The organism is Bradyrhizobium sp. 21 (genome assembly GCF_023073335.1).
Classification (GTDB): Bacteria; Pseudomonadota; Alphaproteobacteria; order Rhizobiales; family Xanthobacteraceae; genus Bradyrhizobium.
In genome coordinates this window covers 225405-283075 of record NZ_JADPJG010000012.1, presented here as the reverse complement: position 1 = coordinate 283075, position 57671 = coordinate 225405, and the positions used below count along the sequence as shown (strand labels likewise).

General features: G+C 63.9%; 49 protein-coding genes, 2 tRNA genes, 2 rRNA genes, 1 pseudogene and 1 riboswitch (2 of these 55 cut by a window edge). Of the genes and pseudogenes, 32 read left to right on the top strand and 22 right to left on the bottom strand.

Annotation, left to right across the window (positions count from 1 at the left end; all coding sequences use genetic code 11):
- The 7 genes and pseudogenes from IVB31_RS15200 to IVB31_RS15170 all read right to left on the bottom strand — a co-directional run.
- A protein-coding gene (locus tag IVB31_RS15200; RefSeq protein ID WP_247323448.1) for an NAD(P)/FAD-dependent oxidoreductase crosses the window boundary here: on the bottom strand, positions 1-886 show its 5' portion. 869 nt of this gene lie to the left of the window's left edge; only the first 886 of its 1755 coding nucleotides appear in the window; it begins with the start codon at positions 884-886; its stop codon lies beyond the left edge, outside the window.
- Positions 887-962: 76 nt separating this feature from the next.
- Positions 963-2093: pseudogene (locus IVB31_RS15195) on the bottom strand (DUF2855 family protein).
- 195 nt (positions 2094-2288) lie between these two features.
- Positions 2289-2918, bottom strand: a complete 630-nt coding sequence (locus tag IVB31_RS15190) for a general stress protein (RefSeq protein ID WP_247323446.1) — start codon at positions 2916-2918, stop codon at positions 2289-2291.
- Positions 2919-2933: 15 nt separating this feature from the next.
- On the bottom strand, positions 2934-3254 hold the full coding sequence (locus IVB31_RS15185) for a hypothetical protein (protein ID WP_247323444.1): 321 nt from the start codon (positions 3252-3254) through the stop codon (positions 2934-2936).
- A gap of 294 nt (positions 3255-3548) precedes the next feature.
- Complete coding sequence (locus tag IVB31_RS15180) at positions 3549-5093, bottom strand: acyl-CoA synthetase (RefSeq protein WP_346730869.1); 1545 nt, start codon at positions 5091-5093, stop codon at positions 3549-3551.
- A gap of 25 nt (positions 5094-5118) precedes the next feature.
- Positions 5119-6303, bottom strand: a complete 1185-nt coding sequence (locus IVB31_RS15175) for an ABC transporter substrate-binding protein (protein WP_247323440.1) — start codon at positions 6301-6303, stop codon at positions 5119-5121.
- 34 nt (positions 6304-6337) lie between these two features.
- Complete coding sequence (locus IVB31_RS15170) at positions 6338-7312, bottom strand: nitronate monooxygenase family protein (RefSeq protein ID WP_247323439.1); 975 nt, start codon at positions 7310-7312, stop codon at positions 6338-6340.
- A 178-nt stretch (positions 7313-7490) separates the two neighbouring features.
- Between IVB31_RS15170 and IVB31_RS15165 the strand changes: the two genes are divergently transcribed.
- Complete coding sequence (locus IVB31_RS15165; RefSeq protein ID WP_247323438.1) at positions 7491-8375, top strand: LysR family transcriptional regulator; 885 nt, start codon at positions 7491-7493, stop codon at positions 8373-8375.
- Here IVB31_RS15165 and IVB31_RS15160 read toward each other — a convergent pair.
- Positions 8372-9025 (bottom strand): DNA-3-methyladenine glycosylase 2 family protein, encoded by a 654-nt coding sequence (locus IVB31_RS15160; protein ID WP_247323437.1) that lies wholly within the window; start codon positions 9023-9025, stop codon positions 8372-8374. The two genes, IVB31_RS15165 and IVB31_RS15160, sit on opposite strands and share 4 nt — an antisense overlap.
- Positions 9026-9207: 182 nt before the next feature.
- Here IVB31_RS15160 and gluQRS point away from each other — a divergent pair, with 182 nt between their 5' ends.
- The gene (gene gluQRS / locus IVB31_RS15155) at positions 9208-10077 is read left to right on the top strand and encodes a tRNA glutamyl-Q(34) synthetase GluQRS (RefSeq protein ID WP_247323436.1); all 870 of its coding nucleotides are present in this window, start codon (positions 9208-9210) and stop codon (positions 10075-10077) included.
- 87 nt (positions 10078-10164) lie between these two features.
- Positions 10165-11454, top strand: a complete 1290-nt coding sequence (locus tag IVB31_RS15150; protein WP_247323435.1) for an ATP-binding protein — start codon at positions 10165-10167, stop codon at positions 11452-11454.
- Here the strand turns inward: IVB31_RS15150 and IVB31_RS15145 are convergent.
- Complete coding sequence (locus tag IVB31_RS15145; protein WP_247323434.1) at positions 11381-12274, bottom strand: YihY/virulence factor BrkB family protein; 894 nt, start codon at positions 12272-12274, stop codon at positions 11381-11383. The two genes, IVB31_RS15150 and IVB31_RS15145, sit on opposite strands and share 74 nt — an antisense overlap.
- 290 nt (positions 12275-12564) lie before the next feature.
- On the opposite strand from IVB31_RS15145, the gene IVB31_RS15140 reads away from it, so the two are divergent.
- From IVB31_RS15140 to IVB31_RS15115, 6 genes are all read left to right on the top strand, one after another.
- Positions 12565-12759, top strand: coding sequence for a twin transmembrane helix small protein (locus IVB31_RS15140; RefSeq protein ID WP_247323433.1), 195 nt, complete (start codon positions 12565-12567; stop codon positions 12757-12759).
- Positions 12760-13332: a cob(I)yrinic acid a,c-diamide adenosyltransferase gene (locus IVB31_RS15135; RefSeq protein WP_247323432.1), complete on the top strand. Its 573-nt coding sequence runs from the start codon at positions 12760-12762 to the stop codon at positions 13330-13332. It begins immediately after the preceding gene.
- A 149-nt stretch (positions 13333-13481) separates the two neighbouring features.
- Entirely contained in the window at positions 13482-14231 is a 750-nt protein-coding gene (locus IVB31_RS15130; protein WP_247323426.1) for an electron transfer flavoprotein subunit beta/FixA family protein, read from the top strand.
- Positions 14231-15181, top strand: coding sequence for an FAD-binding protein (locus IVB31_RS15125; RefSeq protein ID WP_247323425.1), 951 nt, complete (start codon positions 14231-14233; stop codon positions 15179-15181). Before IVB31_RS15130 ends, IVB31_RS15125 begins: the two co-directional genes overlap by 1 nt.
- Positions 15182-15389: 208 nt before the next feature.
- Complete coding sequence (locus tag IVB31_RS15120) at positions 15390-16271, top strand: 3-hydroxybutyryl-CoA dehydrogenase (RefSeq protein ID WP_247323424.1); 882 nt, start codon at positions 15390-15392, stop codon at positions 16269-16271.
- A gap of 224 nt (positions 16272-16495) precedes the next feature.
- Entirely contained in the window at positions 16496-16690 is a 195-nt protein-coding gene (locus IVB31_RS15115; RefSeq protein ID WP_247323423.1) for a hypothetical protein, read from the top strand.
- Between the two features lie 4 nt (positions 16691-16694).
- Here the strand turns inward: IVB31_RS15115 and IVB31_RS15110 are convergent, their stop codons facing one another.
- Entirely contained in the window at positions 16695-17366 is a 672-nt protein-coding gene (locus IVB31_RS15110) for a TlpA disulfide reductase family protein (RefSeq protein WP_247323725.1), read from the bottom strand.
- A gap of 124 nt (positions 17367-17490) precedes the next feature.
- On the opposite strand from IVB31_RS15110, the gene argH reads away from it, so the two are divergent.
- The 3 genes from argH to lysA all read left to right on the top strand — a co-directional run bounded on the left by argH (position 17491) and on the right by lysA (position 20562).
- Positions 17491-18888, top strand: a complete 1398-nt coding sequence (gene argH, locus IVB31_RS15105) for an argininosuccinate lyase (protein WP_247323422.1) — start codon at positions 17491-17493, stop codon at positions 18886-18888.
- 94 nt (positions 18889-18982) lie between these two features.
- A complete protein-coding gene (locus IVB31_RS15100; protein WP_247323420.1) occupies positions 18983-19273 on the top strand; it encodes a lipoprotein in 291 nt (96 codons plus the stop codon).
- Positions 19274-19296: 23 nt separating this feature from the next.
- Positions 19297-20562, top strand: a complete 1266-nt coding sequence (lysA, locus tag IVB31_RS15095) for a diaminopimelate decarboxylase (RefSeq protein WP_247323418.1) — start codon at positions 19297-19299, stop codon at positions 20560-20562.
- Between the two features lie 84 nt (positions 20563-20646).
- Here lysA and IVB31_RS15090 read toward each other — a convergent pair whose 3' ends face one another.
- The 3 genes from IVB31_RS15090 to IVB31_RS15080 form a co-directional block, all read right to left on the bottom strand.
- Positions 20647-22398, bottom strand: coding sequence for a tannase/feruloyl esterase family alpha/beta hydrolase (locus IVB31_RS15090; protein WP_247323416.1), 1752 nt, complete (start codon positions 22396-22398; stop codon positions 20647-20649).
- 170 nt (positions 22399-22568) lie between these two features.
- The gene (locus IVB31_RS15085; RefSeq protein WP_247323414.1) at positions 22569-23456 is read right to left on the bottom strand and encodes an NAD(P)-dependent oxidoreductase; all 888 of its coding nucleotides are present in this window, start codon (positions 23454-23456) and stop codon (positions 22569-22571) included.
- A 218-nt stretch (positions 23457-23674) separates the two neighbouring features.
- Entirely contained in the window at positions 23675-24058 is a 384-nt protein-coding gene (locus IVB31_RS15080; protein ID WP_247323413.1) for a carboxymuconolactone decarboxylase family protein, read from the bottom strand.
- A gap of 177 nt (positions 24059-24235) precedes the next feature.
- Between IVB31_RS15080 and IVB31_RS15075 the strand changes: the two genes are divergently transcribed.
- Entirely contained in the window at positions 24236-26176 is a 1941-nt protein-coding gene (locus tag IVB31_RS15075; RefSeq protein ID WP_247323412.1) for a TIGR02302 family protein, read from the top strand.
- The gene (locus tag IVB31_RS15070) at positions 26164-27318 is read left to right on the top strand and encodes a DUF4175 family protein (protein ID WP_247323411.1); all 1155 of its coding nucleotides are present in this window, start codon (positions 26164-26166) and stop codon (positions 27316-27318) included. Before IVB31_RS15075 ends, IVB31_RS15070 begins: the two co-directional genes overlap by 13 nt.
- Before the next feature lie 216 nt (positions 27319-27534).
- On the opposite strand, the gene IVB31_RS15065 is transcribed toward IVB31_RS15070, so the two are convergent.
- Together IVB31_RS15065 and IVB31_RS15060 are read right to left on the bottom strand one after the other, a co-directional pair.
- A complete protein-coding gene (locus IVB31_RS15065) occupies positions 27535-27909 on the bottom strand; it encodes a response regulator (protein ID WP_247323410.1) in 375 nt (124 codons plus the stop codon).
- 59 nt (positions 27910-27968) lie between these two features.
- Positions 27969-28847 (bottom strand): MJ0042-type zinc finger domain-containing protein, encoded by an 879-nt coding sequence (locus tag IVB31_RS15060; RefSeq protein ID WP_247323409.1) that lies wholly within the window; start codon positions 28845-28847, stop codon positions 27969-27971.
- 175 nt (positions 28848-29022) lie between these two features.
- Between IVB31_RS15060 and ftsE the strand changes: the two genes are divergently transcribed.
- The 4 genes from ftsE to IVB31_RS15040 all read left to right on the top strand — a co-directional run bounded on the left by ftsE (position 29023) and on the right by IVB31_RS15040 (position 32227).
- Positions 29023-29682, top strand: a complete 660-nt coding sequence (gene ftsE / locus IVB31_RS15055) for a cell division ATP-binding protein FtsE (protein ID WP_247323402.1) — start codon at positions 29023-29025, stop codon at positions 29680-29682.
- On the top strand, positions 29675-30643 hold the full coding sequence (locus tag IVB31_RS15050; RefSeq protein ID WP_247323400.1) for an ABC transporter permease: 969 nt from the start codon (positions 29675-29677) through the stop codon (positions 30641-30643). The genes ftsE and IVB31_RS15050 overlap by 8 nt, the downstream gene beginning before the upstream one ends.
- A gap of 72 nt (positions 30644-30715) precedes the next feature.
- Positions 30716-31420, top strand: coding sequence for a YdcF family protein (locus IVB31_RS15045; protein ID WP_247323398.1), 705 nt, complete (start codon positions 30716-30718; stop codon positions 31418-31420).
- 33 nt (positions 31421-31453) lie between these two features.
- Entirely contained in the window at positions 31454-32227 is a 774-nt protein-coding gene (locus tag IVB31_RS15040; protein ID WP_247323396.1) for a lysophospholipid acyltransferase family protein, read from the top strand.
- On the opposite strand, the gene IVB31_RS15035 is transcribed toward IVB31_RS15040, so the two are convergent.
- Complete coding sequence (locus tag IVB31_RS15035) at positions 32224-32835, bottom strand: gamma-glutamylcyclotransferase (RefSeq protein ID WP_247323394.1); 612 nt, start codon at positions 32833-32835, stop codon at positions 32224-32226. The genes IVB31_RS15040 and IVB31_RS15035 overlap by 4 nt on opposite strands.
- Positions 32836-32945: 110 nt before the next feature.
- On the opposite strand from IVB31_RS15035, the gene IVB31_RS15030 reads away from it, so the two are divergent.
- Both IVB31_RS15030 and IVB31_RS15025 read left to right on the top strand, forming a co-directional pair.
- Complete coding sequence (locus IVB31_RS15030) at positions 32946-34130, top strand: DUF2125 domain-containing protein (RefSeq protein ID WP_247323381.1); 1185 nt, start codon at positions 32946-32948, stop codon at positions 34128-34130.
- A 261-nt stretch (positions 34131-34391) separates the two neighbouring features.
- Positions 34392-35714: a GDSL-type esterase/lipase family protein gene (locus IVB31_RS15025; protein ID WP_247323380.1), complete on the top strand. Its 1323-nt coding sequence runs from the start codon at positions 34392-34394 to the stop codon at positions 35712-35714.
- 104 nt (positions 35715-35818) lie between these two features.
- Here IVB31_RS15025 and IVB31_RS15020 read toward each other — a convergent pair whose 3' ends face one another.
- From IVB31_RS15020 to IVB31_RS15010, 3 genes are read right to left on the bottom strand one after another with little or no spacing between them, the layout of a single operon-like run.
- Entirely contained in the window at positions 35819-36754 is a 936-nt protein-coding gene (locus IVB31_RS15020) for a prephenate/arogenate dehydrogenase family protein (protein WP_247323378.1), read from the bottom strand.
- On the bottom strand, positions 36751-37845 hold the full coding sequence (gene hisC / locus IVB31_RS15015; protein WP_247323376.1) for a histidinol-phosphate transaminase: 1095 nt from the start codon (positions 37843-37845) through the stop codon (positions 36751-36753). Before hisC ends, IVB31_RS15020 begins: the two co-directional genes overlap by 4 nt.
- A 35-nt stretch (positions 37846-37880) precedes the next feature.
- A complete protein-coding gene (locus IVB31_RS15010) occupies positions 37881-38729 on the bottom strand; it encodes a chorismate mutase (protein ID WP_247323373.1) in 849 nt (282 codons plus the stop codon).
- 204 nt (positions 38730-38933) lie between these two features.
- Positions 38934-39013: riboswitch (SAM riboswitch) on the top strand.
- A 90-nt stretch (positions 39014-39103) separates the two neighbouring features.
- Here IVB31_RS15010 and IVB31_RS15005 point away from each other — a divergent pair.
- The gene (locus IVB31_RS15005; RefSeq protein WP_247323371.1) at positions 39104-40306 is read left to right on the top strand and encodes a homoserine O-acetyltransferase; all 1203 of its coding nucleotides are present in this window, start codon (positions 39104-39106) and stop codon (positions 40304-40306) included.
- A gap of 15 nt (positions 40307-40321) precedes the next feature.
- Positions 40322-40984: a methionine biosynthesis protein MetW gene (metW, locus tag IVB31_RS15000; RefSeq protein ID WP_247323369.1), complete on the top strand. Its 663-nt coding sequence runs from the start codon at positions 40322-40324 to the stop codon at positions 40982-40984.
- 37 nt (positions 40985-41021) lie between these two features.
- Here the strand turns inward: metW and IVB31_RS14995 are convergent, their stop codons facing one another.
- A complete protein-coding gene (locus IVB31_RS14995; RefSeq protein WP_247323367.1) occupies positions 41022-41885 on the bottom strand; it encodes an alpha/beta hydrolase in 864 nt (287 codons plus the stop codon).
- 200 nt (positions 41886-42085) lie between these two features.
- On the opposite strand from IVB31_RS14995, the gene IVB31_RS14990 reads away from it, so the two are divergent.
- On the top strand, positions 42086-42850 hold the full coding sequence (locus IVB31_RS14990; RefSeq protein ID WP_247323365.1) for a TIGR02594 family protein: 765 nt from the start codon (positions 42086-42088) through the stop codon (positions 42848-42850).
- 124 nt (positions 42851-42974) lie between these two features.
- On the opposite strand, the gene IVB31_RS14985 is transcribed toward IVB31_RS14990, so the two are convergent.
- The gene (locus IVB31_RS14985) at positions 42975-43763 is read right to left on the bottom strand and encodes an MOSC domain-containing protein (RefSeq protein WP_247323362.1); all 789 of its coding nucleotides are present in this window, start codon (positions 43761-43763) and stop codon (positions 42975-42977) included.
- Between the two features lie 241 nt (positions 43764-44004).
- On the opposite strand from IVB31_RS14985, the gene clpB reads away from it, so the two are divergent.
- From clpB to IVB31_RS14960, 5 genes are all read left to right on the top strand, one after another.
- Positions 44005-46644: an ATP-dependent chaperone ClpB gene (gene clpB / locus IVB31_RS14980; RefSeq protein ID WP_247323361.1), complete on the top strand. Its 2640-nt coding sequence runs from the start codon at positions 44005-44007 to the stop codon at positions 46642-46644.
- 419 nt (positions 46645-47063) lie between these two features.
- Entirely contained in the window at positions 47064-47801 is a 738-nt protein-coding gene (locus IVB31_RS14975) for a BTAD domain-containing putative transcriptional regulator (protein WP_247323359.1), read from the top strand.
- A gap of 209 nt (positions 47802-48010) precedes the next feature.
- The gene (locus tag IVB31_RS14970) at positions 48011-48253 is read left to right on the top strand and encodes a hypothetical protein (RefSeq protein ID WP_247323357.1); all 243 of its coding nucleotides are present in this window, start codon (positions 48011-48013) and stop codon (positions 48251-48253) included.
- Between the two features lie 89 nt (positions 48254-48342).
- Complete coding sequence (locus IVB31_RS14965) at positions 48343-49698, top strand: hypothetical protein (RefSeq protein ID WP_247323356.1); 1356 nt, start codon at positions 48343-48345, stop codon at positions 49696-49698.
- Between the two features lie 17 nt (positions 49699-49715).
- The gene (locus IVB31_RS14960) at positions 49716-51803 is read left to right on the top strand and encodes a DUF2272 domain-containing protein (protein WP_247323355.1); all 2088 of its coding nucleotides are present in this window, start codon (positions 49716-49718) and stop codon (positions 51801-51803) included.
- Between the two features lie 92 nt (positions 51804-51895).
- On the opposite strand, the gene IVB31_RS14955 is transcribed toward IVB31_RS14960, so the two are convergent.
- A complete protein-coding gene (locus tag IVB31_RS14955; protein ID WP_247323354.1) occupies positions 51896-53959 on the bottom strand; it encodes a M23 family metallopeptidase in 2064 nt (687 codons plus the stop codon).
- 993 nt (positions 53960-54952) lie between these two features.
- Between IVB31_RS14955 and IVB31_RS14950 the strand changes: the two genes are divergently transcribed.
- The 4 genes from IVB31_RS14950 to IVB31_RS14935 all read left to right on the top strand — a co-directional run.
- Positions 54953-56441 (top strand): 16S ribosomal RNA (locus IVB31_RS14950).
- Between the two features lie 191 nt (positions 56442-56632).
- Positions 56633-56709 (top strand) — tRNA-Ile (locus IVB31_RS14945).
- A gap of 33 nt (positions 56710-56742) precedes the next feature.
- Positions 56743-56818 (top strand) — tRNA-Ala (locus IVB31_RS14940).
- A gap of 426 nt (positions 56819-57244) precedes the next feature.
- Positions 57245-57671: ribosomal RNA gene (locus IVB31_RS14935) — 23S ribosomal RNA — on the top strand (it continues 2446 nt past the right edge of the window).
- Together the 16S and 23S rRNA genes with 2 tRNA genes alongside form the textbook arrangement of a ribosomal RNA operon.

Below are 57671 nucleotides of genomic sequence, written 5' to 3'. Positions count from 1 at the left end.
TGTGCCTGCTTCCGTCGGCGCGCCGCAGCGTCACTGTCCAGTGGTCCTTCGCGTCGTCGTAGGCGCCGCCTGCGAATTCGGTGCCGGTCCAGAAATTCAGCTCCATCGCATCGACATAGGCTTCGAACCAATTGGCGAGCTTGTCCTTGGGGATATAGACCGGCCAGTTCGGTGGAAACGGCATGTAGGGCAAATGATTGACCTGCACCTGGTTATGAAGGGTCAGCGCGTGATAGCGCTTGCGCCAATTGTCGCCGATCCGGCTCTCGCGATCGACGATCAGGGTGTCGATTTTCAACTGCTTCAGCCGTGCCGCGATGGCGAGCCCGGCCTGGCCGCCGCCGACCACCAGCACGGCGGGATCGCGATCGGTGTAGTGGCGCGAGGCGTTGCGCAGGTCGAGCCAGTTCGGCCCGCGGAAGTCGCGCGAATAGGCCTGGCCACGCGGGCGCGAGATGCCGAGCTGTTCCTCGAAACCTTTCAATTCGTCGAGCGCGGTCAGCAGCGTCCACGCCTTCAACCGCTCGCCGTCGGCGGCATCGGGAACAAGCCGTAGGATGCCGCTGCCGCGGCCGAGCGCGGTCTCGAAATCGAAGATGGCCTCGATAGTGTTGGTGCCGGCGCGCGTGATCCAGCGTGGTGGCGCGCGGTTGGGTGCGATCTTGAAATTGCTCGGCGCGGCCTGGGGCGCGAACACAGTCAGCGCTTGCGCGATCGCATCGCGGCCTGTGATTGTTTGCAGGTTCCAGCTCAGCGCCAGCACATCGCGCCAATAGCTGTCCGCGAGAAAGAGTCTGTCCAGCGCGGCGGCCTCGCCCAGGGTGCGCGCGAACTGATCAAGCCAAGCCTGCGCAGATGCAGAAATGTCCTTGGTCTTGTCGAGCATGCGCGGCCTCTTGCCGTCTTCGCGGCGTTTCCTCTGAGGTCGACGCTATACTGGATCAGCCTACGCCAAAAGCGGTTTACCCGAGCAGTGAAAGCATGTGGCCCTGCTCAGGCGGAATACGGCCCTTCAGCGTGTCGAGGTAGACCTGCCGCACCGCGTCAGGACCGCGGCTTTCCACCACGGTCAGCCATCTCTCCAGCAGCGGCGCAAAGCCGGACCATGCCGCGCCAAAGCGCTGCTCGATGCCGCCCGGGCCCCATTCCTTGGCGCGCTTGCGGATCTAGTCGGGCGCGAAGAACCAGCGCGGTTTTGCGCCGGGCATCTCGCCCTCGTCGGCATCGGTGGCGCGATGCGTCAATCCGACGCGTGCCGAGCATTTCATCTGGTCACCAAAATGCCGGTGCAGCGTGGCGCGTAGCGCGCTGTTGCCGGCCATGTCGACAAAGGCTGCGGGAACGTCCGGCGGCAGCGACGTCACGCGGTCATAGGTGACGATTTCGTCATAACAGCCGAGCGACGTCACGAAACCCGCGTTCCCAGCCGATGTCAGCCCGATCACCTTGCGGCCGCGCGTGCGCAGGAGATGAGCAAGCCCGAACGCGGTCTTGCTCGAGGCGCTCGACAACAGCACGGCGCGCGCGCCGAAATCGTCGTTCTCGGCGAGAAAGTCATCGACCAGGAACGACAGCATGAACAGCGGCCGCAGCAGCGCCTGGTAGTCGCCTTGCCGTCCGGCGTAAGCGGGATCGCCCGTGACGCGCGCGTAGGCATTGTAGACCGGCGCCACGCCTTGCCGGTGCGCGGCACCGTCGCGCAAGCCGCGCTTGCTGATTTCGGCGGCCTCGATGACGAGATGCGTCGCCATCGGAAAGTATCCAAACAGCCGCTCGCCCACGGCAACGTTCGGATGCCTGGACGCGATCACCTCGCCAAAGCCCCATACCGGAATGTTGCCAAAACCTTGATTGCCAGAGCCTTGACTGCCAAAGGCTTGATTGTCAGAACCTTGCGGCGCGGGAAAAAGCTGCCAGTATTTCAGCTCGTCGCCCAGCACCGCGTAGGTGATGTTATTGGCGGTGAAGGCGAAGCGGTCGACTTTCACGAGCAGGGCGTCAGGCGGTAGCCCGTCGGCTGCGGGAAGCGCGGTTGCGACCAGTTTGCATTGGGCGAGGTCATCTTTCGCGACGACGAAGTCGATCGATGTCATGACTTTGATCCGGGCTCGGTCCACGCCGGCATCTCATCATTCACCGAGAATGCTTTTGCAACAGCAACATAGTTTTAAACGTTGTTTTGCTGTTGCGACCTGACTGCACAAGGAAGGCCCCGCCTCGTCGGGGCCTTCCTGCAGTCCTGATATTCGCCGCTTGCGTAGAGGCGAGTCGTTCGGGACGTAGTGTTGCTACCTGGTCCTTGTGCCCGCGCCGTACAGTTCCCGCTCACGCCCGATATCGTCGGGAGACAGCGGCGGGCTTGCGGCATCGAAGCCGCTCCAGCCGGACTTTTGCCAAGCGGTGCTGCGATCCTGCAGGTTCACGGACCTCTCCTGTAGAAGGGCGTCGAAGCGTGCGCGGTCCTGATCGGCGACCCTCGCCGAGACCAGGGTTCCGCCACGACGGACGCCCTCGGCATAGCGCGACGCATCGTCCTTCGACATGCCGGCTTCGGTCAACGCGCCGACAATGCCGCCCGTTGCGGCGCCGGCCGCGGCGCCAACTGCCGTTGAAGCCAGCCACCCCGCAGCGACGACCGGGCCGAGGCCCGGAATAGCCAGCAATCCGAGTCCTGCGAGCAGGCCCGCCGCGCTTCCGAGGCCAGCGCCGATGCCGGCGCCCGTGCCAGCGCCTTCGGCACGATCGTCGACACCGTCGCGATCGCGATCGACCTTGCCGGTCGATGAGCCGTACCAATTGTCGGAATTGTTCGCGACGATGCTGATGTCGGAATGCGGCACGCCAGCGGCCTCGAGACGGCTGACCGCACGTTCCGCATCCGAATAATTGTCATAGAGTCGAGAAATGGTGGTCGTCATGTTTCATCCTCCTGCTTATTTGGCGGGGTTCACGTTGCCCTGGAAGTCCACGCTCACGTCCGCTTTGGTCCCGGCCTTGTCGGCCTTGCCGCGCCAGACGCCGTTGTCGTCTTTTTGCAGGCCGGAAACGTTGGAATATCCGGCCGACTCGATCTTCGACTTCGCCTGGCCCTCGGTGAAGCTGTTGCGGCCCGCGACCGGTGCCTTCGAGTTGTTGTGATCAGAGCTGTTGACCGCGTTGTTGCCCGGCCCGCTTTGCGCCGGCTGCGACTGTGCGCTTGCGGGTACAGATCCGAGCAGCAAGAGAGCTGCGGCGATCGTGGTTAGACGTGACATGGTTTGTCCTCCGGCTGTTGATTGTGCCGGTCGACAACAGACGAGATTCAAATTGGTTGCTCGGCCCCGGCGATCAAAGCGCGCGTGAACAATGTGCTTCGCGCATTGAAAGTTGCGCCCTGCGTGAGGTTCACGTCGCGCTATCTATCGCTTGGTCTCTACTCGGTTTTGAATTCGCTCCGCGCGAATACCGCGCAACGCCCGGGCACGGAGACGCTTAGGAACAATCGGCAGTATTCTTCGTTCAGGCATCTTCGCGCTTGTGGCGACGATGATAGGCCGAAGATGATCGTCCTAGGTCATGCCGGCCCAATACGGCTCCCGCAGCTTGCGCTTGAAGATCTTTCCCGTTGCCTCGCGCGGCAGCGTGTCGCGGAATTCGACGTTCTTCGGCACCTTGAAATTGGCCAGTCGCTCGCGCAGGAACGTTTGGACCGCGGCGGCCGAGAGTTCAGTACCGGGCTCGGGCTCGACAAAGGCGCACAGCCGCTCGCCAAATTCCGCGTCGGGAATGCCGAACACGGCGCAGTCGCGCACGCCGGGCATTCCAATCAGGACGTTCTCGATCTCGGCGGGGTAGATGTTGACTCCACCGGAGATCACCATGTCGCGCTTGCGGTCGCACAGGAACAAATAGCCGTCCTCGTCGAGATAGCCGACGTCGCCGACGCTGACGAGACCGTCGCGGCCGGCCTCGGCGCGAGCCTCGGCCTTGCCGTGGTAGTCGAAATCCGGCACCGAGGCCTGCCGCATGTAGATCTCACCGGGTTCGTTGACGCCGCATGGGCTGCCGTCGGCACGGAAGATTTTGACGACGCCGCCCTCGATGGCGCGGCCGACGGTGCCGGGCTTCTTCAGCGCCTCCCCGGCGGAATGCCACACCGGAATCCCCGTCTCGGTCGAGCCGAAATATTCGTTGATGACGGGCCCCCACCAATCGATCATCGCCTTCTTCACGTCGGGCGGGCAGGGCGCCGCGCCATGAACGACGAAGCGCAGCGAAGACAGATCGTAGCGGCGCTTGACCTCGGCGGGCAGCCGCAGCAGCCGCACGAACATCGTCGGCACCATATGCATGTGCGTGACGTGGTGGCGCTCGACCAGTTGCAGCAGCTCTTCCGGATCGAACCGGGGTTCGAGCACGATGGTGCAGCCACAGCGATAGGCCAGCATGCCGTAGGAGTGCGGGGCGGAGTGATACATCGGGCCGTTCATCAGCACGACCTGGTTCTCGTTCGGCTTGATGCCATAGGCGATCGCTCCGACGCGCTCGGAAGCGGCGATCTGCTCAGGCGCCATCGGCATGCGCCGCACGCCTTTCGGCATGCCCGTCGTGCCCGACGTGTAGAACATCGGCGCGCCGCGGCGCGGCGGCTGCGCGAGTTCCGCCTGGCTGTCGCGCCATCTGTCCCAGTCGGTCAGTCCGTCCGGAACCTCTGTGCGTTCGGCCGGGATGTCGAATGCCGTGGCGATCTCGGGCGGCGTCGGCACGACCATGAGCGCCAGGCCGTCGGGCAGGCCGTCGCTGATCTGCGGCAGCAAATCGGCGTGGCAGATCAGGATGTCGGCGCCGCTGTCGGCCAGGATATAGCGGACTTCGGCGGCCTTCAGGTGCCAGTTGATCGGCACCACCGGTCTGCCCAGCGTGGCGGAAGCCGCGACCACCTCGAACAGCGCGAAATCGTTGCGCAGCATCATGGCGACCGGCGTGCCCTCGCGCTCGCCGAGCGCGCCAATTCCGCCCGCGGCCCGTCTGACCCGCGCATGGAGTTCGGGAGTGTCGACTTGGCGTTGGCCGCTGATGATCATGGGGCGTCTTTCATGCTTGCCGTCGCGGATGGATGTGTTGTCGCCATCGTTCGTACTAGCGGTCGTCCAGCACGTCGCCGAAACTCACCCAGCTCTTGCCGTTGAAGCGGCGGAGCTGAAGCTGCTGGAACGGCAGATAGTCGTCAGGGCCCGTCGAGACCGACATGCCCGGCAGCAGCAGCGGCAGCTTGACGTCCTTGAGCGAAGCCGCCTGGCGCATGATGTTGTCCCGGCTGACATCGTCCTTGCACGCCCTGAGCACCGTCATCAGCAGCGTGGCATAATGGTAGCCCGCGGCGTAGTTGGAATTGGAGAGGTCCGCGGCCGGCATGTACTGCTTCATGAACGCGAAATACTCCTTCACGCCGGGATCGGGGGCCCATTGCGGATCCATCGTGTCCTTCTGGTTGCTCGACGAGATCAGGCCGATCGCGTTGTCCAGCCCCGCCGGTTCCAGGAACGAGATCGAGGAGGCCGAGGTGGGCACGAAGAACAGCTCCGGCTTCCAGCCGATCTCGGCCACACCCTTGACCATTTGCGAGGTGAACTTGCCGAGCACGACGCCAAACAGCACGTTGGCGCCCGAGGCCTTCAAGGTCGAGAGCTGCGAGCTGATCGTCGGCGCGCTGGTTTCGTAGCTCGCTTCCGCGATGATCATGCCGGCCGCCTTGGCCCCGAGCGCACGCTTGAAGCCCGCGACATAGTCGCGGCCGAAATCGTCGTTCTGCGACAGGATCGCGATCCTGGCATCGGGCTTGGTCTGCAAAATGTATTTGGCATAGACCGCGCCCTCGGATTCGTAGGCCGCCATGCCCGGCATCGTCCACGGGTTCTTCTGCGGATCGGCCCATTTGGTGGCGCCCGAGAGCACGAACAGCTGCGGCACCTTCTTGGCGTTGAGGTAACGCTGCACGGCGCTGTTGGTGGCGGTGCCGAGCGAGCCGAACATCATCAGCACCTCCTCCTGCTCGACCAGCTTGCGGGTCTGCTCGACCGTCTTTGGCGGCGAGTAGGCGTCGTCCAGCGTGATGAACCTGACCTTGCGGCCGTTGATGCCGCCTTCGGCATTGACCTTCTCGAAGAATGCTTCTTGGGTGCGTCCGATCGCGCCGAAGCCCGATGCCGGACCGCTGTAGGGCAGGGTCTGTCCGATGCGGATCTCGTCGCTGCCTTCGGCATGGGCGCGGCCCGCGGCGAGCGTCAGCAACGACATGCCGATCAGTGCGGCTGCCAGCTTCATGGTGTCCTCCCGTTCTTCTTGTCGGTCCGAGACGTCAGGCGCTGGCGCGGACCAGCAAATCCTGTCGTGCCTGGTCGAACTCCCGCTTCATCCGTTCGACGAGTTCGGCCACCGGCGGCGCGTCGGCGATCTGGCCGATGCCCTGGCCTGAGCCCCAGATGTCGCGCCACGCCTTGGATTTCATGTTGCCGCCGGAGCCGAAGTTCATCTTCGTCTTGTCGGCGACCGGCAGATTATCCGGATCGAGCCCGGCGGCGGCGATCGACGGCCCAAGATAGTTGCCGTGCACGCCGGTGAACAGATTCGTGTAGACGATGTCGTGGGCCGCATGCTGCACCAGCGCGCTCTTGTAGTCATCGGCGGCGTTGGCCTCCGCGGTCGCGATGAAGCGGGTGCCGATATAGGCGAGATCGGCGCCGAGCGTCACGGCGGAGGCGACGCCGAAGCCGTCGCCGATCGCGCCCGACAGCAGGATCGTGCCCTTGAACCATTGCTTGACCTCGCGCACCAGCGCGAATGGCGACAACGTGCCGGCATGGCCGCCGGCGCCGGCGCACACCAGGATCAGCCCGTCGACGCCTTGCTCGGCGGCCTTGCGCGCATGCTTGACGTTGACGACGTCGTGGAACACCAGCCCGCCATAGGAATGCGCGGCCTCGACGATCTCGGCGGGCGGCCGCAGCGAGGTGATGATGATGGGCGCCCTGTGCTTCACACAGGTTTCCATGTCCTTCATCAGCCGGTCGTTGGAGGCGTGGCAGATCTGGTTGACCGCGTAAGGCGCGACCTTCTTGCCGGGATTGCGTGACTTATACTCGCCGAGCTCGTCCTCGATGCGGCTCAGCCACTCGTCGAGCTTTTCCACCGGACGGGCGTTGAGCGCCGGAAACGAGCCGACGACACCGGCCTTGCACTGGGCGATCACCAGTTCCGGTCCGGAGACGAGGAAGAGCGGCGAGCCGACCACGGGCAGCTCGAGCGTATCCTTCAAGAGAGCGGGCAGCGCCATGATGTCCTCCCGGAAACGCGCCCCGCCGGCAGGCGGATGACGAGGCGTTTCCCTGTTGATTGTCGCGCGGGCGGCTTTTCCCCCCGAGTTTATTTGACGTCACTATACGGCTTGGACAGCGGACCCGGATGGTTCAATATTGAACGCGTGACCTTTCAGATTTGAACAGGGGCTGGGCGTGGATTGGGACCTTTGCAAGACCTTCGTCGCGGTCGCCGATACCGGCAGCTTCACCGCGGCTGCACGCCGCCTGCACAGCAGCCATCCGACCGTCAGCCGCAAAATCGCGGCGCTGGAAGCCCAGCTCGGCACGCGACTGGTGGCGCGCGCCGCCGACGGCTTGGCGCTGACCGCGGATGGACGGACGCTACGCGAGCACGCCGAAGCCATGGCAGCGGCGGCGCTGCGGGCGGAGACGGCGGTCTCGGCCGGAGGGCACAAGGCGCGCGGCACCGTCAAGCTGTCGATCGGCGCGACGCTGGCCTCGCATTGGCTGATGCCGCGCCTGCCGTCCTTCCTGCGCGCACATGATCACATCCAGCTCGAGATCGTCACCCATCCGTTTCCGGCGAGCGTGCGCCGGCGCGAGGCTGACGTGGTGCTGCGGCCCTTCGACAGCGGCGAGGAAAACCTGGTCGGCCGCAAGATCGGTCGCCTTGGCACCGGATTCTATGCCTCGCGCGACTATGCCGCCGGGCCCCTGCCGGAACGGCGCGGCGACTGGAAGGGACACAGCGTCATCGGTTTCGCCGACCAGGCGTCCAATGTGCAGCTCGCGCGCTGGAGCGACGTCGTCACGCGTCAGGCCAGGGTGGTGATGCGCTGCTCGTCCCAGGGCGACATGCTGTCGGCGGTCCGCGCCGGGATCGGTATCTCCGCGCTGTCGTGCTTCGTCGCGGAAAGCTATCCCGATCTCGTCCGCGTCGCGCCGCAGAAGCTTACCAGCGTGGCGGACCTGTGGCTGCTCGCCCATCCCGACCTCGTCGAACTCCCGGCGGTGCGCGCGGTGGTCGATTTCGTCGCCGAATGCGCCCGCGCCGACCGTGCGAAATTACGGGGCTAGGCTGATCCTGAGATCACGCCCTCGCGCTTCTTCACCGCACGGTAATAGCTCCACCACAGGTGCGCCGCCGCGCCGCGCAGGGGACGCCAGGGTTCGGCGAGCGGCGCCATCTGCTTCTCCGTCGGCCGGGCTGGCAGCCCGAGCCCGATGCGGATGCCCTCCTGCACGGCGAGATCGCCGGCCGGCCAGGCATCGCCATGGCCGAGACAAAACAGCAGATAGACGTCCGCGGTCCAGGGCCCGATGCCGGGCAGCGAGATCAGCGTGTGATGCGCGGCGTCGGCATCCTCTTCGGCCAGCACCTCGAGGTTCAGCCGCTGCGCACTGATCTCGCGCGCGAGATGTTTCAGCGTCTTGATCTTGGCGGCGGACAGGCCGAGCCGCCCCAGCCGGTCGGTGCGGGCGCGGCGGACCGCCACATGGTCGAATGGATCGAAGGCTGTGGACAGCCGCCCCCAGATCGCCGCCGCGCTCGCAGTCGACAGCTGCTGCCCGCAGACGATATGCGCCAGCCCGGCAAAACCCTGCTCCCGCCGCCGCAACGCCGGCATGCCCGCGATCGCAAGCACGGGCTTCAGGCGCGGATCGCGCTTGATCAGCGCCTGGACGGCCTCTTCGAGATCGGACTGGGTTTCGAGGTGGATGGTCATGGCCTGCTCAACTCGTCATGCGCGGGGCTTGCCGTCTCTGCTAATGCTACGCTGGTCCGATACCCAAAAGCCCGTCGAAGCCTTCGGCGCAGGCGGGACCCGCGCATCCATCTCCTATCGTAACAGAGTCGTGGAAGATGGATCGCGGTCAAGCCCGGCCACGACAAGTGTTGCGAGAATCGATGCCACCCGTTTTCCGATTTGCCCCGAGCCCGAACGGCCACCTGCATCTCGGCCACGCCTATTCCGCGCTGCTCAATTTCGACCGCGCGCGCGAGACCGGCGGGCGGCTGCTGCTGCGGATCGAGGACATCGATGCGACGCGCTGCCGGACGGAATATGAGACGGCAATCTACGAGGATCTCGCCTGGCTCGGGATCGCCTGGGAGACGCCGGTGCGGCGGCAATCGGAGCATTTTGGCGAATATCGCGCGGCGCTGGACAGGCTCTCGGCGCTCGGCCTGGTCTATCCCGCCTTCGAAAGTCGCGCCGAGATCGCAAGGCTGATTGCGGCGCGTGAAGCGGACGGGCCATGGCCGCGCGATCCTGATGGTGCGCCGCTTTATCCCGGCGACGCCAGATCACTGTCCGCCGAGGAGCGCGAGCGGCTCATCGTGTCAGGCGCACCCTATGCGCTCCGGCTCGACATGGCGGCCGCCTGCGGGCGGCCCGCCGGCCTGACCTGGAACGAACTGGGCGAGGGGGGCGATGGTGAGCGCGGCATCGTCCCGGCGCGGCCGGAGGCCTGGGGCGACGTCATCCTGGCCCGCAAGGAGATCCCGACCAGCTACCATCTGTCCGTGGTCGTCGACGACGCGCTCCAGGGCGTCAGCGAGATCGTGCGCGGCCACGACCTGTTTTACGCCACTGCGGTGCACCGCCTGCTGCAGGTCCTGCTCGGCCTGCCCGCGCCGGTCTACCGCCACCACCCGCTGATTCGCGATGAGGCCGGGCGGAAGCTGTCGAAATCGAGCCGCTCGACCGGTCTGCGCGAGTTGCGCGCGGCGGGCGTCGCACCGGCAGCCATCCGTCAGCTGGTGGGATTAGGCTAAGTTTCTCTGGGGTTTAGCCAAACACCGCCGTGACTCGGCCCTGCCCTCCGTGGCATGCTTGCTGGCAGCCGGGGTTCAAAGGGATACATGGCGGCGAAACCGCGCTCAGCGCGCACGATACGCACATTCAGGCTGCAGTCGCCTCAGAAGCGCACAACGGCGGCTGCCAAGGTGCGCAAGCGCAGCGCAAAGGCCGCCATGCCGGACGTGGTCCAGGCGGCGCTCGCTGCCTTTGCCCACGAGGTCCGTACCCCCCTGACCGGCATTCTGGCGATCAGCGACCTGCTCGCGACCTCCGATCTCGGTGAACGGGAACGGCGCTGGGCCGACACCATCAAGGCCGGTGCCGAGCATCTGGCGAGCCTTGCCACCCTGTTCGTGGACGCCGCCCGGACGGGTAACGGTGGAAGCACACTGCGGCAGGACCTGTTCGACCTGCAGGCGCTGGCGCGCAGAGCAGGCGATTCGCTGGCCGGTCGCGCCGCAGCCAAGGGTCTCCAGGCCCAGGTCGAGATATCCGAAAAGCTTCCCGGACTGGTCGTGGGCGATCCTGTCCGCCTGCGCGCCGCGCTCGAAAACCTGATCGACAACGCCGTGAAGTTTACCGACCAAGGCGGCGTGGCGCTTGCGGTCGTGCCTTGGCGTCCCGCCAAGGACAGGGGCAAGGCGAAAGACAAGGCGAAAGACAAGGCAAAGGGCAAAGGCAGGATCGGCGTCGCCTTCTCGGTCTCCGACAGCGGCATCGGCCTGACCATGGCGGAGATCAATCGCCTGTTCCGTCCGTTCACCCAGGCCAATGTCACCATTGCCTCGCGTTTCGGCGGAGCCGGCCTCGGGCTGTCCTCGGTCAAGCAACTGGCGCGCGCCATGGGCGGCGACATCTCCGTCGCCCCGCGCCGCGGCGGCGGCGCCACCTTCACCCTGACAGTGTCACTGGATGCCACGGGGGCCGGCAAGTCCCGCAAGTCGAAGGGCGAAGCCGAGGCGGATGCGGTCGCGGCGCTGCGCGTGCTCAGCGTCGAAGACAATCCGTTCGGCCGCGTCGTGCTCAACACCATACTGACCGAGCTCGGCCATCATGCCGAGTTCATCGGACGCGGCGAGGACGCGGTGAACCGGCTGGCGCAGGGCGCGTTCGACGCCGTGCTGATGGATATGGTGCTTCCCGGCATCAATGGCGTGGAAGCGATCCGGCGGATCCGCACCATGGCGACGCCGCTGGCTCAGATCCCCATCATCGGGGTCTCCGGCCGCGGCGAGGACGAGGCGGCCTCGCGGGAGGCCGGCGCCGACGCCTTCCTCCTCAAGCCTGTGTCCCCGCGGGATCTAGCGACTGCGCTGCTTGAAGCGACACGCCGTGAGGAAGCCGCGACTTGATGATCGCGGCGTTGAGCTCGCCGCCGTAAACGAAGATCGCGGCGATGAAGTACAGGAACACCAGCGCGATGATCACCGAGGCGAGCCCCGCATACATCGTCACATAGTTGTTGGCGAAGCGCGCCAGATATTGCCCGAACACGATGCCCGAGATCAGCGACGCCACGATGGTGAAGATGATGCCAGGCAGGATCTGGAGGAAGCCGCGCCGTCCCGCCGGCAGCCAGGCATGCAGGATGATCAGCGCCACGATCAGAGCGGCGATGGTGATGCCGTAGCGCAGCCAGGTGAGGATGCTTTCGTTGGACTCGACGAACAGCGGAATGTGGCGCCGCGCCGCTTCGATGAGGAGCGGGCCGAGCACGATCAGGAACGCCATGGCGAGCGCGGTGAAAGCCGCGATCAGCGTGTAGCCGATCGACTCCAGCCGCAGCCAGTACCAGCGCCGCATCTCGACCACCGCATAGGCGCGGTTGAGTGCGACCCGCAGCGCCTCGACGCCATTCGAGGCGAAATAGACCGACAGCACCGCGCCGACGGTCAGCACGCCGGTGCGGGTGGTGGTCAGGACATCGTGCACCTCGCCCGAAATCGAATCGGAGACCTGCTTTGGCCAGACCTCGAGCATGAGGCTGGCGGCCTGGTCGGCCAGTTCCTTGGAGCCGAAGAAGCCGGCGAGCGAGGTCAGCACGATCAGGAACGGGAACAGCGCCATCAGCGTCGACAGCGCGATATGGCTCGCGATCGCCCAGCCGTCGTCCGCCAGGAACGTGTAAAACGCGTCCATCACGACGATATAGGTGGTGCGGATTGCCTTCACCGCGCCACCTACACCGCTGTCGCCGCTCCCTCGCCCCGCTTGCGGGAAGAGGGTTGCGGTGAGGGGGACTCTCCGCGGTGACGGTGACAGAGAGATTCGCGGAGAGAATCCCTCGCCCGGAATCCGCGCTGCGCGCGCATACCGGCCTCTCCCCGCAGGCGGGGAGAGGCGAAGAAGACGGGTGGCACGCGCAAATCGAAAATCATCCTGCTAGCTTCTGATATTATTGGCTTGAAAGCCAGATCGGGAACGCCATGGCGGACCCGCGCTCACAGTGTTATCTACCCCAAATGGCATCTCTCCTGAGTACCTTCATTCTGCCTGTGGCAGCCGGCGCCGTGGCGTTGGTGCTGCTGCTCGGTCTCATCAACATGATGCGCGGCGGCTCGCCCAACACCTCGCAGAAGCTGATGCGCTGGCGCGTGCTGCTTCAGTTCGTGGCGATCGTCATCGCCATGGTCGCGGTCTGGGCGATGGGGCGTTAAATGGTCACGTTGAACCGCATCTATACGAAGACAGGTGACGACGGCACGACAGCGCTCGGCTCCGGCGAACGGCGTCCGAAATACGATCTGCGCATCGCGGCCTATGGCACGGTCGACGAGACCAATGCCGCGGTCGGAGTCGTTCGTCTGTACACAAAGGGCGCGTCCGAGCTCGATGCTATGCTGGGCCGGATCCAGAACGATCTGTTCGATCTCGGCGCCGACCTCGCGGTGCCCGAGCGTGAGGGGAAAGCCGAGCGGCTGCGGGTGGTGGCGAGCCAGGTCGAGCGGTTGGAGCGCGAGATCGACGCGCTCAACGACAAGCTCGCGCCGCTCACCTCCTTCGTGCTGCCGGGCGGCACTCCGGCCGCCGCTTATCTCCATGTTGCCCGCACGATTTGCCGCAGGGCGGAACGCATGATGGTGGAACTGGCGGCCCGTCCCGGCGAGCCGGTTGGAGCTGCTGGCATCCAATATATGAACCGCCTGTCGGATTTCCTGTTCGTGGCCAGCCGCGCCGCCAACCATAACGGCGCCGGCGACGTGCTCTGGGTTCCGGGCCAGAACCGCTGACCCAAAATCGCCGGCCCAAATAGCCGCCCATTGAGCAGCGCATTTCTAAGGTCTAAAATGGGGTCCTTCGCGCGTTGACCGGGCCGGATCAGGCCTTTAGGTTCCGCGCCAGTTGATAATCCCCTCCCAGATTGAGTGAAAGAGGATCGATGAAGGTCTTGGTGCCGGTAAAGCGGGTGGTCGATTACAACGTCAAGGTCCGCGTCAAGAGCGATGGATCGGGCGTTGAACTCGCCAACGTCAAAATGTCGATGAACCCGTTCGACGAAATCGCGGTCGAGGAAGCGTTGCGCCTGAAGGAAGCCGGCAAGGCGACCGAAGTCGTGGTGGTCTCCATTGGGGCGGCGCAGGCGTCGGAGACGATCCGCACCGGTCTCGCCATGGGCGCCGACCGCGGCATCCTGGTGAAGGCCGACGGCATCGTCGAGCCGCTCGCCGTCGCCAAGATCCTCAAGAAGATCGCTGACGAAGAGCAGCCGGGCCTGATCATTCTCGGCAAGCAGGCGATCGACGACGACAGCAATCAGACCGGCCAGATGCTGGCTGCGCTGCTCGGCTGGTCGCAGGCGACCTTCGCCTCGAAGCTCGAGGTCGACGGAAGCGACTTCAAGGTCACCCGCGAAGTCGACGGCGGCTTGCAGACCGTGAAGCTGAAGGGACCGGCGATCGTCACCACCGATTTGCGTCTCAACGAGCCGCGCTACGCGTCGCTGCCCAACATCATGAAGGCCAAGAAGAAGCCGATCGCGGACAAGAGCGTCGCCGATTACGGCGTCGATATCACCGCGCGTCTCGAAGTTCTGAAGACGACGGAGCCCTCGGGCCGTAAGGCTGGCGTCAAGGTCAAGGACGTCGCCGAGCTGGTGTCGAAGCTCAAGAACGAAGCCGGGGTGCTCTGATGACGACGCTGTTGATTGCCGAACACGAACACGAGGTCCTCAAGGACTCCACCAACAAGGCGCTGACCGCGGCTTCCCAACTCGGCGGTGACGTCCACGTGCTGGTTGCCGGCGGCGGACAGGGCACCAAGGCTGCGGCCGAGGCGGCCTCGAAGCTCAGCGGCGTTGCCAAGGTGCTCGTCGCCGAGGGCGACCTCTACGCGCACGATCTCGCCGAGCCGCTGGCCGCGCTGATCGTCTCGCTCGCGGCGTCCTATGACGCGATCGTCGCGCCTGCCACCTCGCGCTTCAAGAACGTGATGCCGCGTGTCGCAGCCCTGCTCGACGTCATGCAGGTTTCGGAGATCACCAAGGTGGTCGCGCCCGACACCTATGAGCGTCCGATCTATGCCGGCAACGCCATCCAGACGGTGAAGTCCAAGGACGCCAAGAAGGTCATCACGGTCCGTACCTCGACCTTCGCCGCAGCCGGTGAAGGCGGCAGCGCATCGGTCGAGAGCGTCGCAGCGGCCGCCGATCCGGGCCTGTCGTCCTTCGTCGGCGAGGAGGTCGCCAAGAGCGACCGTCCCGAGCTGACCTCGGCCAAGATCATCGTCTCCGGTGGCCGTGCCATGCAGAGCCGCGAGAACTTCGCAAAGTATATCGAGCCGCTCGCCGACAAGCTCGGCGCCGGCGTCGGCGCCTCGCGCGCCGCCGTGGATGCCGGCTATGCGCCTAACGACTGGCAGGTCGGCCAGACCGGCAAGGTCGTGGCCCCCGAACTCTATGTCGCGGTCGGTATTTCCGGCGCGATCCAGCATCTGGCCGGCATGAAGGACTCCAAGGTGATCGTCGCGATCAACAAGGACGAGGACGCGCCGATCTTCCAGGTTGCCGATTACGGTCTGGTCGCCGACCTCTACCAGGCGGTTCCGGAGCTGACGGCCGAACTCGGCAAGCTCGGCAAGTAAAAGGCGTTAAAACACCGGCCGGAGGTATAAACTCCGGCCGGTGTTGCTTTTTGAGGCGTTTTCTTTGGCGTGGGGCACGCCTTCGAAGCGATCCAATCTAGGTTTCGAGCCGGGATTCTGATTAGATCAAGCTTCTGATTAAATCAGACCTCCCGGCTCAGGGAATCAAGGCAGGCGCGACATGCGCGCCGTTCCGGTGGATGACATTATGGCGGCAGTAATCAAGAAGGTCGGCGTGATCGGCGCGGGGCAGATGGGCAATGGCATCGCGCATGTCGCTGCGCTGGCCGGCTTCGACGTGGTGCTCAACGACATTTCGGCCGACCGCCTCAAGTCGGGGATGGCTACCATCAACGGCAATCTGGCACGCCAGGTCTCCAAGAAAGGCGTCAGCGAGGACGACAAGGCCAAGGCGGTGGGGCGCATCAAGCTCGCTGAAAAGCTCGACGACCTCGCCGATTGCGATCTCGTGATCGAGACCGCGGTCGAGAAGGAAGAGGTCAAGCGCAAGATCTTCCACGAACTCTGCGCGGTGTTGAAGCCGGAGGCGATCGTCGCCTCCGATACCTCCTCGATCTCGATCACGCGGCTTGCCGCGGCGACCGACCGGCCCGAGCGCTTCATCGGCATTCACTTCATGAATCCGGTGCCGCTGATGGAGCTGGTGGAGCTGATCCGCGGCATCGCCACCGACGACCAGACCTTCGAGGCGTCCAAGGAATTCGTCGCCAAGCTTGGCAAGCAGGTCGCGGTCTCCGAGGATTTCCCGGCCTTCATCGTCAACCGCATCCTGCTGCCGATGATCAACGAGGCGATCTACACGCTGTACGAAGGCGTCGGCAACGTCGAGGCGATCGACGCGGCGATGAAGCTCGGGGCGCACCATCCGATGGGCCCGCTGGAGCTCGCCGATTTCATCGGCCTCGATACCTGTCTCTCCATCATGCAGGTGCTGCATGAGGGCCTCGCCGACTCCAAATATCGTCCGTGCCCGCTGCTGGTGAAATACGTCGAAGCCGGCTGGCTCGGCCGCAAGACCCAGCGCGGCTTCTACGACTACCGCGGCGCCAAGCCGGTTCCGACAAGGTAACGTCGTAGGGTGGGTTAGCCGTGCGACTGCGCGAAGCGCAGTTCGCGGGGCGTAACCCACCACTTCTCTCTCCGTGTGGACAGCAAAGAGGTGGATTACGCCTTCGGCTAATCCACCCTACGGCATCTTGTGTCTGGATATATCCGAGCCCCAAAACCGTCCAAAATCTCCACCTCCCATTAACCTCACGGCCCTAGGTTACGGCCGGTACAAGGGTTTGCGTAATGGACATGATGGCGATGGTCAGCAGCATGCTGGCCTCTCAGCAAGGCGCGCTGCAGTCGAATATCTCGGCGACGCTGATGAAGCAGAACGCGGATGCGGAGAAATCCACCGTCCTGACGCTGCTCGGCGCCGGTCAGCCCTCGCTCGCCAATGTCGGCGCTGGCGTCGGCGGCAACCTCAATATCACCGCCTGAACTCCTAGAACGCCGCAGCGGCCTTGCCTGTCGCCGCCCGGATCAGCTTGAGCGCGTCCTCGCTCGCCCACTCCGCCGGTCCCGCGATCGTGGCGATCTCGCAGCCCTGCGGGTCGACCAGTACCGAGGTGGGCATGCCCAAGGCTCGGCCTATCGCCTTAAGATCCTGAAAAACCTTGGCTTTCTGATCGGTATAATAGCCGAGTCGGGTCAGGCTGGCCTCTTTCAGAAAAATCTTGGGCTTCTCGGAGTCGCGGGTGTCGATGTTGATCGCCACCACCTCGAAATTCGGGCCCGAAAGCTTGCCCTGAAGCTCGTCCAGCGCCGGCATCTCCTTGCGGCAGGGCACGCACCAGGTGGCCCAGAGGTTCACCAGCAGTGTCTTGCCGCGAAAATCCGACAGCTTCTTCGGCTTGCCGTCGGCGTCCTCGAAGGCGAGGTCCGGCAGCTTCAACGGCGCGCTCGCCATGGTCAGGGCCGCCACCTCGCCATGGGCGAGGGGGGCGATCCGCGAGGCCGTTGCCACGGCCGCCCGGCAGACCGGATCGCCGGATGGGGCCCTGCTCAGGCCCAGCCCGTACAACGCGGCAAAGCCAGCCAGGCCCCCGACCACCACGGTGGCGATGACGACGGGGATCCTGCGCGTGGCCGATCGCGCTTTCCTCTGGTCGAGCATGTCGTTGGAGTCGAGCATATCGTTTGTCATCCGGTCGCAGATATGGCTATCAGAGGCCTCTTAATACGGTTGGTCGAGGCCAGCAAACGTGCGGTGGCGACAGGCAAGGCGTGAGCAGGGGATCATGAGCAACAAGATGTGGGGCGGCCGGTTCTCGGAACGTCCCGACGAGATCATGGAAGAGATCAACGTCTCCATCGACGTCGATCGTCACCTCTTTTCCCAGGACATTGCCGCGTCCAAGGCCCACGCCGCGATGCTTGCCGCACAGGGCATCATCACGGCCTCTGATGCGAAAAATATCGGCAAGGGTCTAGACACGATTTTGTCAGAGATCGGCAAGGGCGCCTTCACGTTCAAGCGCGCGCTCGAGGACATTCACATGAATGTCGAGAGCCGCCTGTCCGAACTGATTGGCCCGGCCGCCGGCCGCCTCCACACCGCGCGTTCCCGCAACGACCAGGTCGCGACCGATTTTCGTCTCTATGTGCGTGACGTTCTCGATGAGACCGACGCGGCGCTCGCCGCATTTCAGCAGGCGCTGGTGGAGCGCGCGCTGGAGCATGCCGGAACGGTCATGCCCGGCTTCACGCATCTGCAGACGGCGCAGCCGGTCACCTTCGGCCATCATCTGCTTGCCTATGTCGAGATGGCCGCGCGCGATCGCGGCCGTTTCCAGGACGCGCGCAAGCGGCTGAACGAATCTCCGCTCGGTGCTGCGGCGCTGGCCGGCACCTCATTCCCGATCGACCGCCACGCCACCGCGAAGGCGCTTCTCTTCGATCGTCCCATGGCGAACTCGCTCGATGCGGTCTCCGACCGCGATTTCGTGCTGGAGACGCTGGCGGCGGCCTCGATCTGCGCCGTGCACATGTCGCGCTTTGCCGAGGAAATCGTGATCTGGACCTCGCCGCTGGTTGGCCTCATCCGCCTCAGCGACAAGTTCACCACGGGATCCTCGATCATGCCGCAGAAGCGGAATCCTGACGCCGCCGAGCTGGTGCGCGCCAAGACCGGCCGCGTCATCGGTGCGCTCAACGGTCTCCTGATCGTGATGAAGGGTCTGCCGCTCGCCTATCAAAAGGACATGCAGGAGGACAAGCAGGGCGCGATGGAAGGCTTCGCGGCGCTGTCGCTCGCGATCCGCGCCATGACCGGCATGGTCCGCGATCTCGTCCCCGATGAAGCCAAGATGAAGGCGGCCGCGGGCGAAGGCTATGCCACCGCAACCGACCTCGCCGACTGGCTGGTGCGGACGCTGAAGATGCCGTTCCGCGATGCCCACCACGTCACCGGCCGTATCGTCGCCAAGGCCGCCGAGGGCAGCGTGGCGCTGCACGATCTGCCGCTCAAGGAGATGCAGGCGATCGAGCCCAAGATCACGAAGGACGCGCTCGGCGTGCTCTCGGTCGAATCGTCGGTGAAGAGCCGGACCAGCTTTGGCGGCACCGCACCGAAGAACGTGGCGAGCCAGGCCAAGGCTTGGCTGAAGCGGTTGGAAAAAGAGCGAAAATTGGGCTGAGGGGCAAAATTTCGCTTATGTTTCATGGTCATCCGGCTCTCGCCAGAGCGCGCCAATCTCTGTATGGTGCGCCGCGCGTAGTGGGGATTTCGTCGTGACGTCAAAGTTTCGCCCGGCCGGCTCGGGGTGGGCCATCATTGTCTTGAGCCTAACGGCGCTCGCGCTTGCCGGCTGCGGCCGCAAGGGCCCGCTGGATCTGCCGCCGACCGCCTCCAGCGCGTCCACGGCCAACGTCGCGCCGCCGACCGACACCGAGACCGAAGCCCAGAAGACGCCGAGCGTGTTCAATCCCACCTATGGCGCGGACGCCGCACCGGCGGCGACCAAGGGCAAAAAGAGACCGTTCATCCTCGACCCGCTCCTGGACGAAAGACCCAGCCGATAGGCTGGGGCAACTGAGCCAACGCCATGAACCATTTCGACTATCGCAACGGCGTGCTGCACGCCGAGGCGGTGAACCTGTCCGAGCTGGCCGCAACCGTCGGCACGCCGTTCTATTGCTATTCGACTGCGACGCTCGAGCGGCACTATCGGGTTTTCGCCGACGCCTTTGCCGGCGAGAAGGTGCTGGTCTGCTACGCCATGAAGGCGAACTCCAACCAGTCGGTGCTGCGCACGCTGGCCAAGCTGGGTGCCGGTGCCGACGTGGTCTCCGGCGGCGAATTGAAGCGCGCGCTGGCCGCCGGCATTCCCGCCAGCAAAATCCTGTTTTCCGGCGTCGGCAAGACGGAAGACGAACTGCGTGCCGCGCTGGCCGCCGACATCCTCTGTCTCAATGTCGAATCCGAGCCTGAGCTCGAGCTGCTGTCGCGGCTTGCGACCGAGACGGGCAAGACCGCGCGCATCTCGATCCGTGTCAATCCTGATGTCGATGCCGGCACGCATGCGAAGATCTCGACCGGCAAGTCCGAGAACAAGTTCGGCATTCCGATCGCCTATGCCCGCGAGGTCTATGCCCGTGCGGCCAAGCTTCCGGGCATCGAGGTAACCGGCACCGACGTGCATATCGGCAGCCAGATCACGGATCTCTCCAAGATGGAGACCGCGTTCCGCATCCTCTCGGAATTTGTGCAGACGCTGCGTTCCGACGGCCACAACATCTCGCATGTCGATTTCGGCGGGGGCCTCGGCATTCCATATTACATGGACCGCGAGGCGCCGCCGGCGCCCGACGCCTATGCCGCCATGGTCAAGCGCGTCAGCCACAATCTCGGCTGCACGCTGATGTTCGAGCCGGGCCGCATGATCGTCGGCAATGCCGGCATCCTCGTCGCCAAGGTCATCTATGTGAAGCACGGCGACGGCAAGAATTTCGTCATCATCGACGCCGCGATGAACGATTTGATCCGTCCAACGCTGTATGAAGCCCATCACGACATCCTGCCGGTGACGCAGCCAGCGAAGGGCGCTCCCACGATCGCGGCCGACGTCGTCGGCCCGGTCTGCGAGACCGGCGATTACCTCGCGCTCGACCGCACCCTGCCGACGCCCAAGCCCGGCGATCTCATCGCGATCATGACCGCAGGCGCTTATGGCGCCGTGCAGGCCGGCACCTACAACACCAGGCCGCTGGTGCCCGAGGTGCTGGTGAAGGGCGACCAATACGCAGTCGTGCGTCCGCGCATCGCGGTCGAGCAGCTGATCGCGATGGACACGCCGGCGCCGTGGTTGTGAGCCGCGCGATCCTCGCACGAGAATCCGCATCGGCCAGATAGCAAGGCACCGGCGAGCATGCGCTCGCCGGCGCTTGCACGCCCGTCACGGCCCGTATTTGGGCGCCGGCTTCTGGTTAAAATCGTTCTCGTCAGTGACGCAGGTGAAGTTCGCCGCATTGTTGGCGTCGCCGCTGCCATTATATTTCGCGACCTTGGGGAAGACGCAGAGCGGCCGGGTCATCTGAACCGCGGGCGGCGTATCGGCCACGAACTTCGTTGCGAGGATCGTGTCCGGCGCGACGCCGGCCTCGACCCATTTGACGAGCGGCGTGAGCGCGTCGAACGTGTTGGGACCCGGGCCGCCGGAGCAATGGTACAGCCCGGGCACCATGAACAGACGCGCGTAGCTCTGGGTCCGTCGCAGCGCCGGATTGCTGGGTCCGTTGCCATGATCGAAGAAGCCGACCGGTTGGGCCCCTTGCTGGAATCCTGGGCCCTCATTCCCCACCAGCGCCAGGAAATAGTTGATGCTGCTCTGTGACGGGATCAGCGGGTCAGCCCAGCCGTGATACATCAGGAGCTTGCCGCCATGCGCCCGGAAGTCGCCGAGATCGGTGCTGGTGGCGTTGAGTACCGCGGCAAGCTGATCATCGACCTTGTCGACGTCGCGGTGGAAATCGAAATTGGCAAAATTGGTGGCGCTTGCAGGATAGCCGAAGCTCGGGCCGAACACCCAGTAGAACAGGCCGTCGAAGGCCGGCTCGGGCAGTCGCTCCTGGAACGCGAGCCCAAGGGCGAGGATGTCGTCGGTCTCGTTGCCGCGCTCCGAGCCGGGATTGATGATCTGCCCGTTCACCGGGTCGATCGTGCCGGCGTAGTATCGCTGCATGGTCGTGACCTGATCGGAGGTCAGGCAGGCGGGCGGCGCGTTGCCACCTTTGCAGAGCAGGACCTTCGGGTCGAAATGACAATCGCGCGGATCGGTGAGGAACTGATCAGTCTTGGCGCCGCCGTCCTGGCCGACGCATTGCTTGAGCACGGCCTGGTTGATCAGCGTCATCTGGCCAGCCTGGATGAACCGGCCGGGGCTTGCATGCGTGTTCTGCCACCCATAGAGCCCCGCCATGTGCAAATGGGTGCGGTTGAATGCGGCGGCGCCGGCAAGGATGCCGTCATAATCATTGGGGAAGCGCTGCGCTTCCATCAGGGCGTTCTGGCCCCCGGTTGAGCAACCCGCAAAGTAGGCCCTTTGCGAGCGGTGGCCGTAGAATGCGTTCACGATCTCCTTGCCCCGCTCGGTCATCAGGTGGATCGCCCGATAGCCGAAATCCTTGATCCGCTCGGGATGCCCGAACAGGCCCGTCGACGGTGCCGCTGGATCGCCGAATTCGATCGCGAGCGGATTGCCCATGTTGCCGGCCGATCCGCAGAACAGCGGATTACATCCCGATGATCCGGTGCCGAGGTCGCTGTTGGTCGCGGCGAAGCCGGCCTGGATGCCGCTGGCGAGCTCGTTGTAGGTGATCACGCCTTGGAAGCCGCCGCCGCCGGTGCCAAGGAACCTGCCGTTCCACGTGCTCTCGGGCAGCCAGACCTCGATCCTGATGCTGGAATCCGAGCTGGGGATCAGCGTTGCGGTAACGCGACAGAACGCGGGAAGGCCGGTGATCGGGCTTGAGCCAGGCGGGACGAAGGTGCCGGTCGTGTTGTCGTCCGCCGAATTGATCACCGTGTGCTGCAGTTGCAAGGATCGAAGATTGGTGCACGGCGTCGCCATGGCGGGCGAGCTGCCGATTGCGACACAGGCAAATAGGGCCATGGTCGCACCGACAAGTAAGTGTCGATGACGCTTCATTCCGTCCTCCCTGATTTTTTTGCAGTCGTGTAGGGCGCACAGGATAGCCCACAACGAATACAACTCAAGGATGAAGGACGGCGTCGAGCAAAAACAGCAAGCGCGCGCCTTGGTTGTGAAAATGTGGCCCGGATTTCGCTCCGCTGCCTCCGGCCTGCGGACTGGCGCTCTTACTTCCCGCCAACCACCACGCCCGCTTTCTTCTCGATCGGCTTGATCGCCGCGGTGAAATCGGACTCGGCGCCTTCCGCGCTGATCACGGTCTCCCACAGCCGGCCGACCGCATCGGCGACCTCCATCGACAGGCCAAGCTGCTTCATCTCTTCGAGCGCCAGCCGCACGTCCTTCACCATCAGTCCGGTGGCGAAACCGAAATCGAATGTTCGCGGCAGCACCGCGCGCGGAAATTTGTCGCGGCTTGCGGTGTTCATGCCGGAGCCGGCGTTGATGACGTCGATCATCACGGCGGGATCGAGTCCGGCTTTCACGCCCATCACGACGGCTTCCGACGTTGCAACAATCGCGGTGGCGGACAAGAAGTTGTTGGCGAGCTTCATGGTCTGCGCCGCGCCGGGCTTCTCGCCGATGAAGAACACTCTTCCGATGATGTCGAGCGCGGGCTTGAGCAGCTCGAACTCGGCCTTCGGCCCCGACACCATCACCGCCAGCGTGCCCTTCTCTGCGCCGCCGACGCCGCCGGAGACGGGGCAGTCGATCTGCACGATGTCATGCTTGGCGAGCAAGCCGTGAATCTTCGCCGCCATCTGCGAGCCGACGGTGGAGAGATCGATGAAGCGTTTGACGCGGCTTCCCTCGATCACGCCGTCCGGCCCTGTCGCAACCGCGAGCGAAGCCTGCAGCGAGGGCAGGCTCGCCATGACAGTCTCGACCTGGTCGGCGACGTCCTTGGGCGATGTCGCCGCGGTGGCGCCACGCGCCACCAGTCTGTCGACGACCTCCTTGCGCGTGTCGAACACGACGAGCCGGTTGCCGGCCTCGGCCAGCCGCCGCGCCATCGGGAAGCCCATGTTTCCGAGGCCGATGAATCCGATGTCCATGGTGTTTCCTTGTTTTGGTTGTTCTTTGTTTGTCGATCGCCGCGCCACACACTCGATGTCGTCCAGGCGAAAGCCAGGACCCCTTACCCCAAGGAGCAGTCGCTACGCGCAGTCGCAACCACCAGTCTTTGCATCACATCCGCCGGTGGTTATGGGTTCTGGCCTTCGCCAGGACGACCATGGAGAGGCGTATCGCCTCCCCATTGGCAACGCGCCCCTCACGCCTTGCCGTCGATCTCCGCGAACACCTCGCGCGCGATGCGAAAGCTGTCGACCGCGGCCGGCATGCCGCCATAGATCGCGACCTGCATCAGGATCTCGCGGATCTCGTCGCGGGTGACGCCGTTGGTGAGTGCGCCCTTCAGATGCGCGCGGAATTCGTGCTGGCGGTTGAGGATCGCGATCATCGCGATGTTGAGCATGCTGCGGGTCTTGCGCGGCAGCTCGTCGCGGCCCCACACCGTGCCCCAGCAATATTCATTGAGCATCTCCTGGAACGGACGATTGAAATCGTCGACGCTCTTCAGGGCGTTGTTGACATAGGCCTCGCCCAGCACCGCTTTGCGGACTTCCAGGCCCTTGTCGTGCATCTTCTTGTCCATGGCGTTTCCTCTATATCCCTTGCGTTTTCCTTGGATGGCGGCGCGGAAATTACGGGGTTACGGCGGGCCAGTCACGTCCTCGTGTTATGCGGGAAAAGGGGTCTCTCCCGTACGGGAACGGATGCCTCAGTGCTGCCGTTGTGGTACGCTTCTCTCCCGGGCAACCTGGAGAGTTGATTGAACGGCGTCACCCCCGACCCGTCAGACCCGATCCGCGATGGCGACGCTCTGTCGCGGCTGAAGCTGGCGCAGGCCCTGCAGCGGGCCCTTTATGCCATCGCGTGGGAGCGTGCCTGGCCGGATCTGGCACGACTTCTGACCGTCGTCGGCCTGTTCCTGGTGGTGTCCTGGGCCGGCCTCTGGCTGGCGCTGCCGATCATTGCCCGCGCCATCGCTCTCGTAGTTTTCGCCGGCATCGTGATTGCCGTCCTGTTCCCGTTGATTCGCTTCCGCTGGCCGAGCCGCGAGGAGGCGCTTGCCCGGCTCGACCGCGGCTCCGGCATCCGTCATCGGCCGGCCACCACGCTGACGGACACGTTGACCTCGCAGGACCCGGTTGCGCAGGCATTGTGGCAGGCGCAGCGCGAGCGCACGCTGGCTTCGATCAAGCGCATCCGCGCCGGTCTGCCTACCCCGCGGCTCGCTCTGCATGATCCTTGGGCACTGCGCGCGCTGGTCATGGTGATGCTGGTCGCGACCTTCTTCGCCGCCGGCGACGAGGGTGCGATGCGCCTCGGCGCCGCCTTCGACTGGAACGGCGTGCTGGCGCCGACCAATGTGCGCGTCGATGCCTGGGTCACGCCGCCGCTCTACACCGGCAAGCCGCCGGTCATCCTGTCGGCCGCGAACAAGGAGGCTGCGGCGCTGCCGGCCAGCGGCCCGCTTGCCGTTCCCGCCGGCTCGACCCTGATCGTGCGCTCCTCCGGCGGCAGCCTTGATGTTGTCGTCTCCGGCGGCCTCAAGGAGGTCGCGCCCACCGAAGCCACGCCGAAGGGCACCAACGAGAAGCATTTCGCCATCACCGGTGACGGCACCGCGCATGTCCGTGCGCCTTCCGGCCAGCCGCAATGGGCGTTTGCGGCAACGCCGGACCGCGCGCCGACGATCGCGCTGGCCAAGGATCCCGAGCGCCAGGCGCGCGGCGGACTCCAGCTCTCCTACAAAATCGAAGACGATTACGGCGTCACCGGCGCCGACGCGCAAATCGGGCTGCGCCCCGCCGATGCCAAGGATGGCAAGAAGGATGGCAGCAAGGACGACACCAGGGCAGCCGCGCGGCCGCTGTTCCAGCCGCCGCAATTCCCGCTCGTGCTGCCGAATGCGCGCACCCGCAACGGCGTCGGTCAGACGGTGAAGGACCTCAGCGAGGACCCCTATGCGGGCGCCGACGTCACGCTGACGCTCTCCGCCAAGGACGAGGCCGGCAACGAGGCCAGGAGCGAGCCCTTCAACATGCGCCTGCCCGAACGGCTGTTCACCAACTCGCTCGCGCGCGCGCTGATCGAGCAGCGCCGCATCCTCGCGCTCGATGCCAACAAGAACTCGGATGTGTTCGCCGCGCTCGACGCGTTGATGATCGCGCCCGAATTGTTCACGCCGGATGCGGGCTGCTATCTCGGCCTGCGCAGCCTGGCGCTCCAGCTCGAAGCCGCCCGCACCGACGACGCGTTGCGCGAGGTGGTGGGAAGCATGTGGACGTTCGCGGTCACCATCGAGGACGACGGAGTCGCCGGCAGCGTCAACGCCGCGCTGCGCTCGGCGCAGGACGCGCTCAAGCGGGCGCTGGAACGCGGCGCCAGCGAGGAAGAGATCAAGGCGCTGACGCAAAAGCTCCGCGAGGCGATGGCCGGCAAGGTGCGCGATCTCGCCCGGCGCGCCGAGCAGAATCCGCTGGGACCCCGGCAGCCGTTCCCTGCAGAGGTTCAGCTCATCCTCGACAAGGCCGTCGAGCTGCGCCAGAAGACCCAGCATGCCACCCCCGAGCAGCTCGAAGAGCTGGCACAGCAGCAGGACGTCTTGCGCCAGCAGCTGCAGACCTATCGGAAGTCGGCGAACAGCCGGGCGAAGGGGGACGACGGGGCCAATCAGTTTACGCGGGACCGGAAATGCGGAAGCTAGCAGGCTTGCCAGTCTTGAAGGCGATGTCGATCGCCTGTCTTGCCCTCCTCCTGGGAGGCTTCCCCGCTGCCGTCTCGGCCCAGCAGGATCAGGATCCCGACGCGCTGCTCGATAGCGCGGAAAAGGCGATGCAGGATTCCGGCGATAGCCTCAGGCAGAAGGAATCCGGCAAGAGCCTGAACAATCAATCCGATGCCATTCAGAAGCTCGAGGATTACAAGCGCGCGACGGAAAAAAGCCAATCCTCCAATCGCGATCGTTCCGTCATCACGCAACGCGATCTGGACGAACTGCTGAAGCAGATCGAGAAAGCTGCCAAGGAAGGCAATAAAGAGGCGGCGCAGCGCCTGCTCGAGCAGCTCGCGCAGATCATGGAAAATCTCCAGATGGCGCAGCCCGGGCAATCCGGCGACAGCGACATGGAGCAGGCGCTCAACGAGCTCAGCGACATGATCCGCAAGCAGCAGCAATTGCGTGACAAGACTTTCAAGCAGGGTCAGGATTCCCGGCGTGAACGCTCGCGCGGCAAGCAGCAGGGCGACCAGTCGATGTCGGACCTCCAGCAGGATCAGCAGTCGCTGCGCGACCGCCTGAAGAAGCTGCAGGACGAGCTCGCCAAGCGCGGCCTCGCGCAGAAGGGGCAAAAGGGCCAGAATCAGAAGGGGCAGAAGGGTCAGCAAGGCGAGCAGGGACAGCCGGGCCAGGATGGCGATCAGGACGGTGACCAGGGCGATGACGATGGCAGTCTGGACACCGCCGACGGGGCCATGGGCGATGCCGGCTCGCAGCTCGGCGAGGGCAATTCGGACGGCGCCGTGGGCTCGCAAGGGAAAGCTCTCGATGCCTTGCGCAAGGGCGCGCAGAAGATGGCAGAGGCGATGCAACAGGGCGACGGCGACGGGCAGGGCGATGGTCCCGGCAACCGTGCCGGCCGCCAGCAGAGCGGCGGCAATCAGACCGATCCGCTGGGCCGTCCCCTTCACGGCCGCGATCTGAGCGACGACTACACGGTCAAGATCCCCGGCGAGATCGACGCCCAGCGCGTCCGCCGCATCCTCGAAGAGCTCCGCCGCCGCCTCGGCGACAGCTCGCGCCCGCAGATCGAGCTCGACTATATCGAGCGGCTGCTGAAGGATTTTTAGAGACGATCGAGCGGCTATCTCCGATGTCGTCCTGGCGAAAGCCAGGACCCATTACCCCAGGGAGGTGTTTGGCGAAGACTCGTTGCCCGGTACGCCTATCGATTTCCAGGAGGATAGACCTCGCGGTATGGGTCCTGGCTTTCGCCAGGACGACACTGGAAATTTGGCTGGCGCGGTGGCCCATGGATGGACACGCCGGGCAATCGCAATCGGCCGCTACCCCTTCTTCGCCGCCAGGGCATCCGCCACCGCCGTGCGGATGTCGGCGACCGAGAATGGCTTGGTCACGACGTCATGCACCAGCGCGTTGAGGTTCGAGGCGCGCTCGCGCTGGTCGGCAAAGCCGGTCATCAGCAGAATGGTCAGGTCGGGGAAATCGCGTGCGACCGACAACGCCAGCGCGATGCCGTCCATCACCGGCATCTGGATGTCGGTGAGCAGCAGATCGAAGCCGCCGTCCGCGCGCGTCAGGATCTCAAGCGCCTCGGCGCCGTCCTGCGCGGTGACGATCTCGTGGCCGTCCATCGCGATGGCGCGCGCCACCAGCTGGCGCATCGAATCCTCGTCGTCGGCGATCAGGATTTTCGGCATGAGACCAACCTTGGGACCAACCTCGCGACCAACTTTCCCTGCGAGACCTGCAAAATCGATTATACGCTGCCGCCGGCGATGTCGCGCCGGTTGAAGAAGCGAACGTCGATATTGCGGCCCTCCGGCGGCGGCGAGGCCAGGCGCGAGCGGAAGAAGGCGCGCTCCCCGGGCTGCAGCACGGTCTGCTCCAGAACGGTGTTCCAGGCGTAGATCTCCGCGCCTTGTGCGTTGCGCACCGCGAAGCGCAGCCTGGGAATGTCGAGCGTTTTCTTGCCCTGGCCCACGATCACGCCCTCGATCACCAGCACCTGCTTACCGTCCACAGTCTCGCTGGAGAGCTTGACGTCCTTGAAGGCCAGTCCGCGCAGGTTCACGTCGAGGCCGACCATCTTGTAGAAAGCGGCCGTCTGCGGCAGCAGCCGCACCATGTCGCCGCGCCAGATGACCAGCGCCAGCACCAGCGCGCCCATGGCGACGCAGGCGGTCGGCAGGCCGAAATGGGATTTTCGCGGCACCGCGGTGGCGACTGGACGGCTCACCCGTGCCCCGCGGCGGCTGAACAGGCCGCGGACCCAGGACTGGTGCTGCGCGCCGACGACATCATCTTCGGCGGCCCGGGCCGCCGAAGACCACTCGTCCTCGGCGTCGCTGGCCTCCTCAGCCGGCCAATCGCTGGCGATCGAGGGGCTGTCGACAACGGGCGCATCAGCGGTGCCGTCGTCCTCGGCGTAGGAGTTCCATTCCGCGGCGAGGTCGCTCTGGTCGTCGCTCTGGCCCGCCCCGGCCAGGGCCGGGACGGATGCCTCCTCGATGGCATCCTCGGCATAGGCAACCCAGGTCTCCTTGCAGCGGGAGCAGCGGACCGTCCGTCCGTTCGCCCCCAGGCTCGCAAGCTTGATCGCGTAGTATGTCGTACAATGGGGGCAGACGATATGCATGGACACGAGCCTTGATGCACGGACTGGTCTTGACGATGCCCCGGTCGGAGAGAGCCGGGCACCCCAAATGCTACAGGGCGACCGTTAACGAACCGGAAACCATAACGGTCGCACAACCCCTTGATCGCGTGTGGCGGGGCGCCGCAGCGCGGCCCCCTCTCGAACGGAGCTGAGCGTGGTTCGGTTCGAAAATGTCGGATTGCGTTACGGTCTGGGGCCCGAGGTCCTGCGCGACCTCAGCTTCCAGATCCCGGCGCATTCGTTCCAGTTTCTCACCGGCCCGTCCGGCGCCGGCAAGACTTCGCTGCTGCGCCTGTTGTTCCTCTCGCACCGGCCGACCCGGGGCCTCGTCAATCTGTTCGGCCACGACATCTCGCAGCTCGGCAAGGACGAGATCGCGGATCTGCGCAAGCGCATCGGCATCGTGCTCCAGGACTTCCGGCTGCTCGACCACATGACGACCTATGAGAACGTCGCGCTGCCGTTCCGCGTCATGGGCCGCAGTGAATCGAGCTATCGCAAAGAGGTCATCGACCTCCTGAAATGGGTCGGGCTTGGCGAGCGCATGGACGCGCTGCCGCCGATCCTGTCCGGTGGCGAGAAGCAGCGCGCCGCGATCGCGCGCGCCGTGATCTCGCGGCCGCAGCTGCTGCTGGCAGACGAGCCGACCGGCAGCGTCGATCCGACGCTCGGCCGCCGCCTGCTGCGGCTGTTCATCGAGCTCAACAAATCCGGCACCGCCGTCATCATCGCCACCCACGATATCGCCCTGATGGACCAGTACGAGGCGCGACGCTTCGTGCTGCACCAGGGACGGCTGCACGTCTATGAGTAGGCCCGACGAGCGCGGCGTGCTGGTCGATCTCGGACAGGAGCGTCCGCAGCTTCCGGCCAGGGCGCGCAACATGTCGCCGATCGTCCCGCGCGCCTCGATCCACGGCCGCGCGCTGGTCGCCGTCGTCGCCATCATGACCTTCCTGGCGTCGATGACGACGGGCGCGGTCTTGCTGGTGAGCGCCTCCGCCGCCGAATGGCAGTCGGACGTTGCCAGCGAAATCACCATCCAGGTTCGGCCGCAGACCGGTCGCGATCTCGACCGCGACACCGCGGCGGTGACCGAAGCCATGCGCGCGCAGGCCGGCATCGTCGAGGTCAAGCCGTTCACCAAGGACGAGAGCGGCAAGCTGCTCGAGCCCTGGCTCGGCACCGGCCTGTCGATGGACGATCTGCCGGTGCCGCGCATGATCATCGCGCGCGTGCAACCCGGCACGCCGCTCGATCTCGGCGCCTTGCGCGCCCGCGTGATGCAGGCGGCGCCAAGCGCCAGCGTCGACGATCATCGCGCCTGGATCGAGCGCATGCGCTCGATGACCAACGCCACCGTTCTCGCCGGCCTCGGCATCCTCGCGCTCGTCATCATCGCGACCATCATCTCGGTCTCGTTCGCGACCCGTGGCGCCATGGCGGCGAACCGTCCGATCGTCGAGGTCCTGCATTTCGTCGGTGCCGGCGACCGCTACATCGCCAACCGCTTCCTGCGGCATTTCCTCAGGCTGGGCCTGGAGGGCGGCGTGATCGGCGGCGGCGCCGCCATGCTGGTGTTCGGCTTCTCCGAGTCGATCGCCGGGTGGTTTTCCGGCACCCCCGTCGGCGACCAGTTCGCCGCGCTGCTCGGCACCTTCTCGCTGCGGCCGTCGGGCTACATCGTGCTCGCGGTGCAGGCGGTGCTGATCGGCGCCATCACCGCGGTGGCCTCGCGCCAGACCCTGTTCGCGACGCTGAATGATGTCGATTGAGTCCGATAAACCGGACTCCACTTCGCCTCAAAACGTCCTAAAATCATCCAGGGAAGGGATCACCGACATCGCATGACCTCGCCGACCGACGATCGATCGCCGAAACTGCCGCGCGGCTGGCCGCGCGCGGCATTGATGTCGACGATTGCGTTCGCCTTCGTCGGCGCGGCGGCGGGCTTCATCGCGTTCCTGTCGCAATTGCACGGCGCCGAGATCGCGCCGGACCGCAAGGCGGACGGCATCGTGGTCCTGACCGGCGGCTCCTCGCGGGTGTCGGATGCGATGGAGCTGCTCGCTGCCGGTTACGGCAGGCGCCTCCTGATCTCCGGCGTGCACCCGACCTCGACGGCGAGCGACATTTCCCGGACGTTGCCGGAGAGCCAGTCCTTCATGCATTGTTGCGTCGATCTCGACCGCACCGCGGTCTCGACCCGCGGCAACGCCGCCGAGGCGCGGCGCTGGGCGCAGGGACGCGGCTTCAAATCGCTGATCGTGGTCACCTCGAACTATCACATGCCGCGCGCGCTGGTGGAATTCTCGCATGCGATGCCGGAGACGAATCTGATCCCGTTTGCGGTGGTCGGCGACAAATGGCGCGAGGAGCCGTGGTGGACCTCGGCCTCCACACTGCGGCTGCTGCTGTCGGAATATGTCAAGTACATCGCGGCCGAGCTCAGGGTGCGGCTGGAGGATTTCGGGATTGACCTTTCGCCCGAGATGTCGGAGCAGCCTCCCGGGCTGCAGCCGAAGCGGCCCGCCACCGCACAGGCCAATTGATCGGCTACTGATCGGCAATTGATCGGATCCTCGATGTTCTTGATTTTCCTGCGATCGCTCGTGTTCAACGTGCTGTTCTACACCGTGCTGGTGTGCCTCGCGATCGTGGCGCTGCCGACCTTCGCATTGCCGCCGCGCGCCATGCTCACGGTCGCGCAATGGTGGGCGAAGGCGACGCTGTTCCTGATGCGCGTGGTCTGCAATATCAAGGTCGAATTCCGGGGCGTCGAGAAGATCCCGCAGGGACCACTGGTGATCGCCGCAAAACACCAGTCGTTCTGGGAGACGTTCGTCTTGCCGGGTTTTTTCAACCGTCCGATCTTCATCCTCAAGCGTCAGCTCATGCAGATCCCGGTGTTCGGCCAGTTCCTGGTCAAGACCGGGATGATCGCGATCGACCGCAACGCCGGCGTCAAGGCGCTGCTGGACATGACGCGGCGGGCGCGCGAGGCGGTGCGCAGCGGCGCGCAGCTCGTGATCTTTCCCGAAGGCACGCGCCGCGCACCGGGCGCGCCACCGGACTACAAGACCGGCTTTGCACAAATCTATTCGTCCTGCGGCGCGCCGTGCCTGCCGATCGCGCTCAATTCCGGCCTGTTCTGGCCGCGCCGCACCTTCATGCGCTATCCAGGAACGCTTGTGGTGGAGTTCCTCGATCCGCTGCCGCCGGGCCTGGCGAAGGATGAATTTCTCGCCCGCGTGCAAACGGCGATCGAAGACGCGACCGGCCGCCTCGTCGAAGCCGGCCGCGAGGAGCAGGAGCAGTTGATCGGCAGCTCGCCGAGCTACGCGCCATCGGAGAGCTAGCGGCTCTCTCGATCTTTTGCGGGAGACGGAGCGTGCCGGGTATGCGCATCACCATGCAGCATGGTCGCAAGCTGATGCAGCTGGGCGTCGCGGAAACCTTCGGCCTCGATCGCTTTCACGGTCGCGGTCACGTAGTCGCGGTTGGCGCCGGACTGGCCGTGGCCCTGAATCACGTGGCGATGCTGGTCGGTGAGCGAGAGCCGGCCGGCATATTGCACGTGGCCGCGGTCGACGACATAGGCGAGGGCCGAGACGCGCTGCCGCGCGTCGTTCTCCAGCCACACCGACCGCATCACCTCGCGATAGACCGAGGTGACCTGCTCGCGCGCCCGCAGATAGGCGACGACGTCCGCACGGTTCTTCTCGGCGACGCGGAAGGCGATGCCGCGGCAGGCGCCGCCGCGGTCGAGCCCGAGCACCAGGCCCGGCTTCTCCGGGGTGCCGCGGTGCACGAAGGAATAGACGCAGAGCGCGCGATGCTCGCCGACCAGCCGTGCCTGGACACGCTCCTCGAATTCGAAGCCCGGCCGCCACATCAGCGAGCCGTAGCCGAACACCCAGAGGTCGCCCTTGGCTGTGGTGACGGAGGGGAGGGTGATGTCCGACATTTCGGGCACGGCTACCAGAACCGCGCCTCCAAGCGAAGCGAATTCTCCGCCTTTCGGAGCAAGCCAACCTCGCTTACATTTGACAAAATCAGGGGTCAAAGGGTCGCTCCATGTCCGATATGACCGTTGCCGCAGGCCGGCGCTCCCGTTGGGGCCTTTTCATCGCTCCCGTTCTCCTCCTGATCCTCGCCGTGGCGTGGAGCTGCTTCTGGTTCTATGCGGCGTCGCAGGCCGAAATCGCCGCCGACGCCTGGCGTGCGCAGGAGGCCAAATCCGGCCGCATCTATGATTGCGCCAAGCGCTCGATCGCGGGCTTCCCGTTCCGCTTCGAGGTCCAGTGTTCCGGCGCCAGCGTCGCCCTGGTGTCGCAGAACGCCAGCAAGACGCCGTTCACGGCGAAGCTCGACAACATCCTGGTCGTCGCCCAGGTCTACGACCCCAAGCGCGTCATCGCCGAATTCTCCGCACCCGCGACGCTGACCGACGGCATTACGCAGAACACTTTCGTGGTGAATTGGAGCAAGGCTCGCAGCAGCGTGGTCGGCCTGCCCGCGGTGCCGGAGCGCGCCTCGATCGTGTTCGAGGAGCCGACCGTCAACCGTCTCGACGGCAGCGTGCAGGTGCCGCTCGCGCGCGCCAAGCAAATCGAGCTGCATGGACGCCTCGCGGATGGATCGCCGTCCGATCATCCTGTTATCGAGACCGTGCTCCAGATCGCGCAGGGCAGCATCCAGGGCGTTCATCCCTTGCTCGCCGAGCCGTTCGAGGCGGATACACGCGCGAAGATCACCGGCCTTTCCGACCTCACGCCAAAACCCTGGCCGCAGCGCTTCCGTGAGATCCAGGCCGCCGGTGGTCACATCGAGATTGTGCAGTCGCGCATCCAGCAGGGCGAGATGATCGCGATTGCGGCCGGCACGCTCGGTCTCTCGGCCAATGGCCGACTCGACGGCGAACTGCAGATGACGGTGACGGGCCTCGAGCGCGTCATTCCGGCACTCGGTATCGAGAAGATGCTGGAGGAGGGCGTACCGCAGGCAACGCTCGACCGCGTCGCGCCCGGCGTGAAGTCGCAGGACCTCAACAATCTGTTCGGCGCGCTCGACCGCGCCGTTCCCGGCCTCGGCAAGGTCATCAAGCAGAACGCCAACGCCGGCGTCGCTGCCGGCATCAATTCGATCGGCACCGAGAGCATGTTGGAAGGCAAGAAGGCCCGCAGCTTCCCGCTGAAATTCGTCGACGGCGCCGTGCTGCTCGGCCCCGTCAAGGTTGGCTTGATCCCGCCGCTGTATTAGGTCGCGAATTCATAAATCTGCCGGGCGCGTAGCCCGGTCCGCCTGACGCATTCGAAGCTATGAACAGATCGCTTCCGAAGCGCGTCTTGTCGGCAGCGGTGACGCAACCTGCGAGGTCCCCTCCTGCGTCGGGCGAGAGTGCGTCAGCGCGTCTGGACAGGTAGCGTTCTGCCGCCCTATTGAAGGCCAACTAGACGGCTCTAGGGTCGCGCCCAAATTATCTGAGGGTCGGGGGAAACAATGCACGCGTTGAATTGTCTCGTGGCAGCATCGCTGCTCGTCGCCTCGCTTCAGACCGCAATCGCAAAGGATGGCGAACATTGGGTGGTGTCCTGGACGGGCGCGGTTCAGGGCCCATACCCCGTCGGCAATCCGTCTGCCCAGCCCGAACAGAAATTCGCGTTTCCCGACCCTGCGGCCGGTGCGCGGGACCAGACCTTTCGCCTGATTGTGCGACCGGATATCTGGGGCCGTCAGGCCCGCATCCGGCTCAGCAACGCCTTCGGCACCAAACCCGTCACGTTTGACGGCGTTTACGCCGGCCTGCAGTCGGGCAGTGCCGCGTTGATCCGAGGCTCCAACACTCCCATTACGTTCGCCGGCACGGCTTCCGTTACGGTGTCGCCGGGGAATTCGGTCTGGAGCGATGCGATCGCGCTGCCGTTTGCAAAGCGGCCTGATGACCTCGCCGGCCGTCGGCTTGCGGTCAGTTTTCATGTTGCCGGCCAGAGCGGTCCGATGACCTGGCACGCCAAAGCGCTGACGACCTCCTATGTCAGTGCGCCCGGCGCCGGCGCCAAGGGCGCCCTCGAAGACGAGGCTTCCTTCCCTTATGCGACCGCGTCGTGGTTCTTCCTCGATGCGATCGAGATGACTGCGCCTGCCGATGCCTTCGCGATCATGGCGTTTGGGGATTCGATTACCGACGGGACCGCCTCGACGATGAATGGCGACGATCGCTGGCCCAACGTGCTGTCGCGTCGCCTGAAGGTGGTCTACGGCAACAAGGTCGCCGTCGTGAATGGCGGCATCGGTGGCAACCAAATCGCAGGCCCGGCCGAATATGGTCCCGACAAACCGTACGCGGGCGGCCCCGCTTCGGGCCAGCGACTCGATCGCGACGTGCTGTCGCTGTCCGGCATATCGAGCCTGATCTGGCTGGAAGGCATCAACGATTTCAGCAAGAACGGAAATTTTACCGCCGACCAGGTCATCGCCGCGATGAAGGACGGCGTCGCGAAGCTACGTGCGAAATGGCCGCAAGCCCGGATCATTGGCGCCACCGTCGTTTCGGCATTGGGCAGCACCAGCGCGGCCCATGGTTTTTCCGAGCAGGATGACAAGCGCAAGGCGCTCAACGCATTCATCCGTAGCTCGGGGACATTCGACGGTGTGATCGATTTTGATCGGGCGACGCTCGATCCGGCCTCAGGTGGCCTCAAGCCGGAGTTCGTTCCCGAAAGCACGACTGGCGGCGCCGGCGACAAGCTTCATCCTAACCGCACCGGATATCTGGCGATGGGGCAGGCCATCGACCTCGATCTGTTCAAGCCGGGAAAGTTTGGTCGCAGCGCGAAGCAGTAGCGCTGCTCACGTAGCCCGGATGGAGCGCAAGCGTAATCCAGGGTTCTTCGATGCGGCAAACAGAGTCCCGGATTGCGCTTCGCTCCATCCGGGCTACTTGAGCGCTACGGCTTCTTCAGCGCCGCATGCGGCCGGCCGAAGTCGGGCGCGGCCGAATCCTGGCCGATCTCGACGATGCCGCGGCGAATGGCGCGGGTGCGGGTGAAGTGGTCGAACAGCGCCTCGCCGTCGCCACGGCGGATCGCGCGGGTAAGCTTTGCCAGATCCTCGGTGAAGGTGCCGAGCATCTCCAGCACGGCTTCCTTGTTGGCAAGGAACACGTCGCGCCACATCGTCGGGTCGGACGCAGCGATACGGGTGAAATCGCGAAAGCCGCCAGCGGAGAACTTGATGACCTCGGACTCCGTCACCTGCTGTAGCTCGTCGGCGGTGCCGACGATGGTGTAGGCGATCAGATGCGGCAGATGGCTGGTGATCGCGAGCACGAGATCATGATGATCCGGCGTCATGATTTCGACCTTGGCGCCCATCGCCGCCCAGAACGCGCGCAGGCGCTCGGTGGCAGCCGCATCGACACCTTCCGGCGGCGTCAGGATGCACCATCGGTTGATGAAGAGCTCGGCGAAGCCGGAATCGGGGCCCGAATGCTCGGTGCCTGCGACGGGATGCGCCGGCACGAAATGGATGCCTTGCGGCAGATGCGGCGCCATGTCCCTGACGATGGCGCCCTTGACCGAGCCGACGTCGGAGATGATCGCTCCCGGCTTCAGATGCGCCGCGATCTCCTGCGCCACCGGCCCGCAGGCGCCGACGGGAATGCAGAGGATGACGAGGTCGGCGTCCTTCACGGCTTCCGCATTGGTCGCCACGACCCGGTCGACGATGCCGAGTTCCATCACCCGCGCGCGCGTCTTCTCCGAGCGCGCGGTGGTGACGATCTCGCCAGCCAGGCCCTGGAGCTTCGCAGCGCGCGCGATCGAGCCGCCGATCAGGCCGAAGCCGATCAGCGCGACGCGCTGGAAGTGCGGATTCGCGCTCATTTGCCGGCCATGAAGTCGCGCAGGCCCTCGACGACGAGGCGGTTGGCTTCCTCGGTGCCGATGGTCATGCGCAGCGAATGCGGCAGGCCGTAATTCTTCAAGCCGCGCAGCACCAGCCCGCGCTTGGTGAGGAAGGCGTCGGCCGCGTCCGCGGTCTTGCCCTCGGTCGGGAAGTGGATCAGCACGAAATTGGCGACGCCCGGCGTGACCTTCAGTCCGAGCTTGCCGACCTCCTCAGTGAGCCAGTTGCGCCAGGTCTCGGTGAACTGCTTCGACATCGCCTGGTGCGCGGTGTCCTCGATCGCGGCAACGGCAGCGTACATCGCCGGCGTCGACACGTTGAACGGACCGCGGATGCGGTTGACCGCGTCGATGACGTGCTCGGGGCCGAACATCCAGCCGATGCGCAGCGCCGCAAGACCATGGATCTTGGAGAAGGTATGCGTCACCACCGTGTTCTCGGTGGTGGCGACGAGCTCGATCCCCATCTCGTAATCGTTGCGCGAGACGTAGTCGGAATAGGCGGCGTCCAGCACCAGCAGCACATGCGACGGCAGGCCGGCGCGCAGGCGCTTGACCTCGTCGAACGGCACATAGGTGCCGGTCGGGTTGTTCGGGTTGGCGAGCCAGACCAGCTTGGTGCGCGGCGTCACCGCCTTGAGGATGGCGTCCACATCGCAAGTGAGGTTCTTCTCGGCTGCCACCACGTTCTTAGCGCCGACCGCCATGGTCGCGATCGGGTAGACCAGGAAGCCGTGGGTCGTCGAGATCGCCTCGTCGCCATGGCTGAGATAGGTGTGGGCCAGCAGATTGAGGATCTCGTCCGAGCCGGCGCCGCAGATGATGCGGTTGGGATCGAGCCCGAATGAGCGGGCGATCGCCTCGCGCAGCACGCGCGAGGTGCCTTCCGGATAGTCTTCCAGATGCGTCGCCACGTTCTTGAAGGCCTCGATCGCCTTCGGCGAGGGCCCGAACGGCGTCTCGTTGGCCGAGAGCTTGAACACCTTGCGGCCCGGCTCCGCCACCGGGCTCTTGCCGGGCGTGTAGGGCGCAATATCGAGAATGCCGGGATTCGGCACGGGGCGGGACATCTTCAACTCCGGCTAAGGCTTAAGCGGTTCGCGACTTACGATTTCGACCCGGTCGGGGGCACCGTATAGCGCGTTGCGTGGCTGCCGACGAGGGCCGTGGAGCGCACCGAGGCCCCCGCTTCGATCAGGGCAGCCCTGATTTTATCGAGGCTGCTCGCCGCGGTGATCGAGACCAGCAGCGCGGCGCCGTCGAAGGCGGTATCGGGCACCGCCACAATCTCGGCAAGCGGCGACAGCGCGCGCGCGACCTCGGCGTTCCACCCCGAAACGCGCACGCTGAAGGTCTCGACTTCCGTCACCAGGGCGCTGTCGGCGACGCGCGAGACCGCGAACACGGGCAGCGCCGCCGGATGATCGGCACGCTCGACGAAGGGCAGTCGCGCGATGATCTTTGGCGCGCCTGTTTCCTCCAGCGAAAGCCACCACGGCGTCCGGCTCGAGGTTGCCGAGACCAGCGCCAGATCACCCTTGGACTTCGCGACAGCCTCGACCGCCGCCTGCGCGCTGAAATGCGCGACGTAGGGCACCGTAAAACCAAAATGGAATCGCGCGGAATCGCGCATGGCCGGCTCGCTGGCCGAGATGTCGGCATGCACCGAGAACGGCGCCTGGACGTAAGTGAAGGTCGCGATGATGACGCGCCAGATGCTCTCCACGGTGTCGAGCGGCAGGATGCCACGATGGCGCTGGACGAGGTCACGCATCATGGCCGCCTCGCGCGCAGGGCGGAACGCCGAGCCGACTTCCTGGGTCTGCTTCACCTGGATCAGGCGGTCGATGATGTCGCCGCGCTGCATGAGGAGGCGATGCATGCCCTCGTCGATCGCGTCGATCTCCTTGCGCAATTCCTGGAGCGATGGTGGCGCGGGCGGACGTTGGGACATGTCTGACAGGCGTTGTTGAGAGGCGTTCCAATGCGGATCAGTCGAGCCGTCACCGCTGCGGTCGATGTCCTGATTAGGCAGTCAGGGCGGCGAAAGCAAAGAGAAATGCAAAGGCAAATAGGGCCCTTTCCGCCAACGGCGCGACAGCCGAATTTGCTTGATCCGGGCCGCGACTTGACGAAATCCGTTCAAGCCGGTAGGTTTTGCCTGTTCCGTGGTCATTTGAGCCGGCCGGCTTGCAGCCACGTTAAAAAACTCGCTAAACAGGCCGGGGACCCTTTCGATCCCGGCCGAACCTATCGTTCAGGCCGGGTTTTTCATGGCCTGATGTCAATGCGGTCACCACGACGATCGCAAACGAGGTCGATGGTCAGATGGTTGGCGTCAAGTCAATTCCGAGTCCCGCGATCAGTGCCGATGAACGGTCGCACGAGGTGGATCATCCGAGTTCAGAGGTCACGCATTTCGGCAATGAGCAGCCGCTGCGCCTCGATTGCGGTGTCGATCTCTCCCCGTTCCAGATCGCTTACAAGACTTATGGCGTGCTCAACGCCGCTCGCTCCAACGCTGTTCTGATTTGCCATGCGCTGACCGGCGATCAGCATGTCGCCAACGTCCATCCCGTCACCGCCAAACCGGGCTGGTGGGAGACCTTGGTCGGACCGGGCCGCCCGCTTGATCCTCAACACTACTTCATCATCTGCTCCAACGTGATCGGCGGCTGCATGGGCTCGACCGGTCCTGCCTCGATCAATCCCGCGACCGGTAAGGTTTGGGGCCTGGATTTTCCCGTCATCACCATCCCCGACATGGTGCGCGCGCAGGCGATGCTGATCGACCGGCTCGGCATCGACACGCTGTTTGCCGTCGTCGGCGGCTCGATGGGCGGCATGCAGGTGCTGCAATGGACTGCGGCGTATCCGAGCCGCGTGTTCTCCGCGCTGGCGATTGCCTGCTCGACGCGGCACTCGGCGCAGAATATCGCGTTCCACGAGCTCGGCCGGCAGGCCGTGATGGCCGATCCCGATTGGCACAGTGGCGGCTATGCCGATCACGGCCTCCATCCGCATCGCGGGCTCGCCGTCGCGCGGATGGCGGCGCACATCACCTATCTCTCTGATGCGGCGCTGCATCGAAAATTCGGACGGCGCATGCAGGACCGCGAGTTGCCGACCTTCTCGTTCGACGCCGACTTCCAGGTCGAGTCCTATCTGCGCTACCAGGGCTCGTCCTTCGTCGAGCGGTTCGACGCCAATTCCTATCTCTATCTGACCCGCGCGATGGATTATTTCGACATCGCCGGCGACCATGGCGGCGTGCTGGCGAAGGCGTTCGCGGGCATCGAGACGCGCTTCTGCGTCGTCTCCTTCACCAGCGACTGGCTGTTTCCGACCTCGGAATCGCGCGCGCTGGTGCATGCGCTGAATGCGTCGAGCGCGCGGGTGTCGTTCGCCGAAATCGAGACCGACCGCGGCCATGACGCCTTCCTGCTCGACGTGCCCGAATTCTTCGACATCTCCCGTGCCTTCCTGCAATCGGCAGGCAAGGCCCGAGGGCTCACCAGCAAGGACGACTAACAGGGACGGCTAGCGATGTCTGTACAGGAAGTACTGCCGCTAGGCGGCGTTGTGACCGGGCAATCCGGCCAGTTTCGCGCCGACCATGTGCTGGTCGCCGAGATGGTCAAGCCGGGCTCGAAGGTGCTCGACGTCGGCTGCGGCGAGGGCGACCTGCTCCAACTGCTGGAGACCCGCGGCATCGACGGCCGGGGCATCGAGCTGTCGCGCGAGGGCGTCAACCGCTGCGTCGCCAAGGGCCTTGCGGTGGTGCAGGGCGACGCCGACACCGACCTCGTCAACTATCCCGATGACGCCTTCGACTATGTGATCCTGTCGCAGACGCTGCAGGCGACGCGGCAGCCGAAAGTGGTGCTGGAGAATCTCTTGCGCATCGGCCGCCGCGCCATCGTCTCGTTCCCGAATTTCGGCTTCTGGAAGATGCGGCTTCAGCTCCTGGTCGGCGGCCACATGCCGCGCACGGAGAATTTGCCGGCGAGCTGGTATGACACCGCCAACATCCATTTCTGCACCATCAAGGATTTCGTCGAGCTCTGCGACGCGATCGACGTCAAGATGGAGCGCGCCGAGGCGCTCGATCTCTACGGCCGACCGCTGCGGCTGCGAATGCCGTGGTGGGTGTGGAATCTGTTCGGCGAGCAGGGGGTGTTTCTGCTCACGCGTGGCGGCAGGAAGTAGTTTCCCGTCATTGCGGGCGCGTGGTGACGCCTTCGCTCTAATGCCCAGCCAGCGACCTCGGATCGCGCACTGGCCATCGTCCCGCTTCCACCAGCGTCACGAACCGCTCAACCATCTCGTTGAACAGTGCTGGCTCTTCGAGATTGAGCACGTGGCCTGACTTCGGAAACATCGCGAGCCCTGCCGCGGGCAGGTGCTTCTTCAGGAACAGGCTCGGTCCGACGCAGGAATCGTCCTCGTCACCGCAGATGATGAGTGCCGGCGTCGCGGCGGCTCTGATCGCGTCCGTCATCGCAAAGATCGAGGGGCGGCCGCCCTGGAAGCCGCGCATCGTGCGCGCCGATCCCTTGGCGTCGTGGCGAGCCAATGCGGCGTAGAAATCGGCGTGGCCGCGCGGGTCCTTCACCAGGAAGGGAATCCGGCTCGGCGCCTCGCGCGTGACTTTTGCGACTTCCGCCGAGCCCAGCGTCTCGAACTGCTCGGCGTTGGCGCGGCACTGCTTGCGCCAGGCGTCGAGGTTCTCGATCTCCGAACCGGAGCCGATACCGGCCAGAATCATCGACAGCGCGCGTTGCGGCGCGTTCAATCCGATCTGGAGCGACGAATAGGCGCCCATCGACAGTCCCACGAGATGCGCGCGCTCGATCTTGAGATGATCGAGCACCGCGAGCGCATCGGTGTAGAAATGCGTGTAGGTGTAGACATCGCCAGCCGGCACATCCGACGGCGTGTAGCCGCGCGCGGAATAGGTGATGCAGCGGTGGCCGCGCGAGAAGTAACGCATCTGCGGCTCCCAATTGGTGTAGTCGGCCGCGAATTCGTGCAGAAAAAGTATCGGCGTGCCCGCGCCTGCTTCTTCGAAATAGAGACGGTGGTTGTCCTTCGTGAGGGCGTGCGGCATGCGAACTTCCTTCCTCTACAACTGCGGCATTGGAATGCCGTTCTGCGGTCAGCGCATGCGACCCTAACACTTGTTAATCATCGCCCAAAATCTTCGCGACCTCGTCTTGTTCTCGCCACATCAGGATACTGATACAGCCGCGGATGTCGGCTACCGCACGGGCCGACCTGGGAACTGGGGGTGTCAACGAAGGATGAAGAATGTTCGAGTTGTTTGCGTCTCGCCTGTCGCGTTGTATCGTCGCGCTGGCTGTTTTCTTCGCGGCGGTTGCCGCGTTCTCCTCTCCGGCGTCAGCGCGGTCCCATCGTCATAGCGCAGAGCGGCACGCTTACGCGCATCACGCCAGCAGACATCATCATGACCGGTATCAGGCACGCAACTCGCGCTTCGAGCGCGGCGCGGCGCAATTGCAGGCCAGCGGCTTCGGCAACACCTTCGCCAGCTATGATCCGAACGCCAATAGCGGCGGCATCGGCATGAGCGGTGGTGGTGTAATGGCCATGAGTGGCAGCAGTGGAACGACCCCGCGCGTTAGCCGTCGAATGGCTATGAGCCGTCGCGGTGGAGTGGCCGCGAACGGCGAAGGCATGGCGATGAGCGGCGGAAGCTTCGGTGGCGGATCGGACCTGGTGTCAGAGGCGCGCCGCTATGTGGGCGGCAATCCGACAGGCCGCGGCAGCCTGTGGTGCGCGCGTTTCACGAACATGGTGCTGCAGCATACCGGCCATCAGGGCACCGGCTCCGATATGGCGAGCTCGTTCGCGCGCTACGGCACGCGTGTGTCCGGTCCGCAGGTCGGTGCCATCGCGGTGATGTCGCGTGGCGGCCGCGGCGGCCATGTCGGTATCATCACCGGCGTCGACGCGCAGGGCAATCCGATCATGATCTCGGGCAACAACGGCAACCGCGTCCGCGAGGCGCCGGTCTCGCGCGGCCGGATCTATGCGTATGTGATGCCGAATTGAGGTCTCACCTCGTCATTGCGAGCGAAGCGAAGCAATCCAGAATCCCTCCGCGGAAAATAGTCTGGATTGCTTCGTCGCAAGAACTCCTCGCAATGACGACGGAGTGTGTCGAGCCGACCTTGGCTCACACCAATCTCGGCGCTTCCACCGCGATCGCATCCCCGACGCCGATGTCGCCGTCGGCGATGACCTCGGCATAGATGCCGCAATCCATGTGGCCGAGATTGTTTGAGAGCGTGGCCGGGATTTCGAGATCGCGCCTGGCGGTATCAGGGTCCACATTGGTGGCCGGGCAGCGCTTGATGCGCTTGACCACTTGCAGCCGGGCCTGTCCGATTGCGAGCGTCTGGCCGACGAGGTCGAGCTCGGACCAGGCCGGCCATCCCTTTACGTAGAGATTGGCGCGGAAGCGTAGGGGGTGGACCGCGGCGCCGCCGAGCATGGTCTCGAGGGCGCGGACACTGTCGAGATTGATGATGGACACGACCTTGCGGGCGACGTCGGAAAAGCTGTGGTCGCGGCCCGACAGCACTTTTGGCGGTCCCTTCAGTTCCGGCTGAAAGTTCTGGCTGAAGTAACCCTCGATGGCGGCGCGCCCGGCAGCGGTCTCGAGATCGCCGGAGGCGACGATCTGGCTGTCCTTGCGGATGGTCAGGCGGTTGGTCGTGTCCTCAAACCGGCTGTCGAGGGTCGCCAGCCGCTCATTGCGCGCCAGCATCAGGAACAGGATTTTCGGCTTCCATTGGGGCGCCTCGGGATCGAAACCGCTCGGGCCGTTCTCGATGGCGTAACGGCGGTCGGCCGGAAGGGTCTCCCCTCGCCGCAAGGGGACCCGGGCGAGCTGCTCCGGCGTCAGGCCCTTGATCGGGTAGCGGTACAGGCCCGTGATTTCGGCGTTTTGGCTGGGTGTCATGCCGCTACTTAGCGGGATTCGACCGGCCCGTGCCAAGCCGGCGATGAACGCACGAAATTGTGAACTCGCCTCTTTCGCATCCACAACTCGCTTCCCACATCTGCCTCAGCCGGCGGCAACGCCTGCAAAAAGACGACCGTTACCGGTTGAGAAACGTCAATGCGGTAATTGGAAACCCAATGAAGATGCCGTTTGGAGTGCCTTAGAGGGCTCCAGGGGCAGGCCGAGGGAAAGAAAAGACATGAACATCGACAAATATACCGAACGCTCCAGAGGCTTCGTCCAGTCCGCGCAGTCGCTTGCGGTGCGCGAGGGGCATCAGCAGTTTTCGACCCTGCACGTCCTGAAAGTCCTGCTGGACGACAACGAGGGGCTCGCTGCCGGCCTGATCGACCGCGCCGGCGGCAATTCCCGTGCAATTCTGAAGGCGACCGAGGATGCCCTGAACAAGGTGCCGAAGGTCTCTGGCGGCGGTGCCGGCCAGATCTATCTGGCGCCCGAGCTCGCCCGTACCTTCGATGCCGCCGAAAAGGCCGGCGAGAAGGCCGGCGACAGCTTTGTCACTGTCGAACGGCTGCTGCTCGGCCTCACGCTGGAGAAGACCAGCGAAGCCGGCGCGATCCTCGCCAAGGGCGGCGTCACCCCGCAAAATCTCAACGCGGCCATCGAGGCGTTGCGCAAGGGCCGCACCGCGGATTCCGCGACGGCCGAGAACGCCTATGACGCACTGAAGAAATATGCCCGTGATCTGACCCAGGCGGCCCGTGACGGCAAGCTCGACCCGGTCATCGGCCGCGACGAGGAGATCCGCCGCACCATCCAGGTGCTGTCGCGTCGGACCAAGAACAATCCCGTCCTGATCGGCGAGCCCGGCGTCGGCAAGACCGCCATCGCCGAGGGCCTGGCGCTGCGCATCGTCAACGGCGACGTGCCGGAGAGCCTGAAGGACAAGAAGCTGCTGTCGCTCGACCTGGGCTCGCTGATCGCCGGTGCAAAATACCGCGGCGAGTTCGAGGAGCGGCTGAAGGCTGTGCTCCAGGAGGTGACTGCCGGCGAAGGCAACTTTATCCTGTTCATCGACGAGATGCACACGCTGATCGGCGCCGGCAAGGGCGACGGCGCGATGGACGCCTCCAATCTGCTCAAGCCGGCGCTCGCCCGCGGCGAGCTGCACTGCATCGGCGCGACCACGCTCGACGAATACCGCAAGCATGTTGAGAAGGACGCGGCGCTAGCGCGGCGCTTCCAGCCGATCTTCGTCAGCGAGCCCTCGGTCGAGGACACGATCTCCATTTTGCGCGGGCTGAAGGACAAGTACGAGCAGCACCACGGCGTGCGGATCACCGATTCCGCGCTTGTTGCCGCCACGACCCTGTCCAACCGCTACATTACCGACCGCTTCCTGCCCGACAAGGCCATCGACCTCATGGACGAGGCAGCTGCGCGGCTGAAGATGCAGGTCGATTCCAAGCCGGAAGAGCTGGATTCGCTCGACCGTGAGATCATCCGGCTCAAGATCGAGCAGGAAGCGCTCAAGAAGGAAACCGATCTCGGCTCCAAGTCCCGTCTCGAGACGCTCCAGAAGGAGCTGGCCGAGCTCGAGGAGAAATCCGCGGAGCTCACCGCGCGCTGGAGTGCAGAGAAAAACAAGCTCTCCGACGCCCAGAAGCTGAAATCCGAGCTCGACGCCCTGCGCGTCGATCTCGCCGACGCCCAGCGGCGCGGCGAATTCCAGAAGGCGGGCGAGCTGGCCTATGGCCGAATCCCGCAGCTCGAGAAGCAGCTCGCCGACATCGAGGCGCGTGAAGGCTCCGGTGAGATGATGGAGGAGGCTGTGACCGCCAACCACATCGCGCAGGTGGTCTCGCGCTGGACCGGCGTGCCGGTCGACAAGATGCTGGAAGGCGAGAAGGAGAAGCTCCTCAAGATGGAGGAGCAGCTCGGACAGCGCGTCGTCGGCCAGGCCGAGGCCGTGCGTGCGGTCGCGACCGCCGTGCGCCGTTCGCGTGCGGGCCTGCAGGACCCGAACCGGCCGACCGGCTCTTTCATGTTCCTGGGTCCCACCGGCGTCGGCAAGACCGAGCTGACCAAGGCGCTCGCCGAGTATCTGTTCAACGACGAGACCGCGATGGTCCGCCTCGACATGTCCGAGTACATGGAGAAGCACTCGGTCTCGCGGCTGATCGGCGCGCCTCCGGGTTATGTCGGCTATGACGAGGGCGGTGCGCTCACCGAAGCGGTGCGGCGCCGGCCTTACCAGGTGGTGCTGTTCGACGAGATCGAGAAGGCGCATCCCGACGTCTTCAACGTCCTGTTGCAGGTGCTCGACGACGGCCGCCTCACCGACGGCCAGGGCCGCACCGTCGACTTCCGCAACACGCTGATCATCATGACGTCGAACCTCGGTTCGGAATATTTGGTGAACCAGCCGGAGGGCGAAGATACCTCCGCCGTGCGCGAGCAGGTGATGGGGATGGTGCGCGGGCATTTCCGCCCCGAATTCCTCAACCGTGTCGACGAGATCATCCTGTTCCACCGCTTGCAGAAGAGCGAGATGGGCCGGATCGTCGAGATCCAGTTCGCGCGGCTGCAGAAGCTTTTGACCGATCGCAAGATCGTGCTGACCCTCGACGCCTCCGGCCGCGACTGGCTCGCTGCCAAGGGCTGGGATCCCGCCTACGGCGCAAGGCCGCTCAAGCGTGTGATCCAGCGTCACCTCCAGGATCCGCTCGCCGAGATGATCCTGGCCGGCGACGTCAGGGACGGGGATCATGTCGCGATCTCGTCCGAAGGCAACGTGCTAACCTTCAACGGCAAGGCCGCGCAGACCGCGGAGATCGCCCAGTTCGAGGCGCCGGTGTCGAAGCGAAAGTTGAACTGATCCGATCGGGAATTCGGATACTACGAAGCCCTCTCCGCCCGCGCGGAGAGGGCTTTCTCGTCTATGAAGGAAGTGAGGTACCAGCGTAGTGGGGTGTCGTTCGAAAGCCACACGCAGTGCGGTTGTTCGCTTGGAATACAAATTGATGTTGAACAACCAAAAGCTTCGTTCATAATTTGCGTCTCGGTCGGCGCGCATTCCGGCGGCCACGAACTCAAGGTTTCACGCGAATCTTTGAGAAACCGGCATTTTTAGACTGAGCTCGCAATTTCGAGCTGCGATGACTGAACGTCACAGACTGTTTTTGTTGTGTTTTGCGTGGAGGGGCGACGGTGTTGACCGTTAGTTTGCTGGGAGCAAGCCGGGTTACGCGCGGTAACGAGCAGATGTGGTTGGATCTCGGTCCATCAGGACGGAGATTGGCCGGCTTTCTTTTCACTTTTCCGGACCGCCCGCACCGTCGCGACCGACTTATCGACCTGTTTTGGCCGGAGCTGGACGCGGACAGAGGACGCCGAGCCGTGAACTCGGCGATCTGGCGTTTGCGAAAATTGCTCGCATCCGCCCCGGAGTACAGGGATGGCTATGGCCTCCGGACCGTTGGCTCGGAGACCATTCTCGAGAGGACGCCTTGGCTGGACGTCGACACCTGGGCACTGCTTGAAGCGGCACAGGTGGCTCTCGCCGGTGCTGAGGTCCACGTTGATACTTCCAGGATGAAGCAGATTCTCGCCGTCCTCTACCGTTACGAGGGGCCATTCCTGGACGGCGAAGATGCCGACTGGATCTTGGAGGAACGCGAGCGGTTGCATTCCCTATTTGTGCAGTCGGCAATGATCCTCGTTCGTCATCTAGGACTCTGCGGTCAATATCATGATGCGATTTTGCTCGCACGTCATGCTCTCCGCTTCGATCCCTATCGGGAGGAGCTGGTCCGGCATCTGCTGACTTTGCTCGCGCTCGATGAGAGGCGGATCGACGCCATCAGGTACTACGATCACTGGATCGGCATGATCCAGCAGGAGCTGGGAATTTCTCCGCTCCCAGCTACGCGTGCGATCATTGAAGAGATCAGGAATCTGCATAACGCCGATGATGCCCAGCATCTGCGCATGCGGCTGATGGGCCGCGATGAGAAGCGGCGAGCTACAAACTAGGCGCCGCAGTCCCCGAATCCATCTGATATCGCGAACCTGGCCAGGGGTTGGCCGGGCAAGGCATTGCCTTGCCCGGCCGCACCGTGATTCTGCCGTGATCGCGACGCGATCGCTGCGGAATTTTCCCCGCAAGCCGCCGTGACTGGAGGGGCAGCATCCCGGAACGATGGCGCGATCTCCACGAGTTCGCGCCATGCGACGCTCGACCTATGAGTTCGCATCAGCCGCTACTGGATCAGGTCTTCATTCTGCGTTTCTGGCGGGAAACCGCCGATGCCAGCGGAGATGGCCGTTGGCGTGTTCTCGTCCGCAACATCAATACGCGGCGGCGCGACGTGGTCGACGACGTGCAGCGCGCTTTCGCGATCGTCTCCGCCAATCTGAACGTCGTGGCGGAGGCACATGAAGAGCGGGCGCCAGTCGACGTCGATCCGTCAACGCCCGAACAGTGAGAGACAAGCCGTGCGCAAGATCGATGACATAGTGAGCCGCCGGCGGCCGTCCATACGGTGCTTCGATGGTTGGAGGCACGTGAATCATCTTGAGCCGCTCGATCGAGGCTCGCTACCGTCCCCATTTATTTTGCGGGATGATGTCGATGCGTAACGTTTGGGGAATCATTGTGTTCCTAGGTCTGGGGCTGCTGCTGGGCGCCTGCGATAGGACCGAGACGCGTTACTTCCGATACGGGATCGGAACGGATCTTTATTCCGATGATATCGGTGCGACGACGCAATATCAGGATATCTACCTGACTGAGCTGTGCCGGCAAACGCTGTCAGTTACATCCACCACAGAAGGGCAGTGCGTGAATGTGCAGTTGAGCCCGAACGACTGGACCTTGCTCGTTCAGGCAGGGCTCAACGACGTCGATCGGCGCTGCGATTCCTATCTGGCCTGGCTCGACGACAGACGGAGGACCAACACGGCGGTTCTCAAGGAACTCGGTGATCTCACTGTTGCCACTCAGGCCATCATGCGCGTGTCTGGCGTAAGTGCCAACCCGATCACGCTCGCTGGCCTCGCATTCGGACTCGCCGCCGATACGTTCATTAACGTCAATTCGCGCCTGCTGCTCGAGGTCGACAAGACGACGGTGCAGACATTGGTCCTGCGGCGGCGAAACGAATACAGAGTTACGCTGCAGACTGTCAGCATCGCCAACAGACCCGCTGCCATTTACGCCCTGCGCTCATATCTCAACATCTGCACGCCGTTCACGATCGAGACGGATATCAACACGACCATCACGGTCTTCCAGTCGGTCGGTCCCGGCGGACTGGACAACAAGGGGCCGCTGATTACGCCGAAGACCATTCCGTCGCAGCGCGCCGACAAGCCGATCGTCGTAACGCCACCGCCGCCGAAATTGCCCGGCGCCCTGACGCCGTTGGAAGAGAAACTGACGGTCCCTCAAGCCAGGGCCATTCAGAGAACTCTTTGCGTCTCGGATACGGGTGATTTCGGTGCGCTGGATTCGCCGACGCGCAGTTCCATGGTCGACTTCATGACCGCGCAAGGCCGGGCGAGTGCGGGGAAAATCGAGACCTTGGACGATCTCGCCCAGTTGACGGCTGCGCAGAAGGCTATTCAGTCCTGCGCGATCCAGAAATTGGAGACCGGCTACGAATCCGGGCTGTTCGCCAAGGTCGGTAAGAAGATCGTGCATGATCAAATCGCGCGCGCGATCGTACGGGTCAACGCACGCGTGCCCACCGCCAAGATCGAGCCCCCGGCGGATTTTGGGAATCCCGATGCGACCATGGGGGATACCATCCGCGGTGTGATCACCGCGCTCCGCTCGACCTATGCCACAGAAAACCTGCAGATCACGGCTGGCACCTCGATAAACGCAGCGGTGTGGAAGCAACTCGGGAAGGACGGCCGGGTTCAATAGCGCTTTGGAGAATTGCCATGTCCAACCTCGAATTTGAGGACCTGAAGGACGAATATACCCAGCTTATAGGAAGCATGGTCGTCGATACCGCCGCCCTGAGGGTCGCGGACATCAACGCGCTTGTGACCACGATCCTGGCCAACCAAGACAAGTACAAGCAAGTGTCGCAGCGCGTTGGCGGTATGCCGATCATTGCGATCGCTGCCATCCACGCTATGGAAGGCAGCTGCAAGTTCACGGGCCATTTGCATAATGGCAATCCTCTGACGGCACGAACGAGGGACGAGCCGCGGGGCCGGCCGGCGACTGGATCGCCTCCCTTCGATTGGGTCGACAGCGCCGTCGATGCATTGACTGTGCGGCCGCATGTGCTCGGCACAGTCAAGGACTGGTCGATGGAGCGCATTGCCTTCGAACTCGAGGCATACAACGGGTTCGGCTATCGGTTGCAGCACACGGGCGTCAACACGCCCTACCTGTGGGCGTGGACCAATCATCATTCGAAGGGCCGGTTCATCGCCGATCACGTGTTCAAGGCAGATGCGGAGAGCAGTCAGCCCGGCGCCATGGCAGTGATCAAGGCATTGCAGGCCAGGGGACTCGGAATCGACATTGCCGGCAGTGCCGGGGGAGGAGGCGCAGGAGGCGGCGGCATTGATGGGACGGCGACGGCTAAGACGAAGAAGCTGGAGACGGCAATATTTCAGCCCATTGGCTCTTTCGAGTTGCTCAAGACGGCAACGTCCGTGCCCTCGGACGATCCGGATTTCGCCGACCTGATCGACCCGGTTCTGCTCTGCAAGAAGCTCCGCGAAATCGGCCCCAGTGGAGAAGCGCAAATCTGGGAAATCGAGGTGCAATCCACGCCCCCGCGCCGAGGGTTTGCGCGTGGCGGCATATTCCTGCCGATGGTAGACGGGAACGATACGGTAGACCTCGACAGCTTCGCGCAGATGTGCCTCACCTCGGCGCGAGAATTGAAAACCAGCGCGCACCATCTCGTCGCACTCGCGGACACCGAGACAGGCATCAAGAACGTAGCGGCAGATCAGGGAGGTGGCGCAGGTCCGTTCCTGATCACCGAGGCCGACTGGGTCGCGCTCCTCCCCGGCACCGGCTCGACGGCCAATGACCGCTTCGACCCGATCAAGCAACCTGCAGTCGCGGCGAAGGCGGCGGCGGCGGACGCCGGCGTTCTGCAACCCACGCTGCCTGACAACAGGCTACCGACGTCCGCCGAACTCTTTCTGGCCCGTCTCGTCGGCGCCACTCATGCCGTCAGGGTTTTGAGCAATATGGCGGCATCCTTTCAGACTGCGATCACCAACGAGGTCGGCGCCGCGGCCTTTGCAATCCTGAGTGGCAACCGGCCCTGGTTGTTTGGCGCGCCGATCGACGTCAAGACGGCGATGGAGAAGATCGCGCGCAGAATGGATTTTGGCTACGTTCGCGCGGATGAACTGTTCAAGAAGGTCGAGCCCGATCTCGACCCCGCGACAGGCCCGGGTTTTGCGGGCAGGCTCTGCACGGGGGCAGCAGCGGAATGGGAGTTCTTCGGGAAAAATACGCTCAATCTCCAGGGGCACCTGACCCATGCGGGTCACCACGAAGGGGAGCCGGAATTCTCCGAGCGGGTCGGAGACTATTGGCAGGCGCTTGGCATCAACCGAAATGGTCTAGACCCAACACCTTGGTCGGCGGCGTTCATCTCGTTCTGCGTGAACGGGGGCGGGGCCGGTACCAAGTTCCGCGGAGCCGCGCGCCACTCGGTATACATCAGTCAGGCAATTCGCGACTTCGACGCCACCAATGCGGACGTGGCCTATTGGTGCAAGCGCCTCACCGATCATGCGCCGAAGCCGGGTGACCTCATCTGTTGGGCCCGAGAAGAGGGTGTCGACTATGATCACCAGAAAGACGGTGACTACGACGGCCATTGCGACGTCGTGGTCGCGGTTCGTCCCACCCAAATCGATGTGATCGGGGGAAACGTCGGACAGTCCGTCAGCAGACAAACCTTTGCTCTCGACGCCGGCGGCTTCGTCAAAGGCGTAAAAATCCAGGAGAAGCTTCTCTTTGCCATCATGGAGAACAAGCTTCCATAGCAAGCTATGGACGCGGAGCAAACGAAACTTGAAATTGCGGGGCAGCGAAACGATTTTCGAAGATGCCCGGTCGTTCCTGGCCGGCTATTTGATCACCGGTTCGTCACCTGCAACGGACCACCCGTCGCGTCCGACATCCGGGCGATGGCGCCGGCGCGGCCGCTCATCATGCCGTCGAGCCGGTCGCGCTCCTTCTCGAAGCCGGTCAGCATCGGGCCTTCCAGCGAGCGGCCGCGCGGCAGTTTCACGCGCAGCGGATCGACGAAGCGGCCATTGACCAGGATTTCGTAGTGGACGTGAGGGCCTGTCGACGCGCCGGTCGAACCGACGAAGCCGATCACCTGGCCCTGCCGCACCTTCTTGCCGGGCTCCATGCCCTTGGCGAAGGCCGACATATGTCCGTAGGCGGTTTCGTAGCCGTTGTTGTGCTTGATGCGGATGTATTTGCCGTAGCCGCCTTCGGGGCCGGCCTTCTCGATCACGCCGTTGCCGGAGGCGAAGATCGGCGTGCCGTAGGTGGTGGCCCAGTCGACGCCGGTATGCATCTTCACGTAGCCGAGGATCGGATGGCGGCGGCCGCCGAAGCCAGAGCGCATGATGGCGTTGTTGACGGGCTTGCGCACCAGGAACTTCTTCGCGCTCTTGCCGGTCTCATCGTAATAGTCGACGACGCCGTCGTCAGGGCTCTGGTAGCGGTAGTATTTCTTGGTCTCGCCGCCGAGCGTGAGCGAAGCGAACAGCACGTCGTTCTTTTCGCTCGCGGTCACGCCTTCGTCTTCGCCGGCGTAGAAGACGTCGAATGAATCGCCGGGCGCCACCTTGCGCTGGAAATCGACGTCGTAGGAGTAGATCTTGATCATGTCGTCGATGACCGGCATCGGCACCTTGTTGCGCATCGCGGTCTCGTAGATGCTCTGGTAGAGCCTGACGCCCGTGCCGTCATCGTCGTCATCGTCGTCGCTGTTGGCGTTGGCTGTCGCGTCGGCGACGGTGTTCATGCTGGAGACGTCGACCGCGACGTACTTGCCGAGATCGGACAGCGCCGCGATCGCCTCGACCATGGTCTCGTTGGCGACGACGACGCGATAGGGCTGCAGCCGGGCGCCGGGGCTTGCGGGCGCCATCAGGATGCGGAGTTTCTCGCCTTCCTTCAGGCCGCCGTCGCGGCCGCGAGGCCCGAGCGTCGCGGCGATCGCCTTGATCTCCTCCGCCGTGGCGCCGAGATCGCGCAGGACGGAGCCGACCGAGTCGCCCTTCTTGACCAGATGGACGCGTTCGCCGTTCGGATTGCCGCCGGTGATCTGCTCCTTGGTCTTCGGCAGCAGCGTGACGTTTTCAGGCACCACGCGGGTCTCGAAGCCGGCATAGGGATCCGACGGCGACGCTTCGGGGGCGTAGGCGCTCCTGATGTCGGAGCCGCCGGCCGCGCCGGAAACGTCGGCGGCGGCATTGGCGAGCGCGGCGTAGCGCACGCCGCCATTGCCGCGCCAGTTGGCGGCGTCGCGCACCCGCATCAGGATGTCGTCGAGCGCCACCACGGCGGAAATCTTGGCCTTCGGCAGCACCAACGAGAGATCCTTGGTGACGAAGGAGACCTCGGCATCGGGCTCGACGGCTTCGGGATTGTTGGGATCGTCGGCGGCGGTCTTGGGGTCGGAGCCGACATCGGTGAGCAGGCGCTGGGCGTTGAACGGCGGGATCTTCGCCGACAGATCGCTCGTCGTCATCGACAGATTGCCAGCGATCCGGATGAAGGGACGCACCCGCATCACGTCGCGGTTGCCGACGCGGGCAACCGTCGAGACGCGCACGATGTTGCGCGATGCCGTGGATTCGTTCGGCGGCGGCAGGCGGTCGCTCTTGTGCAGCGTTGCAGCGCGGTCGGCGGCGCCGAATGCGCCGCGCAGCGCACCTTCGACGCGCTCCGGCACTTTGGCGAAGGTCATCTCGCCGTCGAGGGATGCGAAAACGGCGCCGCCGATCAGGGCTGCGCCGCAGAGTCCGGTCAAGATTGTCCCGCTGAACCATTGCACCGAGACGCGGCGGCGATCGATGACGGCGGCTTCGGAACCATCGACGGATAGCGGCGGCTCGTGGCCGAGATCGATGATCCCGGTCTCACGTCCGTAAGCGCCGCGTGACGTCCTGTGGTTCAACCCAAATCCCCCATCAACGACCCAAGAGCCCGATGTCGAGCAGCCCGGTTTCGAGCCCCTCGTCCCGCCGCCCTCTTCAGGGGCGACGCTCGAAAAGAGCAAGCCGCACAGGCGTCCGCGGTCAGAAGGCCCTGATGACGGGCCGGCCGAAATCACGAACAGCTAAGCGGAAAAAAGATCTCTCGATGTCTCTCGAATGTCTGAAGAAGGCCGCTTCATCTTATGATCGCCTTCCTCTGACCCGCGCAAACCGCCGGCAGCCCCCACTGGCATCCATGCGATTCAAGCTTTGTCTGTACCAGAACGCCGCGGGATTGTGGCTCTAGTACGGCGCCTGATCCGGAAAAGTTTCCTGAACGGCCCGGCGCGAGGAGCCTCGCCGAGAGGGGCCCAGCAGGCCGCCTCAGGACGCCACTCAGGCTCAAACTTTTTTTGGATTTTTTCACCACATCGGTTCGGTCCGCTCGCTCAGCGGGCCGCTAACCGACTGGAATCATAGTAATTTTCTCGACGATCCACCGTGCGACGATTTTCTGACAATGGGCGTTGACAACTCCGATGGGTGGGGCCTATAACCCGACCACTGAGCGCGGCGCCGCCGGGTCACTGACCAAGGCGAGCGAACGCGCCACTGATGCTCCTCACCTTGTTGAGTGACACAACAGTCGACGTAAGTCGATTGGAGTTCATTCATCGTCGGTAAGGGTGTCGGAACCCTTCCTCTCTGGAAGGTTGGGGCCTCCTGGTCCCGGGCTGTTTGACAAGTGAAGATGAAGAAAGAGAAACGTGGACGGCGGAGTCCTTGCGGGTCTCGCATTTAAGAAGCTTCGGCTTTTTGGATCGGGACCGGACGAAAGACTTCGGCGGTACACGTTTTAAGGTTACACCATCGTTGCCAGCGATGTGAATCGCGGGCAGCTCATCGACTTCGGTCGATGAAAAATGGTGGGACCTCGTCAAAACGTTGTGATCAGCCGGTTCAAAGTTCAAGTCCAACTTGAGAGTTTGATCCTGGCTCAGAGCGAACGCTGGCGGCAGGCTTAACACATGCAAGTCGAGCGGGCGTAGCAATACGTCAGCGGCAGACGGGTGAGTAACGCGTGGGAACATACCTTTTGGTTCGGAACAACACAGGGAAACTTGTGCTAATACCGGATAAGCCCTTACGGGGAAAGATTTATCGCCGAAAGATTGGCCCGCGTCTGATTAGCTAGTTGGTGAGGTAATGGCTCACCAAGGCGACGATCAGTAGCTGGTCTGAGAGGATGATCAGCCACATTGGGACTGAGACACGGCCCAAACTCCTACGGGAGGCAGCAGTGGGGAATATTGGACAATGGGCGCAAGCCTGATCCAGCCATGCCGCGTGAGTGATGAAGGCCCTAGGGTTGTAAAGCTCTTTTGTGCGGGAAGATAATGACGGTACCGCAAGAATAAGCCCCGGCTAACTTCGTGCCAGCAGCCGCGGTAATACGAAGGGGGCTAGCGTTGCTCGGAATCACTGGGCGTAAAGGGTGCGTAGGCGGGTCTTTAAGTCAGGGGTGAAATCCTGGAGCTCAACTCCAGAACTGCCTTTGATACTGAAGATCTTGAGTTCGGGAGAGGTGAGTGGAACTGCGAGTGTAGAGGTGAAATTCGTAGATATTCGCAAGAACACCAGTGGCGAAGGCGGCTCACTGGCCCGATACTGACGCTGAGGCACGAAAGCGTGGGGAGCAAACAGGATTAGATACCCTGGTAGTCCACGCCGTAAACGATGAATGCCAGCCGTTAGTGGGTTTACTCACTAGTGGCGCAGCTAACGCTTTAAGCATTCCGCCTGGGGAGTACGGTCGCAAGATTAAAACTCAAAGGAATTGACGGGGGCCCGCACAAGCGGTGGAGCATGTGGTTTAATTCGACGCAACGCGCAGAACCTTACCAGCCCTTGACATGTCCAGGACCGGTCGCAGAGATGTGACCTTCTCTTCGGAGCCTGGAACACAGGTGCTGCATGGCTGTCGTCAGCTCGTGTCGTGAGATGTTGGGTTAAGTCCCGCAACGAGCGCAACCCCCGTCCTTAGTTGCTACCATTTAGTTGAGCACTCTAAGGAGACTGCCGGTGATAAGCCGCGAGGAAGGTGGGGATGACGTCAAGTCCTCATGGCCCTTACGGGCTGGGCTACACACGTGCTACAATGGCGGTGACAATGGGACGCTAAGGGGCAACCCTTCGCAAATCTCAAAAAGCCGTCTCAGTTCGGATTGGGCTCTGCAACTCGAGCCCATGAAGTTGGAATCGCTAGTAATCGTGGATCAGCACGCCACGGTGAATACGTTCCCGGGCCTTGTACACACCGCCCGTCACACCATGGGAGTTGGTTTTACCTGAAGACGGTGCGCTAACCAGCAATGGAGGCAGCCGGCCACGGTAGGGTCAGCGACTGGGGTGAAGTCGTAACAAGGTAGCCGTAGGGGAACCTGCGGCTGGATCACCTCCTTTCTAAGGATGATCCTTCAGCGAGCTTCGGCTTACTATCGGATCGTTTTAGAAACATCAGTGGCCAACGGTCGTCAGGATCGTTGAGCTGCATTGGCGGGATTTCGCCGTCTTCGTTTCTCTTTCTTCGCGGACGAACACGCGCTGGGGCTGCAGGCTTGCAGATCCCTGGTCCTTGACTGGATATGCGTTAGGGGCTTGTAGCTCAGTTGGTTAGAGCGCGCGCTTGATAAGCGTGAGGTCGGAAGTTCAAGTCTTCCCAGGCCCACCACACTCATCGAGTGAGCATTCGTCTTCTGGTTACGGGGCCATAGCTCAGCTGGGAGAGCGCGTGCTTTGCAAGCATGAGGTCGTCGGTTCGATCCCGTCTGGCTCCACCAGATGGTTTGATCATCGGCTGATCGTGCACCTAAATCGTCCGCGAAACATCACTTCGCATCTTGCTAGTCTGGATAGACAGCAAGTTGCGTGATTTCTGACATCGTAAAGAGGAGATCGATCCGAGTTGGATCGTGCAGCAAGCAATTGCTACGCGGTACTCCATTATCTCCGGATCATTTCGGCGCTCGTGCGTCTTCCAGGGTAGCTCACAAGGCTGCGTTGAAAGACATGCGAGTTGTAAATGATCCTTTTAGCGAAGCTTGACCGCCTCGCTATCGGAACGATCTTACGAAGCAAGCTGGTCTTTCTAATCATTGTCCGGCTGCAGATAGCGTTCATCGAGGGCGCGTGCCTTAGAGATTTCGATCTCTTGGCAATTCTGCAGACAACATTCTGCCGAGTGTGTGGACATTGATAATGAGAGCAATCAAGTGCCTTAAGGGTGTTCGGTGGATGCCTTGGCGCTGAGAGGCGATGAAGGACGTGCTACGCTGCGATAAGCCGTGGGGAGCTGCGAAGAAGCTTTGATCCATGGATTTCCGAATGGGGAAACCCACCTTCGATAGCCGGAACTCCAAGACCTTTGTCGAAAGACATTGGTGTGGGGTTCGAACAGAAATGTGAGATGCCTAAGCCTTTAGATTTCGATCGAAGAGGTTTTGGATTTCCGGTTATCAAGAGAAGGTATGAGACTTCTGAATACATAGGAGGTTTCAAGCAAACCCAGGGAACTGAAACATCTAAGTACCTGGAGGAAAGGACATCAACAGAGACTCCGTTAGTAGTGGCGAGCGAACGCGGACCAGGCCAGTGATACATCAAAGACAATCGGAACCAGTCAGGAAAGCTGGG

What these genes read in the sequence shown, in the direction of transcription:
- IVB31_RS15140 (WP_247323433.1), top strand. Translation starts at nt 12,565, where the DNA reads ATGGCATCTCTCCTGAGTACCTTCATTCTGCCTGTGGCAGCCGGCGCC.
- IVB31_RS15175 (WP_247323440.1), bottom strand. Translation starts at nt 6,303, where the DNA reads ATGAAGCTGGCAGCCGCACTGATCGGCATGTCGTTGCTGACGCTCGCC.
- metW (WP_247323369.1), top strand. Translation starts at nt 40,322, where the DNA reads ATGTCTGTACAGGAAGTACTGCCGCTAGGCGGCGTTGTGACCGGGCAA.
- IVB31_RS15050 (WP_247323400.1), top strand. Translation starts at nt 29,675, where the DNA reads ATGAGTAGGCCCGACGAGCGCGGCGTGCTGGTCGATCTCGGACAGGAG.
- IVB31_RS15130 (WP_247323426.1), top strand. Translation starts at nt 13,482, where the DNA reads ATGAAGGTCTTGGTGCCGGTAAAGCGGGTGGTCGATTACAACGTCAAG.
- IVB31_RS15135 (WP_247323432.1), top strand. Translation starts at nt 12,760, where the DNA reads ATGGTCACGTTGAACCGCATCTATACGAAGACAGGTGACGACGGCACG.
- IVB31_RS15110 (WP_247323725.1), bottom strand. Translation starts at nt 17,366, where the DNA reads ATGCTCGACCAGAGGAAAGCGCGATCGGCCACGCGCAGGATCCCCGTC.
- argH (WP_247323422.1), top strand. Translation starts at nt 17,491, where the DNA reads ATGAGCAACAAGATGTGGGGCGGCCGGTTCTCGGAACGTCCCGACGAG.
- IVB31_RS15170 (WP_247323439.1), bottom strand. Translation starts at nt 7,312, where the DNA reads ATGGCGCTGCCCGCTCTCTTGAAGGATACGCTCGAGCTGCCCGTGGTC.
- IVB31_RS15065 (WP_247323410.1), bottom strand. Translation starts at nt 27,909, where the DNA reads ATGCCGAAAATCCTGATCGCCGACGACGAGGATTCGATGCGCCAGCTG.
- IVB31_RS14960 (WP_247323355.1), top strand. Translation starts at nt 49,716, where the DNA reads ATGTCCAACCTCGAATTTGAGGACCTGAAGGACGAATATACCCAGCTT.
- IVB31_RS14970 (WP_247323357.1), top strand. Translation starts at nt 48,011, where the DNA reads ATGAGTTCGCATCAGCCGCTACTGGATCAGGTCTTCATTCTGCGTTTC.
- IVB31_RS15190 (WP_247323446.1), bottom strand. Translation starts at nt 2,918, where the DNA reads ATGACGACCACCATTTCTCGACTCTATGACAATTATTCGGATGCGGAA.
- IVB31_RS15090 (WP_247323416.1), bottom strand. Translation starts at nt 22,398, where the DNA reads ATGAAGCGTCATCGACACTTACTTGTCGGTGCGACCATGGCCCTATTT.
- IVB31_RS14995 (WP_247323367.1), bottom strand. Translation starts at nt 41,885, where the DNA reads ATGCCGCACGCCCTCACGAAGGACAACCACCGTCTCTATTTCGAAGAA.
- IVB31_RS15045 (WP_247323398.1), top strand. Translation starts at nt 30,716, where the DNA reads ATGACCTCGCCGACCGACGATCGATCGCCGAAACTGCCGCGCGGCTGG.
- IVB31_RS15150 (WP_247323435.1), top strand. Translation starts at nt 10,165, where the DNA reads ATGGCGGCGAAACCGCGCTCAGCGCGCACGATACGCACATTCAGGCTG.
- IVB31_RS15010 (WP_247323373.1), bottom strand. Translation starts at nt 38,729, where the DNA reads ATGTCCCAACGTCCGCCCGCGCCACCATCGCTCCAGGAATTGCGCAAG.
- IVB31_RS15070 (WP_247323411.1), top strand. Translation starts at nt 26,164, where the DNA reads ATGCGGAAGCTAGCAGGCTTGCCAGTCTTGAAGGCGATGTCGATCGCC.
- lysA (WP_247323418.1), top strand. Translation starts at nt 19,297, where the DNA reads ATGAACCATTTCGACTATCGCAACGGCGTGCTGCACGCCGAGGCGGTG.
- IVB31_RS15120 (WP_247323424.1), top strand. Translation starts at nt 15,390, where the DNA reads ATGGCGGCAGTAATCAAGAAGGTCGGCGTGATCGGCGCGGGGCAGATG.
- IVB31_RS14985 (WP_247323362.1), bottom strand. Translation starts at nt 43,763, where the DNA reads ATGACACCCAGCCAAAACGCCGAAATCACGGGCCTGTACCGCTACCCG.
- IVB31_RS15005 (WP_247323371.1), top strand. Translation starts at nt 39,104, where the DNA reads ATGGTTGGCGTCAAGTCAATTCCGAGTCCCGCGATCAGTGCCGATGAA.
- IVB31_RS15115 (WP_247323423.1), top strand. Translation starts at nt 16,496, where the DNA reads ATGGACATGATGGCGATGGTCAGCAGCATGCTGGCCTCTCAGCAAGGC.
- IVB31_RS15020 (WP_247323378.1), bottom strand. Translation starts at nt 36,754, where the DNA reads ATGAGCGCGAATCCGCACTTCCAGCGCGTCGCGCTGATCGGCTTCGGC.
- IVB31_RS15040 (WP_247323396.1), top strand. Translation starts at nt 31,454, where the DNA reads ATGTTCTTGATTTTCCTGCGATCGCTCGTGTTCAACGTGCTGTTCTAC.
- hisC (WP_247323376.1), bottom strand. Translation starts at nt 37,845, where the DNA reads ATGTCCCGCCCCGTGCCGAATCCCGGCATTCTCGATATTGCGCCCTAC.
- IVB31_RS15125 (WP_247323425.1), top strand. Translation starts at nt 14,231, where the DNA reads ATGACGACGCTGTTGATTGCCGAACACGAACACGAGGTCCTCAAGGAC.
- clpB (WP_247323361.1), top strand. Translation starts at nt 44,005, where the DNA reads ATGAACATCGACAAATATACCGAACGCTCCAGAGGCTTCGTCCAGTCC.
- gluQRS (WP_247323436.1), top strand. Translation starts at nt 9,208, where the DNA reads ATGCCACCCGTTTTCCGATTTGCCCCGAGCCCGAACGGCCACCTGCAT.
- IVB31_RS15185 (WP_247323444.1), bottom strand. Translation starts at nt 3,254, where the DNA reads ATGTCACGTCTAACCACGATCGCCGCAGCTCTCTTGCTGCTCGGATCT.
- IVB31_RS15030 (WP_247323381.1), top strand. Translation starts at nt 32,946, where the DNA reads ATGTCCGATATGACCGTTGCCGCAGGCCGGCGCTCCCGTTGGGGCCTT.
- IVB31_RS15060 (WP_247323409.1), bottom strand. Translation starts at nt 28,847, where the DNA reads ATGCATATCGTCTGCCCCCATTGTACGACATACTACGCGATCAAGCTT.
- IVB31_RS15080 (WP_247323413.1), bottom strand. Translation starts at nt 24,058, where the DNA reads ATGGACAAGAAGATGCACGACAAGGGCCTGGAAGTCCGCAAAGCGGTG.
- IVB31_RS15160 (WP_247323437.1), bottom strand. Translation starts at nt 9,025, where the DNA reads ATGACCATCCACCTCGAAACCCAGTCCGATCTCGAAGAGGCCGTCCAG.
- IVB31_RS15035 (WP_247323394.1), bottom strand. Translation starts at nt 32,835, where the DNA reads ATGTCGGACATCACCCTCCCCTCCGTCACCACAGCCAAGGGCGACCTC.
- IVB31_RS15085 (WP_247323414.1), bottom strand. Translation starts at nt 23,456, where the DNA reads ATGGACATCGGATTCATCGGCCTCGGAAACATGGGCTTCCCGATGGCG.
- IVB31_RS14990 (WP_247323365.1), top strand. Translation starts at nt 42,086, where the DNA reads ATGTTCGAGTTGTTTGCGTCTCGCCTGTCGCGTTGTATCGTCGCGCTG.